The following is a 54,161-nucleotide window of genomic DNA, read 5'->3' as shown; positions in this document are numbered from 1 at the left end:
GACCTCCGGCCGCTGATCGCTCTCGTTGAGGAACTCATATCCTCCCCAGAGCGACTGGAAGTGCCGGGCGAAGTCGAGCACCGGTCCGCGGACCTGATTGTCGTCGGACGGGTCGATGATGAGGACCCGGCCGCTCTCCTGGTCGATGAGCAGGTTGTCGATCGTGAGGTCGCCGTGGATCGCGGACGACTCGCGATAGGTCTCCAGATCGGACCACGCCCGCTCGTCCGCCGTGATGTCGGCGAGCAGACGATGCAGATTGGGGTACTCGCGCCCCCGGATCACGACGGTGTCGCACTCGAGGACCGCCGCGAGCTCCTCGTGCTGGAGTGCGGCTTGGCCGAGCCGATCCGTCAGGCGATCGCGGACGTAGGTGGCCAGGGCCTCCGGATGCCGCTCCTCCGGCCGGAGGTCGTACACGTGATCGAACATCACGTCCCAGACGTGGAGCAGCGCGCGGCGCGAGGCGTCGGCCGGCGCCGTGTGCACGTATCGGAACATCGTGGCCATGCGCGGATCGAATTCGATGTCGAAGTAGTAGTAGCCGGGGCCGTCGGCCTCGCTCAGCGCACGCACCATCGACGGCGTCTCGCTGTGCTTCCTCAGCCAGCGGTACTGCTGGGCAAGCTTCTCCCGGTAGCGCTCGGGGACGACCTTGCGCACCCGGGTCTCGCCGTCGTCGCGGACGAGCGCGGTGACCGCGTCCGACCCGCCCTTGAAGAAGCGCAGCACCTCGAGCTCGCTGGTCATCTCCAGCTTGTGCATGACCATCGCGAGGTCGTCTCGACGCAGGAACGAGTCGACGAAGCTGGAGAGCTCGTGGTCTTTGCGCTGGCTCCTGTCGAGCCGGGCGATGGTCCCCGCCGAGGCGTCGCCGTCGACGCGGCCGAAGAACGATCTGCTGAAGAGCCGGACCACGCCGTAGATCGCGGTGGGCAGGTTCAGCACGGTCCAGATCACGAACGCGAGCGAGAGCACCCAGATCGGGTCGGTGAGCGCACCCACCGCGGTGAGGTGCAGGCCGAGCTCCACGGCGTAGTCGGAGAGGAACGGCAGCCCGAAGAGCGACTCGGGGAACACGAACGGGGCGAACACTCCGGCACCGACCGGACGGACAGCGCCGGTCGTGAAGACGCGCTCGAGGATGATGTAGACCGCGAGAAGGTAGCCGCTCCACGACAGGACGAACGCGACGACGTACCGGATCACCTGCGACGGCGACCGGAGTAGCGCCTGGTAGCCGTGGATGAGCGACCACGACGACATCCGGAGGCGGGCACGGGGCCCGTCGGCGAGAAGACCGGTGAGGGCGAAGACCAGTCGCATGAGCACGCGGTTCTCGCGGACGAAGAGGACGAACGCCGCGATGACCGCGATCACGAAGACGAGCATCGGCACGGCGGCGGCGAGCGCGTCGAAGGAGAGCCCGGAGAAGGCGCCGAACAGGAGCAGCGCAGCCGCGACGACCGCGACATCGAGCAACCGCTCGATGGCGATGGCCGTCGCGGTGTAGAGCAGGCTGATCCTCAGCCGGCGGCTGAGCACTCCCGCTCTGGCGATCTCGCCCGCACGGAACGGCAGCAGGATGTTGAACAGCACGCCGACCGCAAGGGCGTCCAGGTGGTACCGGAGCTTGCCGGGGCGCGCCTGGTCGAGGACCGTCTTCGTGCGGACCGCCCGCGCCACGTTGCCGAGGAGGACGAGGACCATCGCCACGCCGATCCAGAACACGTCGAGCTGGGGAGGCCACGCGGCGAGGACGTCGATGATGTGCCCGGTGTTCGCCAGGCCGAACACGACGATCCCGACCACCGCCGTGACGAGGAGGCCGAGGCGGAGGCGGGAGCCTTTAGTTCGTCTCATCAGTTCGTCTCATCGCCGGACCAGGTGACTCGGATGACGGGGACGCCCGCGCGCTCCGCCGACTCGATACCGACATCGGAGTCCTCGAACGTGATGCACTGCGCGGGGTGGAGGCCGACCGCTTCGACCGCGAGGCGGTATGCCTCGGGTTCCGGCTTCGAACGCTCGATGTCGTCGCCGCAGACGATGAACGAGAACAGCTGCTCGAGCCCGTGGTGGGCGATCACGGCGTCGACGCCGGCGCGCTTCGCTGTGGTGACGAGGGCGACGGGGACGCTCGTCGCCCAGGTGCGCAGGAGCCGGACCAGCGGCTCGTTCAGCTCGGTGGCCCGCAGATAGCCGGGATACCGACGCGCCTTCTCCGCGCGCACCCCGTCGATCTGCACCCGACTGAGCTCGGGCGCGACCAGAGGCAGGAAGTCGCGGGAGTCGGAGCCCCACGTCGACAGGAACGTCTGCCAGGAGAAGTCGACCCCCACCGACGCGAGGGCGTCGCGGTATGCGCCGTAGTTCGCGCGCTTGGTCGAGACGAGGGTTCCGTCGAGGTCGGTGAAGACCGCGCGGACCGCTTGTTCCCCGATGCCTGTGCTCGTCATGAATATGAGCGTAAAGTACTCAAATGATTGATGCCCACGCATTCCGAGCTAATGCATCACGCTTTTCACCCGTCATCCGTCACCCCGATGCGCAGCGCGATCGACGACGGCGAAGATTGTGCGGACCGCGACGAAGTTGAGGGTGAAGGACAGCGGCAACGAGATGAGCTTGGCCAGGAGCTCCGGGATCGCCAGCGCATCCACGCCCCACTGGATGAGCCACGAGAACAGCAGGATGGACACCGCGTACCAGCCGAAGAACGCGAGCAGGCCGCCGACCGTGTGCCGGCCGGGGAAGACCATCCCTCTGCTGAGCGCGTAGACGGCGAGCACGGACACGCCGGCGCTCACCAGGTTCGCGATGCCGGCGGGGAGGCCGGCCATCGCCAGCAGGACGAACCCGCCGACATCGATCACGACGCCGACGACCGTGGTCGACAGGAAGCGGAGCAGCTGGCGGAACAGGCCCGATTCCCAGCTCTTCCTGAAATGTGACATCGACATGATTCATGTACCATACCGCAATGCGAATCATGTCCCGACCGGTCTTCTCGTCAGCGCTCTTCGCGCTCGCGGTCGGCATTCCGCTCATCGCGGTGTCGTCACTGGTGGCCTTCGACTCCCCGCTCACGGATGCCCCGCCATCGGACACCGGCCCCGATTACGACGTCTCCCCCGCTGTCTTGGCCGTCGCCAGAATCGTCATCTGGCTCGGCATCCGTTTCGTGTTCCTGGTGCTGCTGGCCGTGGCGATCTACTTCGCCCGCAGATTCTTCTCCCGCGTCCGCAGTGGCGACCCGGTCTACCGCCGCTGGCTGATCGTCAGCTCCGGCTTCATCGGAGTGAACACCATCGTCCTGCTCCTGATCTGGCCCGGATTCTGGGTCTTCGACGAGTTCTACGTCCTCGCCGACGTCCAAGAGAACTGGCTCGGAACCTGGCAACACATCTTCACCAGCATCTACTTCGGAGTGGCCCTCACAGCCATCCCCATCCCCTCGGGCATCCTCATCGTCCAGTACGTGTTCGCGTCCTTCGTCGCCGGCTACGTCGTCGCCCGATCCTGGTCGCTCTTCAGCCGCCCCAAGCTCGCCTACCTCCTCATCCTCCCCTTCCTGTTCTTCCCCGTCCTACTCTTCAACCAATTCCCCTTGCGCGTCACGATGGTCACGTACATCGAACTCGCGGTGCTCTTCCGAGCCCTGGTGATCTGGCTGCGCAGAGACCTCGTGACCAATCGCTACCGCGAGTTCTTCTTCCTGACCACGGCGCTGACCATCGCTGCGTTCTGGCGCAGCGAGACCGCACCTCTTCTGCTCCTCATCCCGGTGCTCGCCATCCTGTTGCGGGTCTTCCGCCCGACGGAAGCCGGAGTACCCCTCCGCCGGGCCGTCGCCGTGCTCATCGCCACCGCACTGGCTTTCACCGGAATCGCCGGATTGAGCGTCGCCTCGTCCAGCCCCCGCTACCCGATCACTGCCGCACTCAACCCGCTGTCGATCATGCTCCAGGAACCGCTCGGCGGCCCCAATCTCACCCGCAACCTCGAAGCGATCGACCGCGTCGTCGACGTGCAGAAGGTACGGGAAGTGCCCGACATCTTCAACATCCACCTCGACCGAGCACTCCGGCCGGATTATCGCGCGCACCTCACGGAGTTCGAGCTGGCGTACGCATCGCTTGTCATCGAGAATCCGACAGCGTTCCTCAATGCCAGGATCAGGACATTCCTGGCGACGAACTCGATCGGCGACATCCCCGGCAACGAGATCCAGGGCGGTGGGTTCCTCGCCAAGAGCGCCGAGCGCTACCTCGGCGCGTTCCAAGCCCGCAACCCGTCGGCCGTCCCGCTGTCGGAGGAGGTCCGGTTCGCCACGGTCCGCACGCTGCTCCTGGTACCGAGCGGAACCTCGCCCACCCCCCTCACACCGATCGTCTGGACGGTGATCCCGGTACTGCTCGCCCTGTTCGTCTCGCTCATCGTCGCGCTGTTCCGTCGATGCTGGATGTTCGCCACGACCTTCGCGATACTCCTCGCCCAGGCCGGGATCACCTTCGTGACCGCACCGGCGAGCTACTTCATGTACTACTGGGCCGTCTACCTCGCGGGATGGGTGCTCGTCGGCTTCTTCGCACTTCGACCGATTCGCGCGCGCGACGGGCGGCCATCACTGACGAAGCCGACGAGCAGGATGCTCGATGTCTGAGTTCATGCGAAAGATCCGTGTGCGCCCGGTGCTCTCCTCCGCACTCATCGCCGCCGTGATCGGCCTACCGCTCATCACGTTCTCGTCACTGGTCGCGTTCGATCCGCCCTTCGCTGCCGAGCTCCCGACAGACCTCGGCAGCGCGGACTTCTCGCTCTCGCCGGCGATGATCTCGATGCTTCGCGTGATCATCTGGTTCGGCGTCCGCGTCCTCTTCTTGCTGCTCTTCGCTGTGGCCGTCTACTATGTGCGACGGTTCTTCGCGAAAGTACACACCGGTGATCCGGTCTACCTCCGTTGGCTGTTCGTCGGACTGGCCCTCACAGCCGTCAACATCGTCGTGCTGCTGCTGATCTGGCCGGGCCTCTGGATCTATGACGAGTACTACGTCCTCACCGACGTCCAACAGAACTGGCTGGGCACGTGGCAGCACGTCTTCACCAGTCTGTACTTCGGAGTGGCGATGACACTCATCCCGACCCCGGCGGGCATCCTCATCATCCAGTCCGTCTTCGGATCCTTCGTCGCCGGCTACATCGTGGCGCGTTCCTGGTCGATCCTGAAACGGCCCCAGCTCGCGTACCTCCTCATCGTTCCATTCCTCTTCTTCCCGGTACTCCTGTACGTCCAGAACCCGCTTCGGGTCACCATGATGTCCTTCATCGAGCTCGCCGTCCTCTTCCGCGTGGTGGCGATCCACCTACGCCGCGAGCTCGTGACCGACCGTTATCGCGAGTTCTTCTTCCTGAGTACCGCTGCCGCGCTCGCCGCGTTCTGGCGATCGGAGGCGACCCTCCTTCTCGTGTTGATCCCGGTGTTGGCGATCTCCCTCCGGGTCTTCCAGCCGAGGAAGGCCGGCGTACGGGTGCGCACGGCGATCGCCGCCCTGGTGGCCACGGGTCTCGCGTTCACAGGGATCGCCGGCACCAGCGTGGCCACCGCGAGCCCCCGCTATGCCATCACAGCGGTCATCAATCCCCTTTCGGCGATGCTCCAGGGCGGCGAGCTCGGCGGCGCGAACCTCGAGCGGAACCTGAAGGCGATCGATCGCGTCGTGGATGTGAAGAAGGTGAAACAGCAGCCGAAGAACATCTACAACATCCCCGCCTTCTTCACGGCCGGCATCGTCCGCGACGGCTATCGCTCACACCTCACGGAATTCGAACTCGCGTACGCATCATTGGTCGCCGAGAATCCGGGCGCGTTCCTCGACGCGAGAATGCAGACCTTCCTGGCGACGAACGCGATGGGTCCGATTCCCGTGAACAAGACCCAGGGGTGGGACTTTCTCATCAGCGACGTGGCCCAGCACTACAAGGACGACTTCGAGCAGCGCAACCCGCTGGCTGTCCCGATCTCGCCCGAAGTCCGTCACGCCGCAGCCGCGGCGCTCCTCACGGTCTCCCATGACGCGGAGTTCACCGCACTCACCCCCGTCGTCTGGAACGTGACCCCGGTGCTGCTCCTCGTCGCCCTCGCGTTCGTCGCCGCACTTGTGCTGCGGCGATGGATGTTCGCGCTGGTCTTCGGACTGCTGGCCGCACAGGCCGGGATCACGTTCCTGACCGCCCCCGCCAACCACTTCATGTACTACTTCGCGGTCTACCTCGTCGGCTGGGTGATGCTCGTGCTGTTCACGCTGAGCGCTGATACACGCGGAAGGCGCTCGTCGCCAGGGCGGCCATGACCACCGCGAGGGCGGCGAGAAGGCCGGCGTGCCCCCAGAGACTGGCCCAGTCGGGATGCGCGCTGAGCGCCTCCCGGCCGACGATGACGGCCCACTCGAACGGGTTGTAGGCTGCGACGTTCCGCACCCACTCCGGTGACAGCTTCGTGTTCATGATCGCCGAGCTGAGGAACATCAGCGGCAGCGTGATGAGCTGCGAGATGCCGATCAGCGCGGTCTGGTCACGGGCGAGCAGCGCCACGGCGTTCGAGAAGGAGCAGAACACCGCGGTGAGCAGCACGACGCCGAGCAGGAGGAGCAGCATCCCGCCGAGACCGCCGTCGAACCGCGCTCCCGCCCAGAACGCGATCCCCACCACGATGAGCGACTGCACGACGGCGAGGATCGACTGGTAGACCAGCGTCGAGACGATCATCGCTCCGCGATTGGTGGGCGAGGTGAGGAAGCGGTCCATCACCCCGCGATCCATGTCCTGGATGTAGACCGTTCCCGACCAGGCGCTGCCGAACAGTGCGAGCATCATCACGATGCCCGGCGTCAGGTACTCCAGGTAGCTCTGTCCCACCCCGAATCCGGGGATCTCGGTCACCGATTTGAAGAGCTGGCCGAAGAGCAGCAGCCAGATCACGGGCTGCACCAGGTTCATCACGAGGAACGCCGGCATCCGGATGGCCCAGCGGAGCTGGCGCCCTGTCAGCAGGGCGGTGTGGGTGAGGAACGTCGGACCCCCGCGGCGGGAGGATGCTGTGGGTGCGGTTGCGATGGCGGTCATGATGCGGTCTCCAGAACGTGCTCGGCGGACTCCTGCGCCCGCGTGAAGGTGCGGCCGGTGTGCCGCAGGTAGACGTCGTCCAGGCTGGGCCGGGCGACCGTCGCGGAGGCGACGCCGACGGCTGCCGCCTCCAACGAGGCGAGCGCGGCGGGGAGGGTCGCGGCGCCGTTGTCGGCGCGTGCCCGCAGCGTCCGCCCGTCGCCGCCGACCTCGCGGAGGGCGTCGACGCGTTCGAGCGCCGTGAGCGCGGCGAACGGATCGGCGTCGGGAGCCAGCTCGACGATCACGGCGTCTCCGCGGAGGCCGTTCTTCAGCTCCTCCGGGGTGCCTCCCACGACGATCCGGCCGTGGTCGACGATCGCCAGCCGGTCGGCCAGCCGGTCGGCCTCGTCCAGGTAGTGGGTGGTGAGCAGCACCGTGAGGTTCTCGGAGGCGGTCATCCGCTCGAGCTCCGCCCACAGCTCGGCGCGCGCCTCCGGGTCGAGGCCGGTGGTCGGCTCGTCGAGGAACAGCACCTGCGGATGGTGCATGAGACCGATGGCGACGTCGAGCTTGCGGGCCATGCCGCCCGAGTAGGTCTTGACCTGCCGCCTGGCGTGTTCGGTCAGACCGAAGCGGTCGAGGAGCTCGGCAGCGCGCGCCCGGGCGCTCCGCCCGCTCATCCCCTGGAGCCGCCCGGCGAGCACGAGGTTCTCGGCCCCGGTGTCGTTGGGGTCGGAGACCGGCTTCTGGGCGACGAAGCCGATGGCTCGCCGTACCCGGCCCGGATTCCTGGTGACGTCGATCCCGGCCACGAACGCCGACCCGGAGTCTGCCCTCGCGAGGGTGGACAGGATCTTCATCGTGGTGGACTTGCCCGCCCCGTTGGGGCCGAGCAGTCCGAAGACGGTGCCGGAGGCGACCTCGAAGCCGAGATCGTCGACGGCGCGGATGGTGGGCTTGCCCCGACCTCCGCTGTAGGACTTGACGAGGTGCTCGGCGACGAGCGCCGAGCCGTTCTGTGATGCCACGGGTGGCTTCCTTTCATCTCGGGCAGCCACCGCGCGGGCATATCATGGACATGCCCTCGGTGACTGTTGACGCAGGTTCCGTGAGGAACGATCGAAGGTGTGGATGGCCGGAGAGTTGCCGCTCTCCGGCCATCGTTCTGTGTGTGTGTCGTTCGGACGCCGGGCTACGTGCCCAGCAACTCGGTCACCTCCTGTCCGAATTCGCCTGCCGAGATCCGTTCCCGGATCTCAGCCACGTCGTACCCCTGGCCGACGAGCTCCCAGAGCCGGTCCCACCAGTCGATACCGCCGAGCGAACGGTCGCGGATTCGGGCGGCCAGGTCGGCGACGAAGGCCCGCTCGGCCTCCATCATCGCGACGCGATACGCGGACTCGATCATGAACAGCTCCGGGAGCGGGTAGGCGAGCGCCTGCTCGTGGACCTCGCGCCGCGCGGCGAGGTCGGCGTCGAGCAGGTCGCGCCTGCGCTCGAGGAGGTCGGCGGCGACCTGCGGAGCGAGCAGAGGCAGAAGGGACAGCCCGGTCTCGATGGCCGGGTACTCCTTGACCGGGAACGCGATCAACTCACGCATCCACTCGTCGGCCTCCGTGCGGCCGGCCTCGGTGATCTCGTACACGACGCGCTCCGGGCGGTTGCCCTCGCGCTCGGTCTGCGCGACCTGGATGAAGCCGTGCTTCTCGAGCGACTTGATGACCGCGTAGAGGGAGCCGAAGTTGAGCCGGATGCTGTCTTCCTTGCCGCGCTCGCGCATCGTGGTGGTCATCTCGTACGGATACATCGGCTTCTCCCACAGGCACGCCAGGACGGCCAATGCCAACGGGTTCGACACCGCGCGTTTCGCCATTGCTCACCTCCGAATACTTTGTTCAGAGTATTCGTTGTCGAGTGATGCGTCAAGCACTCCGGCTCCGAGTAGTACACTCGGCCGCACGGCCCCGCTTCACCATCGTGAAATCAGGGCGTCTCTGACGTCGGAGCGAGGGACAGATCATGAGCGATGAGTCGTCCATACCGCATTCCCAGCCGCTCGACGGCGCTGGTATCGAGGCCGGCCGGGTCGCCAGGCAGGACTCGACCGTCCTCCGACCTGGCGGCCCCTGGTCATCGTCCGTGCAGTCGGTCCTGGCCGCGTTGGTCGACGACGGCGTCACCACGGTGCCGGCACCGTTGGGCATCGACAGCGAAGGCCGCGAGCGGCTCGCATATCTCCAGGGTCGGGATCAGGGCTGGCCGCTGCTGCACGCAATCCAGTCGCTCGAGGGTGCGTATGCGTTAGGGGCTCTCGTTCGCGAGTTGCAGGCCGCGCTACGGAGGTACAGGATCCCCGCCGATGCGCGGTGGCAAGGACGAAGTGAGCCCGCCGCGCCAGGAGAGATCGTCCAACACGGCGATCTCGGTCCGTGGAATCTGCTCTGGAGCGACGGAGGTGAGAGCATCGTGGGCGTTCTCGATTGGGAACTCGCCGAGCCGGAGCATCCCACCTACGACCTGGGATTCTTGGCGTGGCACACCGTTCCGGCCATGGACGATGAACGTGCGTCCTTCCGAGGATTCACAGGGCATCCCGACCGCTCTGCCCGGCTCGCGTCATTCGCAGCCGGCGCAGGCGTTCCCGCCCGCGACCTCGCAGCCGCGATCACGCGTTCGCAGCTCGCTTTCGCCCGGAAGGTGAGCACCCGTGGCCGATCGAGCGACGGAGGTCGATGGCGACAGCTCCGCGACCTCGGCCTCGAGGAGAGCGCCTTCTCCGACTACAGGTGGACGAAGCAGTGGCTCGCTTCGGATGTCGACCGTCACGAGCCGCGATGATCGACACATAGCGAATTCGCAGCAAAAATAACGACTTGATAACTAGCACCCGTTACCACTTCGTTATATAGTTCAAGAGCAATGGTTGTTTGCTGTGGCAGCCATCGCGGAATGTGATTGCAGGACACTCTTGGTGCAAGGGAGAGGGCCGGCCGCTAGCCTCTGCGGCCGGCCCTCAATCTTTTGAACGCTGCTGCATCTCTCCGCATCCCTCCCCTCGCTCGAGCGCGAATGCCGTGCTGGCACGGATGGCACTGTCGGCGCATGATGGGAAGATGCGAATGCATTGACTGATCGAGCGTTCGGAGGGGTGTCGTCATGAGCACCGGCACAGCAGCGGCAGAGCCGACCAAGCGGGTGAGGACGACCGCCGTCACGGCATGGGAGTCCCTGTTCCGCGCACAGGTCGCCGTGATGAGAACGCTGGCCGCCGAGTTCCCCACCCGTGACATCTCGTTCAACGAGTACGACGTGCTGTTCACCCTGTCCCGGCGGCCCGATCGGTCGCTGCGACTGCGCGACCTCAACAAAGAGGTGCTGCTCACCCAGCCGAGCGTGAGCAGGTTGATCGACAGGCTCGTCGCGCGCGGCCTGGTCGCCAAGTGCCCGGAGCCCAGCGACGCGCGCGGAACGGTGATCCGGCTGACCGACACGGGATTCGAGATGTTCCGCCGGGTCGCCGTCGACCACATGCGCTCGATCACCGAGCGGGTGGGCACGCGCCTCGATGCGCAGGAGCTCGAGACGCTGGCCGCCCTCTGCGACAAGCTGCGCGGCGGCGAGTAGCCGGCCCCCACGGCCGAGCCGTCCTCCACGTGAGCGAACCTGAAGAGTTTCTCCACAAGCGGGGCGGCCCCACGGGGAGGCGCAAGAGGGGCCGCGTATCATTGCGGCCATGACGGCAGAGCGACGCAGAAAATGGAAGTGGGCGCCCGCGCTGATCGGATTCGTGGCCCTGAGCGCGGTCGCCGGAATCCTCGCCGCGGCAGCCGTCACACCCGCCGTCGCGCTCACCGGATCGGCTGCAGAGTCCACCATCAACGTCTTCGACGGACTCCCGGAATACATCAAGGTCGAGCCGTTGGCCCAGGCGTCGACGATGTTCGCCACCTCCAACGGCCAGCCCGTGCCGATCGCCACCTTCTATTCGCAGAACCGGATCGAGGTCGGCTGGGACGCCATCTCCCAGAACCTCAAAGACGCCGCGATCGCCACGGAGGACCCGCGCTTCTACGAGCACGGCGGCGTGGACGTCACGGGCACCCTGCGCGGTGCGGTGCTGACCGCGCTGCACAAGTCTGTGCAGGGCGGCTCCTCCATCACCCAGCAGTACGTCAAGAACATCCTCGTGCAGCGGTGCGAAAACAAGCAGCCCGACCCGACCGCGTCGGCGGCCGTGCAGAAGAAGCAGTACGCGACCTACCAGTCGTGCTACGACGACGCCACCAAGGTCGACCCGGTGCGCAAGCTCAAGGAGATGCGCTACGCCATCGGCCTCGAGAAGGAGTACTCCAAGAACGACATCCTGCAGAGCTACCTGAACATCGCTCTGTTCGGCGGCCGCGTCTACGGGGTGCAGTCGGCGGCGGAGTACTACTTCGGGGTCTCGGCGAAAGACATCAGCCTCCCGCAGGCCGCGACGCTCGTCGCCATCCTCAACAACCCGGACAACCTGAGGATCGACCAGCCGGACAACAAAGACAACGGTGCGGCCAACGGGTACGCCCAGACGCTGGCGCGCCGCAACTACGTGCTCAACCGGATGCTCGTCAACGGCAAGATCACCAAAGAGGAGCTCGACGCCGCCGTCGCCACCAAGGTCGAGCCCAAGATCACCGCGATGCAGAACGGCTGCATGACGGCTCAGCAGTACAACGCCGCGTTCTTCTGCGACTACGTCGAGCGCACGATCGAACAGGATCCGACGTTCGGCAAGACCGACGACGAACGGTCGAGCTTCCTGACCCGCGGCGGCCTGAAGATCTACACGACCCTCAACCTCGACCTCCAGCAGCAGGCCCAGCAGGCGATCTCGGCGTACATCCCGCCGACCAGCCCGAAGCTCGACCTCGGCTCCTCCAACGTATCCGTGGAGGTCGGCACCGGGCGCGTCGTCACGATGGTGCAGAACAGGCCGTACGACAACACGGCGACGCCCGCCCCGGGCAGTACGTCCGTGAATTACAACACCGACTACAAAGACGGCGGGTCCGAGGGATTCCAGACCGGATCGTCCTACAAGGCATTCGACCTGCTCGAATGGCTGCAGGAGGGCCATTCGCTCTACGAATCGGTGAACGGGACCCAGCACCTCTTCCCGCAGAACGCGTTCCACGAGAGCAACCCCTGCAACGACATCGGCGGCTCGCCCTGGCCGGTCGCCAACGACGAGGGCGAGTCGGTCACCTCGACCACGGTGATGAACGCGACCGCGGCCTCCATCAACTCGATCTTCGCCATGATGGCGACCAAGCTCGACCTCTGCGGCATCAAGGAGCGCGCGCAGGATCTGCTGGTCCACGGCGCTGACGAGGAGACGAACCCGTTCCGCGCGAACCCGTCGTCCGTCCTCGGCACCAACTACATCGCACCGATCACGATGGCGACCGCATACGCCGGCATCGCCAACAACGGCAAGGCCTGCAGCCCGGTGGCGATCGACAAGATCCTGGACGCGGACGGCACAGAGCACGCCGTGCCCAAGTCACAGTGCTCGACCACTCCGATCGATCCAGGGATCGCGGCCGCTGCGATCTACGCCCTGCAGGGCGTGCTTCGCGGAGGCGGCACGGCGGCCTCGGCCAACCCCGGAGACGGCGTCCCGATCTTCGGCAAGACCGGAACGACCGACAACTCCGTCGAGAACTGGCTGGTCACCTCCACCACCAAGATCGCTCAGGCCACCTGGGTCGGGAACGTCGCCGGCCAGGTGGCACTCCGCAGCCAGACCTTCCAGAGCATCGGCGGCGGAAACGTGAAGTTCTCGATCGTCAAACGCATCCAGACCGCGCTCGACGCCGCCTACGGAGGATCGGCGTTCCCCACGCCGCCGGCCAAATACCTGAACGCACCCCCTGCGCCGAAGCCGACCACGCCGGCAACGCCGGGGCAACCAGGTCAGCCGGGCGCCGGACAAGGCGGCAACCAGGGCGGCGGCAACCCAGGCGGAGGCAACCAGGGCCCGAACCCGCCGGGCAGGAAGCCCTGATCGTGGCGGCGGCGACCCGCTCAGGTGGTCGAGCGCTGTGACGCTGCGCGCTCCGCTACCGCTTTGACACCCTGCAGCATCGTCTCCCAGTTCCGCTGGGAGTGCTGCGCGGCCTCCACCGTGGGGTTGTTGTCCTGGTCCAGGGTGACGTGCGTTCCTCCCGGCGTCTCCTCCAGTTCGAAGTGGAGGGTGTGGTAGTTCTCCGGCAGGTCCGGCTGGCCGCTCAGCGGGCTGAAGTGCGTGAGCACGATCCGCCAGGGCTCCTCACGGTCGTCGAGTTCGATCACTCGGCCGTGATCCTCGAACGCCGCGCCCTTCCACTCCCCGCGCCAGACGATGCGCGAACCGAGCTTCCAGTCGGAGACGACCTCCGCGCCCATCAGGATCTCGGGGTGCGCGCCACTCGAGGTGAGCACGGTCCAGACGTCTCGGCGCGGCGCGCTCACGTCCACCTCGGCCCGCGCGACGTAGTTGCCCATGGCGCCTCCCGGTCCGTCATCGCCACCCGTCCGCCGCCATCACACACCCGGCGGCGCGGACGGCGCAACCCCGGAGCTCAGCCGAGTTCGAAGACCACGGCCTCCCACGGCTCGAGCGTCCCGCTCACACCACGGCTGGACGAATCCGCCAGGTTTCCCAGAACGAAGGCGGCGTCGCGCCATGTGTCGAGCTCCGCGGTGTCGTAGTGCGCGACCTCACCCGTCAGATTGGCGATCACCAGAAGCTGCCGACCGCCGGCCGCCCGGCGGTAGCCGAAGATCTGGGGGTGATCCTCCAGCACCGCGGCGAAGTCGCCGTCTGCCACGACCGACGAGCGGTGCCGAAGGTCGATCAGGCGGCGATAGTGGGAGAACACGGAGTCCGGATCGGCGATCTCCGCAGCGGCGTTGACCCGGACATAGTCGGGATTGGCGGCGATCCACGGAGTTCCCGTCGTGAAGCCGGCGGCCGGGGCGTCCGACCACTGCATCGGCGTCCGGGCATTGTCCCGACTCGTCCGCCGCAGCGCGGCCAGCACGTCAGCGGCGTCCTCGCCCTGGATGTCGACGGCCTCCGCGTAGTGGTTGAGCGTCTCGATGTCGCGGAAGTCGTCGATCGAGTCGAACGGCACGTTCGCCATGCCGAGCTCCTCGCCCTGGTACACGTACGGCGTGCCGCGCATGAGGTGCAGGACCGTTCCGAGCGCCTTGGCGGAGGCGACACGGTGCTCCGGGCGGTCGTCGCCGAACCGGCTGACCACACGGGGCTGGTCGTGGTTGTTCCAGTAGAGGCTGTTCCAGCCGACGTCGGCCAGGCCTTCCTGCCACATCGTCAGGTTGCGCTTGAGGTCGAGGACGCTCGCCGGCCGGTGGTCCCACTTGCCTCCCGGACCGTGGTCGAGGTCGACATGCTCGAACTGGAAGACCATGTCGAGCTCCGCGCGCGCGGGGTCGGTGAACAGGCGCGCCTGCTCCACGGAGACTCCGGGCATCTCGCCGACGGTGAGCGTGCGGTCGGCGCGGCCCGCGAACACGCGCTCGTGCATCTCGTGCAGGAACTCGTGGATGCGCGGACCCTGGCCGAAGTACGGGTAGCCCTCGCCGAAGAGCTTGCCGGCGGGCACCTCGCCGTCGGGCAGGTCGACCACCTTGGAGATGAAGTTGATGACGTCCATCCGGAAGCCGTCGACACCGCGGTCGAGCCACCAGTTCATCATGTCGTAGACAGCGTCGCGGACCTCCGGATTCTCCCAGTTGAGGTCCGGCTGCTTGCGCGAGAAGAGGTGCAGGTAGTACTGGCCGGTCGCCGGGTCGAGCTGCCAGGCCGGGCCGGAGAAGAACGACCCCCAGTTGTTCGGCTCCGCACCGTGCTCGCCGGGCCGGTGGACGTCGCGGGCCGGCCGCCACCAGTACCAGTCGCGCTTGGGGTTGTCGAGCGAGGAGGCGGACTCGACGAACCACGGGTGCTCGTCCGAGGTGTGGTTGACGACGAGGTCCATCACGAGCTTGATGCCGCGCGCATGCAGGCCGGCGAGCAGCTCGTCGAAGTCGTCGAACGTGCCGAACAGCGGGTCGATCGCACGGTAGTCGCTGATGTCGTAGCCGTTGTCATCGTGCGGCGAGGCGTAGATCGGCGAGAGCCAGACGACGTCGACGCCCAGCTCCTTCAGGTGGTCGAGGTGGTCGATGATGCCGCGGAGGTCGCCGATGCCGTCGCCGTCGCTGTCCGCGAAGCTCCGCGGATAGATCTGGTACACGACTGCGGACTTCCACCACGTCTCACTCACCCGCCCACCCTACTCGCGCGCCGCAACCGGCAGCGTCGGCGCGACGCTCGGTCGCCGAGCAGCCCGCGCGGGCGCCCGCGCGGGCGGACTCGCGCGCCGGCTCGACGCCGACGCCGCCAGCCCGGCCTCCCCTGAGTCCGGCCTCCCCACGTCGGCGCCGTTCGATAGCCTGAAGCCATGCTCACGCCGCCGACCACCGCAAAGAAACCGACAGAGCGCAGCCACCACGGCGACGTCGTCATCGACGACTACGAGTGGCTGCGCGACAAGGATGATCCGGCGGTCATCGCGCACCTCCACGAGGAGAACGCGTACACGAACGCGCGCACCGAGGCGCTCGGCGTGCTGCGCGAGCAGATCTTCGAAGAGATCAAGAACCGCACCCGCGAGACCGACCTGAGCGTCCCCACCCGCGAGGGCGACTGGTGGTACTACACGCGCACGGTCGAGGGCCGGCAGTACGGCATCCACTGCCGCGCAGCGATCGACGGACCGGACGACTGGGATCCGCCCGCGCTCGACGAGGCGGCGCAGCAGCACGGCCTCCCGGGCGAGCAGATCCTGCTCGACGACAACGCGGAGGCCGAAGGGCACGACTTCTACGCCCTCGGCAGCTTCGACGTCAGCGCCGACGGCAGCCGGCTCCTCTACGCTGTGGACACCGAGGGTGATGAGCGGTACACGATCCGGGTGCGATCGCTCGCCGACGACGGAGCCGCCTTCGCCGATGAGATCACCGGCACCGGGGCCGGCGCGTTCTTCGACCCCAGCGGCGAGTACATCTTCTACACGACGGTCGACGACGCCTGGCGGCCCGACACCGTCTGGCGGCACCGTGTGGGTCAGGGTCCGGACGGCGAGCCCGACGCCCAGGTCTTCCACGAGCCCGATGAGCGGTACTGGGTCGGCGCCGGCCTCACGCGTAGCCGCCGGTTCCTGATCGTCGAGGTGGGTTCCAACATCACCAGCGAGAGCTGGCTGCTCGACGCGAGCGATCCGACGGGCGAGTTCACCGTCGTCTGGCCGCGCAAAGAGGGCGTCGAGTACGACGTGGAGCACGCCATCGCGGGAGGCCGAGACCGCCTGCTCATCGTGCACAACGAGAACGCCGTCAACTTCGAGCTGGTGAGCGTCGCCGCCGACGACCCGCAGGGCCCACGGCGCATCCTGCTCGCCCACAACCCGGCGGTGCGCATCGAGGGCGTCGACGCGTTCCGCGACTTCGTCGCGCTCGAGTACCGTCGCGAGGGGATGACCCGGCTCGCGGTCGCGTGCCTGCCTCAGAAGGGCGAAGACGGCGCCGAGTCCGACGACACCCTCCACGAGCTGCACTTCGACGAGGAGCTCTTCACTGTCGGAGCCGGCGGCAACCCGGAGTGGACCCAGCCGTTCCTGCGGCTCGGCTACGGCAGCTTCGTCACGCCGTCGAGCGTCTACGACTACGACGTGCGCACCCGCGAGCTAACGCTGCGAAAGCAGCAGCCGGTGCTCGGCGAGTTCGAACCGGAGCTGTTCGAGCAGCGCAGGGAGTGGGCCACTGCCGCCGACGGCACCCGCATCCCGATCTCGCTCGTCTACCGCAACGACCTCGTGACCCCGGGGGAACCGGCGCCGCTCGTCCTCTACGGCTACGGCTCGTACGAGGCGAGCATGGACCCGTCGTTCGGCATCCCCCGGCTCAGCCTTCTCGACCGCGGTGTCGTGTTCGCGATCGCGCACGTGCGCGGCGGCGGCGAGCTCGGGAGGCTCTGGTACGAGCACGGCAAGAAGCTGCACAAGAAGAACACGTTCACCGACTTCGTCGCGGCGGCCACTCACCTCGTCGATCAGGGCTGGACGACGCCCTCGCAACTGGCCGCACAGGGCGGAAGCGCGGGCGGTCTCCTGATGGGCGCGGTCGCCAACCTGGCGCCGCGGCTCTTCGCGGGCGTGCTCGCCGAGGTGCCGTTCGTCGACCCGCTGACGACGATCCTCGACCCGTCGCTCCCGCTGACGGTGATCGAGTGGGACGAGTGGGGAGACCCGCTCCACGACGAGGACGTCTACTACTACATGAAGTCGTACGCGCCGGTCGAGAACGTCCACCACACCGCATATCCGCGCATCCTCGCCGTGACCAGCCTCAACGACACGCGCGTGCTGTACGTGGAGCCGGCAAAGTGGGTCGCGAAGCTGCGGGAGGTGGGCGCGGACGCGCTGCTCAAGACCGAGATGGCGGCCGGGCACGGCGGGGTCTCCGGACGCTACGCGGCGTGGCGCGAGCGCGCCTTCTCGCTGGCGTGGCTGCTCGACGTCGTGGGAGCGCACCCGACGGGCGAGTAGCCGTCGGCAACGGAGGAGTTCCGCGCTTCAGCGCCGCTGGGGCGCAGGCAACGGAGGAGGTTGGGCCGGCTCGCGAGCGGATGTCCTCCGTTACCTGCATCGGCGCGGGCGCGGGCGGCCGTGGCTAACGGAGGAGATCGGGCTCGGTCGCGAGCGGATGTCCTCCGTTACCTGCGATCAGGGCCGATTTCGGGGCGGATGTCCTCCGTTACCTGCGGCGGGTCAGTTGAAGTGGTCGGGGTCCTTGCCGGTGCGCTCGCCCGATTCGAGGGAGGCGACGGCGACCAGGTCGTCGGCGTCGAGCTCGAAGTCGAAGACCTCCAGGTTCTGCCGGATGCGCTCCGGCGTCGACGACTTCGGGATGACCACGTTCCCCGACTGCAACTGCCAGCGGATGACCACCTGCGCCGGTGTGACGCCGTGCTTGGCGGCGAGCCGCGCGAGCACCGGGTCGTCCAGCACGCGACCGCGGGCGAGCGGCGACCACGCCTCGGTGACGATCCCCTGAGCGGCGTCGTAGGCGCGGACCTCCTCCTGCGGCAACCACGGGTGCAACTCCACCTGGTTGACCGCGGGGACGGTGCCCGTCTCGGTCGAAAGGCGCTGCAGGTGGTGGATGTGGAAGTTGGCGACCCCGATGGAACGCGCTCGCCCCTCCGCCTGCAACCGCTCCAGCGCACGCCAGGAGTCGACGTAGCGGTTGTGCGCGGGCGCCGGCCAGTGGATGAGGAACAGGTCGACCGATTCGAAACCGAGCCGCTCGAGACTGGCGTCGAACGAACGCAGCGTGGCGTCGTAGCCGTTCTCGGTCCACCAGACCTTCGTCGTCACGTACACCTCGTCGCGGTCGAGCCCGCTGCGTCGCACCGCCTCTCCGACGCCGCGCTCGTTCTCGTAGAACGACGCGGTGTCGATGTGCCGGTAGCCCGCGTCGAGCGCGGCGAGCACGGCATCGACCGTCTCGTCCTCGGGGATCTTGTAGACGCCGAACCCGAGCTGGGGGATCGCCGAGCCGTCGTTGAGCGCGATCTGGGGGATGTTGGCCATGGGTTCATTCTGCCCCGGCATCGGCGTACGGATGGGGGAGACGAAAGGAGAAGACATGAGTTACGAAGACAAGCGGGTCGCCTTCCTGGTGGGGCCGGAGGGGATCGAGCAGGCCGAGCTGGTGGAACCGTGGAAAGCGGTCACGGAGGCCGGCGCCACCGCGAAACTGATCTCGAAGGAGGCCGGCAGCGTCCGCGCCTTCAACCATCTGACCCCGGCCGAGGAGTTTCCCGTCGACCTCACGCTCGGGGACGCCTCGCCGGACGATTTCGACCTGCTCGTCCTTCCCGGCGGCGTTGCGAACGGTGACCAGGTGCGGACGTTCCCGGACGCCGTCGCTCTGGTGAAGGGGTTCGCCGAAGCGGGCAAACCGATCGCGGTGATCTGTCACGGCGGCTGGGTGCTCATCGAGGCGGGAGTGGTCGGCGGCCGCACGCTGACCAGCTGGCCGAGCCTGCAGACCGACTATCGCAACGCGGGCGCGACCTGGGTCGACGAGGAGGTCGTGGTCGACTCCGGCGCGTTCACGGTGATCTCGTCACGCAAGCCGGACGATCTGCCCGCCTTCAACCGGGAGGTGCTCGCCGCCCTGGCCTGACGGCTTCGTGGGCGTTTCCTGGCAATGGCGACGAACCGGGTTGCGCGATCGCTCGGGCCGCGGGAACGTGGGCGGCTCCTGGAGGAACAACGAAAGGAGAGCTCGTGCTCACCCTGACCGAGAACGCCAGCACGATCGTCAAGACCCTCACGGATCAGGCGCCGGAGGACGACGCCGGCCTGCGCATCAGCAGCAGCAACCCGGAGAACACCGCCTTCGCGGCAGCCGTCGCGCCGACACCGGAGCCCGCCGATCAGGTGGTCGAGTCCGGCGGTGCGCGGCTGTTCCTCGAGCCGGGCGCGGCGGTCGCCCTCGACGACAAGGTGCTCGACGCACAGGTGGACGAACAGGGCGCGGTGAGCTTCGCCATCGGCGCACTCGCCTGACGCGCTGCGCGACACGCGAACACGGCGGCCCCGGTGCATCGCACCGGGGCCGTCCCTTGCGCACCGGGTGGAAGGAACGATGGGAGGCGGGCGTCGCGAGCCGCTCAGGTGACGGGAGGCCGCTGCGGTTCCCCGGCGTCCAGCAGGAACTCGACGGCGGTGGTCCACAGCGGCACCACCTTGGTCGGCGGGATGTCCTCCTCGCCGGCGAAGTGCACGGCGAAGTGAACCTCCGGTTCGCCCTTCACCGGCTCGGCCGCTGCCACGATTCCGAAGTAGCCGTCGTCTTCGAGCACGCGCCAGCGCGTCTCCGACCCGGGCTCGGGCACGATCCGGACGGCGTGGCCGCCGTACTCGTAGTCGGGTGCGGGAGGAAGCGAAGCGCGGGGATCGATCGTCACACAGCTGTTCTACGACCAGTCCCCGCGCCCCACAACTCGTTCACTTCTCGAAGCAAACGGTGTATCGCATCGCTCAGGCGTTGGCGACCTCGGACTCTCCGGCATCCTCGGCGGCCGGTGTCGCGCCCGCGGTGTCGGGCTGTGCCTCGTCCTCCTCTGCCGCCGCGCCGCGGAACTGCGTCATGTAGAGGTCGTAGTAGGCACCCTTCTTGGCGAGGAGTGTCGCGTGGTCGCCCTGCTCGACGATGCGGCCGTGCTCCATGACGAGGATCGTGTGCGCGTCACGGATGGTCGACAAGCGGTGCGCGATCACGAACGACGTGCGGTCGCTGCGCAACGCCGCCATCGCGTGCTGCACCAGCAGCTCGGTGCGGGTGTCGACCGACGACGTCGCCTCGTCGAGGATGAGCAGCGACGGGTTGGCGATGAATGCGCGCGCGATCGTCAGCAGCTGACGCTCGCCTGCCGAGACGTTGCCGCCGTCGGCGTCGATCATGGTGTCGTAGCCGTCGGGCAGCTGGCGCACGAACCGGTCGACCATGGTCGCCTTCGCGGCCTCGATTACCTCCTCGTCGGTGGCATCGAGCCGGCCGTAACGGATGTTCTCGCGGATGGTGCCCGAGAACAGCCAGGCGTCCTGCAGCACCATCCCGACCTGGCCGCGGAGCTCCGCCCGCGACAGCTCGGTGGTGTCGATGCCGTCGAGGCGGATCGTGCCGCCGTTCAGCTCGTAGAACCGCATGATGAGGTTCACCAGCGTGGTCTTGCCCGCTCCCGTCGGCCCGACGATCGCGACCGTGTGACCGGGCTCGACCGAGAGCGAGAGGTCCCGGATCAGTTCCGTCTCGGGGTCGTAGGAGAAGTCGACGCCGTCGAGCTCGACGCGGCCGTCGGCCCGCGAGGGCAGATGCTGCGTCTCGGTGTCGGCCGACTGCTCCTTGGCGTCGAGGAACTCGAACGTGCGCTCGGCCGACGCGACGCCCGACTGGAGCATGTTGGCCATGCCCGCGATCTGGCCGATCGGCTGCGAGAACTCGCGCGAGTACTGGATGAACGCCGTCGCGTCGCCGATCGTCATCTGACCGGAGGCGACGCGGAGGCCGCCGACGACGGCGATCAGCACGTACGACAGGTAGGAGACGAAGTTCATCGCGGGCATGATCATGCCCGAGACGAACTGGGCGCCGACCGTCGACTTCCACAGCTTGTCGTTGCGGGAGTCGAACTCCTCGAGCATGACCGCGTCGCGGCCGAAGGCGCGCACCAGGTCGAGACCCGAGTACGACTCCTCGATGTGCCCGTTGAGCGCACCGGTCGAGCTCCACTGCTGCTTGAACAGCTTCTGCGAGCGGGTGCCGATCACGCCGGCGATCACACCGGAGAGTGGGATCGAGATCAGCGCGATGAGCGCGAGCTGCCACGACACGATGAACATCATGATGCCGATGCCGATGACCGTCAGCACCGACTGGATCAGCTGCGAGAAGGCCTGCTGCAGCGCCGTCTGGATATTGTCGACGTCGTTGGTCACGCGCGACATCAGGTCACCGCGCTGGCGGGTGTCGAAGTAGCTGAGCGGCAGCCGGTTGAGCTTCGTCTCGACGTCGGCGCGCAGTCGGTAGACCACCCGCATCACGAGCGCGTTCAGAATGTAGCCCTGCCACCACTGGAGCAGCGAGGCCGCGACGTACATCGCGAGCACGATCGTGAGCAGGCGGCCGAGCTCGATGAAGTCGATGCCGTGGCCGGGGACCAGCCCGTTCGGCGTGATCGTGCCGACGGCACCCTTGAAGATGACGTCTGTCGCGCTGCCGAGCACCTTCGGCGCGATCACGATGAGCGCCACCGAGATGATCACGAGAAGGGTGACGAAGGTCATGCCCAGCCACTCGGGCTTCAGGAGGCCGAGGAGGCGCTTGAAGGACGGCCAGAAGTGCTCCGCCTTCTTGGCCGGTGTCCCTCCGAACATGTCGCCGTCGGACTCCGTCGGCTCGTACTCGTACTCGAGCTCGAGTTCTTCGATCGCGGTCTCCACGCCGGCCTCGGTGAGTACGCCATCCCGCGCTTCGGACGCACCGCCCGCCCGGTTCTTCGCCGTGCGGTTCTTCGCCGTCTTGTCGTTCTTCGCGCGGGCCATCTCAGGCCACCTCCAGGCTCAGCTGCGACTCGACGATCTCGCGATACGTCTCGCTCGTCTCCAGCAGTTCGTCGTGGGTGCCGCGCCCGACGACCCGTCCGTCGTCGAGCACGATGATCTGGTCGGCTTCGCGGATCGTCGAGACGCGCTGCGCCACCACGATCATCGTCGTGTCGCCCGTGGACTCTGCGAGGGCCTCTCGAAGCCGGGCATCGGTCGCGACGTCGAGCGCAGAGAACGAGTCGTCGAACAGCAGGACCTTGGGCTGCGCGACGAGCGCCCTGGCGATGCAGAGACGCTGACGCTGGCCTCCGGAGACGTTGGTGCCGCCCTGGGCGATGCGCTCGTCGAGGCCGTGCTCCTTGGCGCGGACGAAGTCTTCCGCCTGCGCGACGCGCAGAGCCTGCCACAGCTCCTCGTCGGTCGCCGACGGCCGGCCGAACCGGAGGTTGCTCGCCACCGTGCCGGAGAAGAGGTACGGTTTCTGCGGCACCAGGCCCAGCACTCCCGAGAGCTGCTCCCGGCTCAGGGAGTCGACCGGAACGCCGCCGATGCGCACGTGCCCGCTCTGCGGGGTGAAGAGGTCGGCGATCACCGAGACGAGCGTCGACTTGCCCGAACCGGTCGAGCCGACGATCGCGGTCACACGCCCGGGCTCCGCCGTGAAGCTCACGTCGCTCAGCACCGGCTTCTCGGCTCCGGGGTACCCGAAGGTCACACCCGCGACCTCGACGCGCCCGTCGGCCGGAAGCGCTCCAGGGCCGTCAGCGGCACCCGTCGACGGCGTCGCGCTGAGCACCTCGTCGATGCGCTCGGCGCAGACCATCGCGCGCGGGATCATCATGGCCATGAACACGCCCATCATGACCGCGACCAGGATCTGCAGCAGGTACTGCAGGAAGGCGGTCAGGGCGCCGATCTGGATGTCGCCGGCGCCGACGCGCTGGCCGCCGAACCAGAGGACGGCGACGGTGGCGGCGTTCAGGATGAGCATGATCAGCGGGAACATCAGCACGAAGACGTTGCCGACCTTCACCGAGATGCGGGTGAGCGCGGTGTTCGCGTCGTCGTAGCGCGCCGTCTCGAAGCGTTCGCGCACGAAGGCACGGATGACACGGATGCCGACGATCTGCTCGCGGATGACGCCGTTCACGCCGTCGATGCGGTCTTGCATCACGCGGAACATGGGCAGCAGCAGCCAGACCAGGATGCCGACGACGACGAACAGCACGGCGACGGAGACCCAGATCAGCCACGACAGCGCGGCGTCGACCTGCACGGCCAGGATGATGCCGGCGATGCACATGATCGGCGTGGACACCATGAAGTTGAGCGTCATCAGCACGAGCATCTGCACCTGCTGGACGTCGTTGGTGTTGCGCGTGATCAGCGTCGGCATGCCCCAGCGTGCGAGATCGAGTGCCGGAAGCGAGTCGACCTTGCGGTAGAACGAGCGCCGGATGTCGCGGCCCAGCGACATCGAGGCGCGCGCACCGAAGTAGGTCGCCGTGATGGCGGCGACGACCTGCACGAAGCAGACGATCAGCATCATGCCGCCGGTGCGCCAGATGAAGTCGGTGTCGCCCGTGACGACACCCTTGTCGATGATGCTGGCGTTCAACGTCGGCAGGTAGAGCGCCGCGATGGTGGCGATGAGCTGCAGGACGACGACCGCGGCGACCGCACCCCAGTAGGGGCGGATGTACCGCAGCGCCAATCGAAGAAGAGTCACGATGATCCCTGGTTCGTTTTCCGGTGGAATTGTGGGACGGGTGAGCGCGCCGCCATCGACCCGACCGACTCGGCGCTGTGCGAAACCCCCCGTACAGCACCTAACGGTAGCGCGGACGACGGACATTCGCCTCTGCCGAGGCGACTCCCACCCGATACGACAACGCTAGGCAGGACAACGGTCACAGCGTGACCGCAATTCGAGATCTGTGGAGATCAGGCCGGTGAGTAGAGCAGGTGGAGGACACCGTTCGCGTACGCGTCGTGCTGACGCAGCCGCAACCGGGACTCCGCGATGCCTTCCGGGAACAGGCGGGCGCCGGTTCCGCGGACGACGGGATAGACGAAGAGATGAAGCGCGTCCACCAGCCCATCGGCCAGCAAGGCCCGCACGAGCGTACCGCTGCCGCTGATGTACAGTCCGCTGCGGCTCTGCTTCACCTCGCGGAGCCGTTCCGCGTCGTAGCCGCCCAACGATCGCGAGTTCGCCCAGGCCGCCTCCACCGCCGCGTCGTCGAGCGTGGAGGAGACCACCAGCTTCTGGCTGTCGTTGAAGAACGGAGCGCCAGGGTCGTCCTGCACCGTGCGCTTCGACCAGACCGGCGCAAACATCTCGAAGGTTCGCCTACCGAGCAGGATCGCATCCGACGGGTTCGCGATGCGGCCGATGTCCTCGCCCATCTCCGGATCGAACCCGTAGTCCAGCGTCCAGCTCGGGTCTTCGAAGACGCCGTCGAGCGAGACGAACTCGTGCACTGCGATGCTGCCCATGCGGTCAGCCTAGGCGGTCGCCGCCGACCCGTCGAGGCAGGCCGCCTCAGGCGTCCTTGCGCAGTTGCAGCAGCAGCTCGGGTGAGCGGGCGTCGAGGATGCTGCCGCCGACGCGCACGCCGACGCCGACGAGCACGCCGCCCAGCGCGACGCCGACGAGGAGTGCCGCCCAGCCCCAGAGCGCGTCGCCGGTGATGAGCGCGATGACGAAGAGCGCGATCTCCGGCAGGCAGAGCACCGCGATCACCCCCCACGCGGCGAAGGTCGGTCCGATGAGCGAGATGTTCGCCCCCGGCCGCGAACGGAACGGGTTGTCGCCGGGCTCCGGCACGGGGAACACCAGCCGCGCCGAGGTCACGGCGCACACGGCCGCGCCGGTCAGCAGGATGCCGAGGGAGAGCCCGAGCAGCCCGGGGAGGATGTGCCAGCCGTCGCCGATCGCCGCGGCGAACAGTGCGATGAGCACGACGGCGGGCACCGCGAACGAGAGCATCGCGGCCGCGCGGCCCCAGCGGTCGGCGCGGCCGGGCACCGCCTTGGCGACGTGCAGCGTGAAGGCTGTCGAGTCGTACGAGACGTCGGCGATCATCCCGATGCCCAGCGAGAACGCGACGACGGGCGCACCGATCACGAGGAGGCCGCCGGCGTGGTTGAGGCTGGAGTAGAACCAGAACAGCACCGGCATGAGCGGAATCACCAGGAGCTGGCGCAGGTAGCGCGGATCGCGGAACCAGTAGGTCAGGCATCGGGCCGCGATCGCCCCCCACGCGTTGCCGGGGAAGATTCCGAACCACCCCAGCTTGCCCTGCGCGCGCACCCGCGAGGAGGCGCGCGCCGGCGTCACCAGCGAGCGTGCGAGACCCCAGCGCCACACCAGCCACAGCACGGCGAACGTGGCCACGGCGATCAGCAGCCGCGCCAGAGCGCCCAGCGGGTCTCCGAGCGCGAGTTGGGACGGCACCGCCCACACCGCTCCGAGCGGCGACCAGGACAGCCCGTCGGCGACGGCGGGGAGGGCGTCGGACGACGACCGCAGGCCGCGGGTGATGCCGATCACGATCGGGCCGGCCAGGATCAGCGGGATGAGCACCAGCAGTCCGCTGGCCTCCCGGAACCGCCGCCCGCCGGACAGGCCGCTCGACACCGAAGTGACGGCGCGGGAGACGACGATGCAGGTCGCGGCGCCCAGCGCTCCGGTGATCAGCGCAACGACGGCGACGCCGGGGAGGCGGAGCCAGGCCAGCGACGTTGCGAGTGAGGCGAGCGTCGTCGCCGCACCGGCGACGCCGACCACCGCGCTCAGCAGCATCCCGAGCATGAGCGGGCGCAGCGGGATCGGGTAGACCGCGAGGCGAGCGGGGTCGAGGGTCTGCTCGATCCCCGAGAGCAGCAGCGGGAAGATCGCCCAGCCCAGCACCGCGGCGGAACCGCCGATCACGGTGATCATGCGGGTGACCTCCACCGGCGCGAAGCCGAGCAGCACCAGACCGCCCAGCACGACAGCGAGCGCGATCAGCGCGTAGACCCCTCCGATGATCACCGCGACGAGCTGGGAGGTGCTGCGGCGGAAGGAGTTGCGGAGGACGAGCAGTCGGAGCCTTACGAGTGTCGCAACCACTCCGGCCCCTCCCCCACCCGGCGTCCTCCGACGAGCTCGACGAAGCGGTCTTCGAGCGTCGAGCCTGCGCGCACTTCGTCGACGGTGCCCGCGGCGATGACCCGGCCCGCGTTGATGACCGCGACGCGGTCGCACATGCGCTCGACGAGGTCCATGACGTGCGACGAGACGATGACCGTGCCGCCGCTCTGGACGAACCCGTGCAGGATGTCGCGGATGTTCGCGGCCGACACCGGGTCGACCGACTCGAACGGCTCGTCCAGCACCAGCACGCGCGGCGCGTGCACCATGGCTGCGGCCAGCGCGATCTTCTTGGTCATGCCGGCCGAGTAGTCGACGACGAGCGTGCCGCCCGCCGACTGCAGATCGAGCAGGCTCAGGAGGTCGTGGGTGCGCTCGATCGCCGTCGGGCGGTCCATCCCGCTCAGGAGGCCGGCGTACTCGACGAGCTGCTCGCCGGTCAGCCGGTCGAACAGGCGCGCGCCGTCGGACAGCACGCCGACGAGCGCCTTGGCGGCCAGCGGGTCGCGCCACATGTCGACCCCGTGGATGAGCACCTGGCCGGCATCCGGCCGGAGCAGGCCGGTGACCATGCTCAGCGTCGTGGTCTTGCCTGCGCCGTTGGGGCCGACCAGCCCGTAGAAACTCCCGGAGGGCACGTCGAGGTCGATGCCGTCGACCGCCGCCTTCTCACCGAACCGCTTGTGGAGGCCACGCACTGCGACCGCGACGTCATCCTGACCGACCACCGATTCCCCTGCCTTCCGCTCCCCTCACCCTACGCGCACCGGGCGCGCGCGCAGGGGTCAGACGCGCTCGAAGACCGCGGCCAGGGCCTGACCCCCGCCGATGCACATCGTCTCGACGGCCAGCGTGCCGTCGAGGGCGGGCAGCTCGTGCGCGAGCGTCGCCAGCATCCGCAGGCCGGTCGCGCCGATCGGGTGTCCGATCGAGATGCCGCTGCCGCGCGGGTTGAGCCGTGGGTCCTCCTCGTCGATGCCCCAGTCGGCGAGGCAGGCGAGCACCTGGACGGCGAACGCCTCGTTCAGCTCGATCACGTCGATGTCGCTCCATGCGACGCCAGCGCGTTCGAGGGCGCGGTTCGCGGCCGGCACCGGAGCGACCCCGAAGACCCGCGGATCGTTGCCGGCGACCGCCCACGACCGCAGTCGCAGCAGCGGGGACAGGCCGAGATCGGCCGCGCGCTCGGGGGTCGTCACGATCGCGGCTGCCGCAGCGTCGTTCTGTCCGCTGGAGTTGCCCGCCGTCACCGTGGCGTCCGCATCGCGCCCGCTGAGGATGGCGCGGAGGCCGGCCAACGCCTCCAGCGTCGTGTCGGCCCTGGGGTGCTCGTCGCGGTCGACGACCACGTCGCCACGGCGGCCGGGGACGGTGACAGGCACCAGCTCCGCGTCGAAGGCTCCGGACTCCTGCGCCGCGACTGCGCGTCGGTGCGACCGCAGCGCGAGGCGGTCCTGCGCCTCGCGCGGGATGCCGTAGTCGCGGCGCAGCGTCTCGGCCGAGCCGACGTTGCCGTCCGGAGTGGGGAAGTCGCGTCCGCCGACCGTCTCGCGCCCGCGCGCCAGCGCATCGTGCAGCATCAGACCCCCGGGCGGGACGCCGCGGCGACCGTGCTCCGTGTAGAGGGGTGCGTTGGACATCGACTCGGCGCCGAGCGCGATCAGCACGTCGCTCGCGCCGGTCTGCACCTCCATCGCCGCGTTGATCACCGCTTGGAGGCCGGAGCCGCACCGCCGGTCGAGCTGGTAGCCCGTCGTCGTGACCGGGAAGCCGGCGTTCAGCGCGGCGACCCGTCCGAACGCGGGCGCCTCCATCGTCGGATAGCCCTGGGAGCCGATCACGCCCTCCACTACGGCCGGGTCGAGGCCGGTGCGGTCGACGAGGGCGCGCAGCACTCTCTCCGCCAGGCTCAGCGCAGAGACGGGGGCGAGCGCGCCGCCCATCCGGCCGACCGGCGTACGCAACGGCGAGCAGATGACGACCTCGCGCAACTCAGGCATGTGCCGCTCCCGTCCCGACGCTCACATCGGCCGGGATCGTCAGCGGAGCACCCGTCGCGGCGACGACGTCATCGACCGACACGCCCGGCGCGAGTTCACGCAGCACCAGGCCGTCGTCCGTGACGTCGACGACGGCGAGGTCGGTGACGATACGGTCGACACAGCCGCGGCCGGTCAGCGGGAGGGTGCACTGCTCGACGAGCTTGGCCGAGCCGTCCTTGGCGACGTGCTCCATGACCACGATGACGCGCTCGGCGCCGTTGACGAGATCCATCGCGCCGCCCATGCCCTTGACCATCTTGCCGGGCACCGCCCAGTTGGCGATGTCGCCGGTTGCCGAGACCTGCATGGCGCCGAGGACCGCGGTCGCGATCCGGCCGCCGCGGATCATCCCGAAACTGGCGGCGGAGTCGAAGTAGCTCGCGCCGGGCAGAACGGTGACGGTCTCTTTGCCCGCGTTGATGAGCTTCGGATCCTCGTCGCCCTCCCACGGGTAGGGGCCGACGCCGAGGATCCCGTTCTCGGAGTGCAGCACGACGTGCACGTCGGTCGGCAGGTGGTTGGGGATGAGGGTGGGCAGGCCGATGCCGAGGTTGACGTACGAGCCGTCCTCCAGCTCGAGTGCGGCACGGGCGGCCAGTTCGTCACGGGTGCGCGCCATGCTCAGGCTCCTTCGGTGTGGGAGATCGGACGGGGCCGGACGGTGACCTTCTCGATCGGCAGGTCCGCCGACTGCTCGGGAGTCAACGCGACCACCCGGTCCACATAGATGCCGGGCAGGTGGATGTCGTCGGGGCCGAGCACGCCGGGTTCGACCAGCTCGTCGACCTCCGCGATGGTGACCCGGCCCGCCATCGCGGCGAGCGGGTTGAAGTTGCGGGTCGACTTCTCGAACCGCAGGTTGCCGTGGCGGTCGCCGACGGCGGCGCGCACCAGGCCGAAGTCGGTGCGGATCGCCGTCTCGAGCACGTACTCCCGGCTGCGGCCGAGCACGTCGAACGGCCGCAGCTCCTTGGGGGCGCTCGCCTCGGCCACGGAGCCGTCCGCCGCGTAGCGGATCGGCATGCCCCCGTCCGAGACCGCGGTGCCTGCGCCCGTCGCCGTGTAGAAGGCGGGAATGCCGACGCCGCCGGCGCGCAACCGCTCGGCCAGAGTTCCTTGCGGAGTGAGCTCGACCTCCACCTCGCCACCGAGATACTGGCGGGCGAACTCCTTGTTCTCGCCGATGTAGGAGGCGATCACCCGGCGGATGCGGCCCGCGGCCAACAGCTCGCCGAGACCCCAGCCGTCGACGCCGCAGTTGTTGGAGACGACTTCCAGGCCGCCGACCCCGCGCGCAAGCAGCGCCCGGATCGTCACGATCGGCACACCGGACAGCCCGAAGCCGCCGACCGCGAGCGAGGCGCCCTCCGGGATGTCGGCGACCGCCTCGGCCGCGGACGCGAACGTCTTATCCATTCGTCTCCTCCGTCTGCTCCGTCTCTGCGAAGACCTCGCGCATGATCGCGAGCGCGCCGTTCGCGGCGGGCAGCCCCGCGTAGAGCGCGGTGTGGTGGATGACCTCTGCGATCTCGCTTCGGGTCAGTCCGTTGCGCAGGGCCGCGCGGACGTGCATGCGCAGCTCGCTCTCGTGGCCGCCGGTGACCAGGCTCGCGAGCGTCGCGATCGACCGCTGCTGTCGCGTGAGCTGTGGACGCGACCAGACCTCGCCCCAGGCGTAGCGGGTGATGAAGTCCTGGAAGTCCGCGGTCTCCGGCGTGATCGCGGTGGTCGCGCGATCGACATGCGCATCGCCGAGGACCGACCGCCGCACCGCCATCCCGCGGTCGTACGGCGATGCGTCGTGGGCACGGCGGAGAAGGGCCGACAGCAGTGCGGCCGTCTCCACCGGGTCCTCCAGCGGCACCAGATGGGCGGCGTGGGCGAGCTCGACGAAGCGCGCATCCGGGAGGCCGCCGGCGAGTTCGGCCATCAGCGCGGGGGTCGTGACCTGGTCGTGGGCGCCCGCGACGACGAGGGCGGGTGCGCTCACCGCTGCGACGGAGCCCCGTCGGTCGAAGCCCGCCAGCGCTTCGCAGCACAGGGCGTACGACTCGTCGTCGATGTCGATCAGGGTCTTCAGGGCGTGACCGCCCGGACCGTCGGGATGCGCGTCCAGATAGCCGGGGGCGAACCAGCGTCGGGCGCTGCCGGCGACGACCGACGCGGTTCCGGAGGCGCGTACCTGCGCTGCGCGGTCGGCCCAGCCCTCCGGTGTGCCGATCGCCGCACCGGAACAGAACATGGCCAGGCTGCGCACGCGCTCGGGAACCGCGAGTGCGAGCTCCAGCGCGACCGCTCCGCCGAGCGAGTCGCCTGCGACGTCGAAGGCACCGCCGCCGACCTCGTCCACGAGCGCGAGCACGGATGCGGCGAGGTCGGCGATGCTGAACGGCTCGCGCGCGACGGGCGACGCGCCGTGACCCGGGAGGTCGACGCGGAGGATGCGGGGCGCGTCCGGCCCGCTCGCGAGGCGCGCGACCACGCCATCCCACAGCCGGGTCGTCGTGCCGAGCGAGGGCAGCAGGACGAGCAGGCGCGGGGCCGCAGCGCGCGGGGAGGCCGCGGTCATCGAGCCACGCAGTCGAGGTGGGGTCACGCCGTCACCTTTCGTCGGGATGAGTCCGGTCATCGAGATCCGCCCAGTCGTCCGTGCCGGGCGATCGCGGCGTCGACGACGGCACCGGCCGCGGCCAGGTGGAGGTCGTCGGCGCGCACATCGTCGACGCTCGGAGATGCCTCGACGATGAGTTCGGCGACGGCGTGTGCCAGCACCTCGGCACTCTCGAGGGCCAGTCGGACGAGGCCTCGCCAGGCCTGCCATTCGGCGTGCCACTCGCCGGCGGGGCGGGCATCGGAGCTCAGAGCCGCCGTGTGCAGCGTGGCGAGCAGACCGGGTGCGCGCAGGCCGTTCGCGCTGAGGATCACGGCATCGACCGGGTTCTGCTTGTGCGGCATCGCGGACGAGCCGCCCCCCGTGGCCGGACGGAGCACGCCGTCACGCGCGCCGAGGGCGAGGTCGCGGCCGACACGGCCGGTCACCGCGCACACCCGCGCGGCGGCGTCCGCGATCGCGAGCACCGGGGTGCGGTCGGTCTGCCACGCGCGTCCCGGATCGGAGAGACCGAGTCGGCGGGCGACGGCGGCGCGCAGGATGGCGGGTGCGTCATCCCGACCGGAGGCCCGCACGAAGGCGGCTCCGGTGCCGACCGCGCCCCCGAGCTGAACGGGGAAGCCGGATGCCGACAGCGCGTCCAGGGCCTCCCCGGCGGATGACACACCGTCGAGCCAGGTCGCGAACAGCGCGCCGACGGTGGTCGGCTCCGCCGGCTGCGACAGCGTGCGCGCCACGACCGGCGTCGCGCGGTGCCGCGCGGAGAGACCGGCGAGCGCGTCGGCCGCCGCCGCGAGCCTCCCGGCGGCGCGCGCGAGGCCGTCGCGCGACACCAACACGAGAGCGGTGTCGACGATGTCCTGGCTGGTCGCGCCGCGATGGACGACATCGGCCGATTCGCCCGCCTGCTCGCGCAGCTGCTCGACCAGCGCGATGATCGGCACGCCGGCGGAGCGCGCACCGGCCAGAAGCCGGCCGCGGTCGATCGCTGCGAGGTCGAAGACGGGAGCACCCGACGCGGATCCGGTGCTCTCGAGCTCCGCCCACGCCCCGGACAGGGCGGCCTCCACGTCGATCATGGCCGCCAGCACGCGATCGTCGCCGACCGACGCACCGAGCGCACCGGCCGGCTCGAGGAGACCCCAGTCGAAGGCGTCAGCCCAGTCGAAGGCGTCAGCGCTGTCGAAGCCGTCAGCCACGGCCGTCGCCGATGAAGTCGAGGAACACGGTCTCGCCCTCGCCCTGGAGGCGGATGTCGAACCGGTAGCTGCGCTCGCCGTCCCTCACGGCCCGGAGCGTGTCGCGCCGGTCCTCTGCAATGGTCTGCAGGAACGGGTCGTCGCCGAAGTAGGCACGCGTGAACAGGTGGTGCAGCAGGCCGCGCGCGAAGACGGTGACCAGGAGGTACGGGGCACGGCCGGGCGCCGGAGCGCCGGGCTGGACCGTGGTGAACGCGTAGTGGCCGTCGCGGTCGACCGCAGCGCGACCGAACCCCGTCACGGTGTGGCCGTCGCGGTGCAGGCTTCCGCGTGCATCGATCGGGCGGCCCTGCGCGTCGGCTCCCCAGATCTCGAGCAGGGCGTCGGGCACGGGCTCACCGGCACCGTCGGTCACAGTGCCGTGGAAGCGGATCGCCTCAGGGTTCCATGGTGCCGCGACCTCCGAGCCGCCCTCGTAGGGCAGCGCGTACCCGAAGAACGGGCCGACGGTCTGCGACGGCGTCTGCAGCCGGCGTGCGCCCTGCGCCGCGCCGGTGTCGTTCCGATCAGGCATGCTCGCCCTCCTCCGGCTCCATCCAGGTGGCTTTGCTCCCGGTGAGCACGATGTCCCACCGGTAACCCAGCGCCCACTCCGGCTCGCTGACGTCGTGATCGTAGGCGGCGATGAGCCTCTGCCGGGCGTCGGGGTCGACGATCGACTGGTAGATCGGATCGAGCGCGAACAGCGGATCGCTCGGGAAGTACATCTGGGTCACCAGGCGCTGGGTGAACTCCGAGCCGAAGAGCGAGAAGTGGATGTGCGCCGGGCGCCAGGCGTTGCGGTGGTTCTTCCACGGATACGGACCCGGCTTGATGGTGACGAACCGGTACGACCCGTCGTCCCCCGTGATCGTGCGCCCGACGCCGGTGAAGTTCGGGTCGAGCGGAGCGGGATGCTGGTCGCGCTTGTGCACGTAGCGGCCGGCGGAGTTCGCCTGCCAGACCTCCACGAGCTGGTTGCGGACCGGGCGCCCTTCGCCGTCGAGCACCCGTCCCGTCACGATGATGCGCTCGCCGAGCGGCTCGCCGTCGTGCTGGATGGTGAGGTCGCTCTCCTCGGCTGCGACGTCCGAGTGCCCGAACGCCGGCGAGACGAGCTCGATCTCCTCAGGATCGGCACGCACGAGCTCGTGTGTCGGATGCCGCAGCGCCGAGCTGCGGTAGGGGCCGAAGTCACGCAACGCGTGCACGGGGAGCGCTCCGGCCGCGGCGGCGGCCGTGTGCAGCGCGCCGATCTCGGCGACGATCTGGTCCTGTTCGGTGTTGTCGGTCATCGGTTCGCCTCAGAAGGGTAGGCCCGCGTACTGCTCGGCGAGAGCCGCCTGAGCGTTGCGTGATCCTGTGGTGTATGCGAGCTGTCCGAGCTGGCTGCGGTAGCGGAAGGCCCTGGCCGACGGATCGGCGACCTCCCTGTGCACGTGAAGCATCTCCGTCATCCACTGCGAGAACTGCTGCACCTTCCACTGGCGTGCGAGCGCAGAGGCGCTGTAACGCTTCAGGGGAGCATCGTCTCCGTCGAAGTGCGCCGCAACGGCCCGACCGAGCAGCGCAACGTCTGCGATGGCCGAGTTGAGACCCTTCGCTCCCGTCGGCGGCACGATGTGCCCGGCGTCGCCGGCGAGGAACAGCCGGCCGTACTCGAGGGTGGAGGCGACGAAGCTGCGCATCGGGGTGATCGACTTCTCGGTGATGGCGCCCTCCGTCAGGGTCCAGCCCGGAACGCCGAGCCGCGTCTGCAGCGCCTCCCAGATGCGGGCGTCCGACCAGTCGTCGACCGACTCGTCAGGATCGACCTGCAGGTAGAGCCGAGACACCTCCCGCGACCGCATGGAGTGCATGGCGAAGCCCTCGGGATGCAGGGCGTAGATGAGATCGTCGGTGGACGGTGCGACGTCGGCCAGGATGCCGAGCCAGGCGTAGGGGTAGTTGCGCTCGAGGGCCTGGATGCCCGGGATCGCCGGGCGGCAGACGCCGTGGTAACCGTCGGCGCCGACCACGATCTCGCAGTCGATGCGCTCGCCGGCGTCGGTCGTCACGAACGGGGCGTCGGTGTCGAGACCGTGCGGGACCACACCCGCCGTCTCGAAGCGGATGTCGGATCCCACCCGGTCGTGCTCGGCGAGCAGGTGGCGGACGAGCGCCTGCTGGCCGTAGACGGTCACCGTGCGGCCCACGAGGTCCACGAAGTCGAGGTGGTGGCGCCCGCCTTCGTACTGCAGGTAGATGCCGTGGTGGGTCAGCCCGCGCTCTGCGAGGTCGGCATCCAGGCCCAGCTCGCGCAGGATGTCGACGGAGCCCTGCTCGAGGACGCCGGCGCGCACGCGGCCCAGCACGTACTCGCGGCTCTTCTGCTCCAGGAGGACGAAGTCGACTCCGGCCCGCCGCAGGATGTGGCCGAGAAGGAGCCCTGCGGGCCCGGCCCCGATGATGCTGACCTGGGTTCGCATGTTCCGCCTTTCGCTCCGGTGGGAAGGTTGTCCCAGTTTTCGCCACGGCGGTGCGGCGCTGGAGTGACTTTCCACTGAATGGAAAGGTTTCCGGCACGGCGAACACTCGGTACGGCTTTCCACTCAGCGAGATGGACTCCCCCTCGGGATCACCTCGTCATCGTCGCGACAACGTGCCGATCTTGCTGCCGTCACCTCGGAAGACGACCAGCGAGTCGCCGTCGACCTTCGCCGTGACCGCGAGGTTCAGCCAGGGCGTCACGCCCTCGCACGCGACCAACGTCGAGGCGAACGGGCCGAAGGTGAACTCCTGTCCGGAGATCTTCCCGTCGCCCTTCATGGCGTTGCAGCCGTCGTTGCCGTGCCAGGAGCCGTTCGACTCGACGGTGAGCGACGGCTGGCCCGCCTTGACGACTCCCCAGTCGCCGGCCGGCGACGAGGATCCGGACGAGGCGCAGCCGGAAAGGACGGCGAGCACGACGGCCGCGGCGAGGGCTGATCTGAGCGTTCTGTGCGTGAGCATGGCTAGAAGGTATCGGTAGCCGAATCGCCGATCTAGCCTCACCGCCCAGAGACGAGCGCCGCGGAGATGCCCCGTGCGGCCATTCGCACGCCGAGCACGAACTGCGGCTCTGCGGCCCGTTCGGCGTGCGCGATAATCGACACGGCCGCGACGACGTCGCCCGCGGCGTCACGCACCGGTGCCGCGACGGAGAACACTCCGCGCGTCAGCTCCTCGACCGCCCGCGACACCCCCGTCGTGCGGATGCTCGCCAACCGGGCGCGCAGCTCCTTCTCGCTGGTCAACGTGTTCGGCAGAAACTTGCGCGGGTTCTGCGCCAGCACCTCCTCGAGCGTCCCGGACGGGGCGTACGCCAAGAGCACCAGACCGACGCCGGTGGCATGCAGGGGGAGGCGCGTCCCCACGTCGCTGATGACACGGACGGCGCCTGGGCCGGAGAGCCGTTCGAGATAGACCGCGCCGAGGCCGTCGCGCACGGCGAGATGCACGTGCTCCCCCGTCGCCTCCAGGAGGTCGTCGAGGTAGGGGCGCGCGGCCTCCCGCAGCTTGCGCGCCGTCGGCTGGCGCGCGCCGAGCCGCCACAGCTTCATGCCGACCCGGTACCGGCCGTCGTCCCCGCGGAGGAGCCCGCCCCAGGCAACCCATTCGGCGAGCAGCCGGTGAGCGGTCGAGACCGGGAGGTCGGCCCGTCTGGCGACCTCGCTGAGCGTCAGCTCGTCTCCGCGCTCGAAGGCGTCGGCGATCGCGAACACGCGCTCTGCGACACTGCGGTCGTCCTGAGCTCCACCGGCCATGCGGTCAGCCTACGACCGCGCCGACGGGCGATCGGGTGGGCCGACGTCTCCGCAGACTTGATTGGTAGGTTTTTTCCTGCATATACTCCTGCCATGACCTCCCCCACTCCCCGCGTCCGCATCCAGACCGTCACCATCCCCGTGGCCGATCAGGACCGCGCGCTCGCGTTCTACCGCGACGTGCTCGGCTTCGAGGTGCGCGCAGACACCGCGTACGGAGACGCACGCTGGCTGTCGGTCGCTCCGGAAGGCAGCGCCGTCGACTTCACGCTGCACCCGCCGTTCCCCGGCCAGGCCGCGCCCGGCTGGCAGCAGGGCATCGTGCTCCACACCGACGACATCGCGGGAGTGGTTGCCGCGCTCGGCGCCGCGGGGGTGGCGGTCACCGGCCCGGAGCAGGTCGGCTGGGGTGTTCAGGCACAGTTCGCTGACCCTGACGGCAACGGCTTCGTGCTGCTGCAGCAGGGCTGACGTGCCCGTCCGCGCGAAAGACACGGCGGCCGACCGGCTTTTCGGCGCCCTGGCGAACCCCACCCGCCGCGACATCCTCGACCTCCTGCTCGCGGGCGAGAGCACCACCGGCGAGATCGCCGCCCGGTTCTCGATGAGCCGGCCGTCGGTGTCCGAACACCTGCAGGCACTCCGTCACGCGGGACTGGTCGTCGAGCGCACGGCCGGGCGCAACGTCTACTACGCGCTCGCCCCGGAGCCCTGGAGCGAGCTGCGCGACTGGATGGCGCCGCACGAGCGTTTCTGGCGCGAACGGATGCGACGCCTCCACGCGACGCTGGACGCCCTGCCGGACGCGGACGGACCCGCATCCGCGCCCGAACCTGCACCCGCACCCGCGCCCGAAGACCCGGAGGTCGCATGACCACGCTCACCACGTTCGAGTTCGACGAATTCCTGCCGCACCCGCCCGCGAAGGTGTGGCGGGTGCTCAGCGAGCCCGACCTCCTCGCCGGCTGGCTGATGCCGCACGACGGCTTCGCGCCCGTTGTCGGCACACGCTTCGAGTTCCGCACGGAGCCGGTGCCGCAGACCTCGTTCTCCGGCATCGTTCAGTGCCAGGTCTTGGAGGTCGACCCCGGCCGGCTGCTGAGCATCTCGTGGTCGAGCGAGGGCACAGCGCTCGACACCGTCGTCACCTGGCGACTCGTGCCCGAGGGCACGGGCACCCGCCTCCTGCTCACCCAGGAGGGCTTCGACCTCGACGACCCCGACCAGGCGCGCGCGTTCCGGATCATGAACGGCGGCTGGCGGTCGCACGTGTTCACGCGGATGGTGGCGGCGCTGGGGCGGGTGTGAGGGGTGGGGTGTGAGGGGTCGGGGTCACCCAGCGTCGTCGACGGGGTGACGCCGACGTCTTCTCTGCACGTCGGGCACGACGAGCTCAGGCACCGCACGCGTCATGAACGCGTCGAAATCCGGCACCGTGAACGCTGCGTACCCGTGCTCCGGCGTGTACAGCAGACCCATGTCGATGAGCTCCGCGCGCGTCGGCCCGAGTTGCGTCGACTCGCGGCCCATGACCCGAGCGACATCGGCAGCCTTCTGCGGATCGGAACCGAGCTGTGCCATCGCCCTCATGTACGCCGTCTGCAAGGGTGTCGCCCGATCGAGACGGACGCGGAAGAAGGAACTGTCGAGCTTGGCCTCGTACGCCTCGCGGGCCATCTCCACATCGGCGCGCGTGATCGATTCGCCCTCCGCGACCTCCCAGACCTGATATCCGAGCTCTTGGATGAAGTAGGGGTAGCCGTGAGTGATCTCGACCGCGAGGTCCACAGCGTCGTCGTCGAACTTCGCGTGTTCGGACGCTGCCGGTTCCGTGAGCGCATTCCGAGCATCCTCGACAAACAGCGATCCGATCTCGGGAAACGTGAACAGACGCTCCGCATAGGACTTCGCGTCGCCCGCCAACTCCGCGATCTGCGGCAGCCCCGCTCCGACGAACGTCAGGGGAAGGCGTCGCTGCACGGTTTTGTGCACGGCCTGAATCAGTGCCCCAAGTTGGGAGGCACGGAGAAACTGCACTTCGTCGATGAGCAGGGCCAATCCCCTGCCCTGCTCCTTCGCAGCCTCGCCGATGGCGACGAATACGTCGGTGAGGTCCATCCCGAGATCACCGTGATCGGCGAGCCCTTCCGCAGGAGGAACATCCCAGGTGACCGCGAACCCGTCCTGGTTCGCCGTCACTGCGAATGCGCTCAGAACTTCTGCCGCCCAACGCCCTCGTTCACTCCAACGTGCACGCGGTGACAGCAGCAGGGCGGCACGGAGTTGGGAGAACATCGTTCGCCGGAACTGACCGTCGTCGTGTTTGCTTGCCTCGAAGTCGATGACCTCCCATCGCTCGCGGCGGGCGATGTCGATGAACTCATTCAGCAGGACGGTCTTGCCGACCCCTCGCAGACCGGTGATGATCATCGACTGGTCCGTCCGGCCACGGGCTAGCCGGCCGAGCAGACGCGTGAACGACATCGTCTGCTCCTCTCGGCCGACGATGATCCCAGGCGAAGCGCCCGCGTTCGGCGTGTACGGGTTGAGCAGGCTGTCCATCCGACGAGCTTTGCGGTTTTAGACCGCTTTACTAGAAATCAATAAAGCACACTAAAAAACGAAACCCGGGTCACCCATCCGCCCTCCTATACACGTTCACCACGACCCCCGACGGGATCGACCGCGACTCGACCAGGGCGAGGCGCGAGTGCGGGAAGCCGTCGCCGAAGAGCTTCTTGCCGGTTCCCAGCACGAGCGGGTGCACCAGGAGGCGGTACTCGTCGACCTGGTCGTGCTCGGCCAGGGTGCGGATGAGCTCGGTGCTGCCCCACACCCGGATCTCGCCTCCCGGCTCGGAGCGGAGCCGATCCACCGCGGCAGGGACGTCCGGCCCGAGCAGGTACGAGTTCTTCCAGCCGACCTCGCCCAGCGTTCGCGACGCGACGTACTTGGGGATGCGGTTGTACCTGCGAGTCAGCTCGCCCTGGAAGCCCTCCGCGTCCTCGCTCCAGACACCCCAGGAGCCGGCGAAGATCTCGTAGGTGCGCCGGCCCAGCAGCAGGGCCTCGGTGTTCTCCTCCCAGGCCTCGACCGTGCCGCCGTCGTCGTAGTCGAACTGCCAGCCACCGTACGGGAACCCTCCGCTGACGTCCTCCTCCTGGCCGCCCGGGCCCTGCACGACACCGTCGAGGGTGACGAATGACTGCACGACGATCGAAGACATGACACGACCTCCCTTATCGGTTGCGGTTTCCCCACCCGTCTACACCCCGTCGGGCGGGCCCGCAACAGGGTCAACCGATCGGTGACGGGGTCTGACCGTTCGGTCGATCCGTGCGCCGGCCCCTCCCGGGAGGCTGGGGACATGACCGAGACACCTCTCCCCACCACCGCCGCCGTGCACGCCACGGCCCGCCGCGCGGCCTTCCGCCCGGTTCTCGCCCTGCTCTGGTCGTTCGTCGGCCTCAGCGCAGCCATGGTCGCCTTCCTCGCCGTGCTGACAGCCGTCGGCGTCGGCGTGGACATCGCCATCTGGATCCGCTGCTCGATCGTCCTCGCCAGCTCCGTCCTGCTGCTGGTGTTCGGGATCGGCGCGGCACGCGGCTCGCGCAACGCCCTGCTGCGGCTGCGGATCGTCGCACCGATCATCGTCGCCGCCGTCATCGTCATCGTGGCCATCCCCGGCTTCCTGCCCGGCTGGGTGCGCATCGAGCAGGCGGTGTGCGGCCTCCTCGTGCTGCCCGTCGCGATCATCGCGAACCTCCCGCGCACCCGCGCGCTGGTGCCCGCGAAAGCGTAGGGTCTGAACGTGATCGATCCGCGCTGGAGGACAGTCCTCACGGTCACGCCGTACGTCGTGCTGGCGGTGCTGGTCGCCTTCACCCTCGGCGTGCAGTGGGGCGAGTGGGCGCAGCTCGTGCCCACGCTGATCCTCTGCGCGGTTACTGCGATGTGGATCATCGTCTGGCGCAGGCTCCCGCCGACCGTGCGCGAGCACCCGGCCGCGATCGCCGTGTTCATGACCGGGCTCATCGCGCTCAGCCTGGCACTGGTGTTCAGGGACAGCTGGTTCGGCTTCCTCACCATCGCGGTCTTCACCTTCGCCTACTCGATCGTGCCGTGGCCGTGGGAGCTCCTGGCCGTCGGTGCGACCGCGGTCGTCGCCGGGCTCGCCCAGGCGTCGCCGCTGGGGTGGGACACGGCCGGGATCGTCGGCGGCGTCGGCATCCTGCTGCTGAACGTGGTCGCCATGTGCGGACTCTCCTGGTCGCTGCGGCTGGCGGAACGCCAGGTGAACCTCCGCGCCACCGAGCAGGAGCGGTCGCGGCTCGCGCGCGAGATCCACGACACGCTCGCACAGGGCTTCGCCGGCATCGTCACCCAGTTGCAGGCGGCGGAACAGGCGCCGGACGACGCCTCCCGCGCCCGGCACACCCGGGCGGCCATCGCCCTCGCCAGGGACGGACTCGCCGAGGCGCGCCGCTCCGTGAAGGCACTGCGGCCGGTCGCGCTCGACGCGATGCGGCTTCCGGATGCGATCGGCCAGTTGGCGCGCACGTGGACGGAGCGCACCGGCATCCCGTGCGACGTCAGCGCGAGCGGAGACGCCACGGCTCTGCCGACCGACGTGGAGGTCGCGCTGCTGCGGACCGCGCAGGAGGCCCTCGCGAACGTCGAGCGCCACGCCGGAGCCCGCCGGGTGCGGTTGACCCTGCGCGCGGACGCGACCGGAACGCGTCTCGAAGTGCGGGACGACGGCCGCGGGTTCGACCCGCACGCCGGCCCGGTCGAGCGGGGACCGTCCGACCAGGGCGGTTACGGCCTGGTGGCGATGCGCGAGCGCATCGAGTCGGTCGCCGGCGGCCTGGTCGTGGAGTCGCGTCCCGGCCACGGCACCGCGATCCGAGTGGAGGTGCCGGCGTGACCACGGCGAGCGCTGAGGCGCCCGTCCGCCTCCTGGTCGTGGACGACCATCCCGTCGTGCGGGACGGCATCGTCGGCATGGTCGCCTCCGATCCCGGTGTGGAGGTCGTCGGCGAGGCGTCGGACGGCGCGGAGGCCGTACAGCTCGCGCGCGTGCTGACCCCGGATGTCGTGCTCATGGATCTGCGCATGCGCGGCATGGACGGCGTCGCCGCCATCCGCGAGCTCACCCGGCTCGGCCTCCCGTGCCGGGTCGTCGTGCTCACGACGTTCGACGGCGACTCCGACGTGCTGCCCGCCATCGAGGCGGGCGCCACCGGCTACCTGCTCAAGGACGCGCCGCGCGACGACCTGTTGCGCGCGATCCGGGCGGCGGCGGTCGGCGACGCGGTGCTGGCACCCTCCGTCGCGTCGCGGCTGGTCGGTCGCGTGCGCACGCCGGAGTCGAGCCTGCTGTCGCCGCGCGAACTTGAGGTGCTGGCCCTCGTCGCCGACGGTGCCACCAACCGGGTGGCCGGGGAGCGACTCCACCTCAGCGAGGCCACCGTGAAGACCCACCTGCTCAGCATCTACGCCAAGCTCGGCGTCGGCGACCGGGCGGCCGCCGTCGCCGAGGGTTTCCGCCGCGGCCTGCTCACCCTGTAGTCGCCTCCGCCGAGGGGCACGTTGTTGTCACTTTCGACCGCCGAAAGCGACAACGACGTGCCCCTCGATGGCGCGGGAAGGGGTGGTCGGGGCGGAGCAGAACGGGTAGGACAGAAGACATGGAGATCGTGCTGGCCGTCCTCGAGCGCGGCGACATCGCGTACGAGATCGAGTTCGAGCGGACGAGCGAACCGCCGTTCGAGCTGCGCGTGCCCTCCCACATCGGCGGAGCGGCCGTCGTCGACGTCTTCGACCTGGTCGACTCCAGCGAGTGGCCGGTGCTCCTGCGCTACGCGTTCGCCGAGTGCGTTCCTGCCGTGATCGGGTCGCCGGATGACCTGAACGCCGACGAACTCGGCGACGCGGACTTCTGAGGCGTCCGCACGCGCACGCTCAGAACAGGAAGATCTGCCCCATCACGATCACCAGGATCAGGAAGACCACGACGACCCCGCCGATGATGGCGAGGGTGCGACCGGACATCTTCGCGATGCCGTACCCCACGATGAACGGCAGCGCGAGGCAGCCCAGCGCGATGATCCACCAGAACGCCTGGTAGCCGGCCTGGGACGCGGAGGCCAGCCGCTCCCCGAACAGCTTCTGCGTCGCCGGATGCGTCGCGAACGCGATGCTCGCCGACAGCGGGTAGGCGATGAGCACGGCCGTGATCAGTCCGGCGAACGCTCCCCACATCCCTCGATGAGCGCCCAGGTGCAGCGTCTCCTCCTGATGCGGTCCCTGCCTGCTCTTCGTGCTCATGGCGCACAGCATAACCAGCGGGCTCCGGTTTCGGGCAGGCCCGACGTCCCACCCGGTGCACCGCGCCGAAACAGGGTCGACTGTACGGTCTATTCTGCGGTTACCCTTGAAGGGTCACCGGTGCGCGCGCACGCGATTAGGGGGCGTCTCGAACGCGCCGGCGTCTTACCCGATGTCGTATGGGAGCGGGGTTCCGCTCCCATACGACCGGGAACGATCAGCCGTCACCGACCGCGCGACCTTCTCATCCGTGTGCCGGCAACCGCGGCGACTCCCGCCGCCGCGAGCAGCGCGGCGACCGGCAGGATCCACGGCTGGGGACCTGTCGATCCTGTGTCGGCGAGACCGGACGGCTCGGTCGACGGCGACGGCGACGGGACAGGCGTCGGGGTGGGAGTGGGCGTCGGGGGTGCCAACGCCATCGCATTGGCGACGACGACCTCCGTCGCGTGACCGAGCTCGACGGTGAACGTCTGCCCCAGGGTGTACGGCTGGTGGGCGCCTCCGTCCACCTCCAGGTAGGCCGTCGTCGTCACATCGACGCCCGAGGCCGCACCAGTGCTGGGCTCCGTCACCGTGCACGTGAAGGTGGTGTCGGTGGCGACGATACCGCTGTCGTTGGCTCCCCCGCCGGCCGCCACCCTGAAGCTGCCGTCGAACGAGCTGTCGGAGCAGGTGACCGCGATCACCGCGTCGCCCGGGCGCAGGGCGCGGTCGGGTGTCGTCGTCTTGACGACCGAGAAGGTGCCGTACGGCTGGAACCGGTTGACGAAGTGGCACGCGGCGGCGGCGGCGTCGGGGCGCAACTCGACGACGGCGCTCGCCGTTGCCGGGTCGACCGACACGGTGTTGGCTCCGCAATCGACGGAGTCGAGGACCCAGAATCCCTGAGAGTCGGGGGCCGGCATCGACTCGATGATGGTGTAGTCCGTCCCCGGGGCCGCGGCGGAGAGGCCCGTCGCCGACGGCTGCGCCTGCACCTCCACGCCGGGCGTCGTGGTCGTCGCCTCCGGGTCGGCCACCTTGGTGAGGTTGTCCGCGTTCGCGATCACCGCGTACTCGAAGCGGCCGACGCCTCCCTCGGTGGTCTTGAAGATGTCGATCGAACCCGACGGCGTGAACGTGTTGGTGAACAAGCACGAGACATCGGTGCCCGGAGCAGCCGTGTACGTGGCCGAGGCACCCGTCGCGCTGTTGGTCACCGGGATGCCCGCGTCGTTGCAGGTCGCGCCCGTCATCCGCCACGTTCCCGGACCGGTCTGGCTGAAGTCGGTGGGGAAGGTCTCCGCAGCGGTGTAGTTTCCGGCAGGTGCGCCGGTGCGTGTCGCGAAGACCGACGGCGCACCGGGCGTCGTCGTCGTCGCGGTGAAGTTCTCGGTCGCCGCCGGCCCGGTGATGGCGAAGGGGAAGCTCCCGACGGCCCCGTACGACCGTTTCGCCAGTTCGCCGAGACCGAGCGGCGTCGGCGTGTTCGTGTACGTGCAGGTCACACTGTCGCCCGCAGCCAGGTTCACACTCGTCGTCGCGCCCGACGTGGTGATCTGGCTGAGCCCGTTGGTGGAGGTGCACACGGCAGGCGTCGGCGCCTGCCATCCCGGTCTGCTCTGCTCGGTGAACGACCAGGGCGGCTCTGTGAGACTGCCGAGGGTGGCGCCGCGGACGAACTCCATCGAACCGGGCGAGCCGGGAGCCGCAGCGATCGCGAACGCCCCGCCCGGGTTGTAGGAGATGTTGCCCTGGAAGCCGAACGTGTCGCCCTGCGCGCCGTTCACCTGCTTGACGACCGTGATCGTGCCGGGAGGAGGCGGCGGGCTCACCGCGTAGTAGTAGCAGAACACGTGCGTGCGCGACTGCGGGAACGTCACGGCGTCGACGTTGTCGCCGTTGAGCGCATCCTGCGTGCAGCGCAGTGCCCCGAAGCCGAGGTCGGTGTGACCGTTGAGCGCCGCGGTCGGGGTTCCGCCCTCCACCCACACCGTGCGGCCGCTCTGCGCCCACGATGCCTCTGCCGGGTTGAGCCGCACGGTCACGGCGCCGGCGATGGTCTGCGGCTGCCCTCCAGGGCCGAGGACCGGATTTCCCTGCGGGTCGAGCAGCGGGGTGCTCGCCTGCGTCGTGATGTCGGAGCGGAACACGCCGGTCACGGTCGAGAGGTTCTCCGTGGAGGGCGACTTGGAGGTGATCCCCTGCCCGGTCGAGAACGTCCAGCCCGTCAGGGGGCGGCAGTTCGGCGAGCCTGTCGCTTCGGCGGTGGGGTCGACGATCCCGTTCGGCGAATACGTCGAGTCCGGCCCCAGGTTGAACAGCGACTCCTGGATGTTGTTCCTGGCCTTGTTCGCCATGATGTCGGTGTAGTGGTCGCACACCCGCGCGACGTACGTGACCTCCAGCGGATTCGGCGACTGCGCCTGCGCCGGAGTGGTCACACCGCCGCCGATCGCGCTGACGAACGCCGCCACCAGCGCCGCTGCGCCGGCGGCGGCCGCGAGACGTCCCCAGCCGCGCCCTGACCGCACCCGGCCAGGGTACGACACGGAATGTGCCCTGTTCTAGGGGTGATTTCCGGGAACCCTCGCGCCCGCCAGCCCGCGCACCCGCAGTCGCTCGCTCTTGGCCGTCTGCCGATCGAGCGCCGGGCTGCCGGCGGGGCGGATGACGTAGCCGGTGCGGGGATCGAGCTGGTCGACGGAGAAATCGCCGTCGTTCGAGAGGGTGTAGCCCGCGCGGAGCTCCGCCCGCTCACGCGTCGGGACGAAGGTCCATAGGGTCCGCCCCGCGCCGATTCCGGTTCGCGGCGCGCACCGGCCGGCGCGATCGGCACTGAACGTCCTCGTGGCTGGAGCACCTACCGGACCGACTCTCGCCACCCACCCCGCCGATGGTGTGGGATGTCCCCATGAGAGATGAGGACGCCGGGTGGGACGAGGCGGTGGCGACCGCGCGGGCGGCGTTCGCCGCGCAGGACTTCACCGTGTTGATCGGTGCCGAGCTGACGCGGTTCGAGCCGGGAGTGGTGGAGGTGCGCGTCCCTTTCCGCAGTGCGCTGCGCCAGCAGTTCGGGTTCGTGCACGGCGGAGTGATCGCGTACGCGGTGGACAACGCGGTGACCTTCGCGGCCGGCACGCGCCTCGGGCCTGAGCTCCTGACCTCCGGGATCACGGTCTCCTACCTGCGGCCCGCGCGCGGCGACCTCACGGCGATCGCGACGGTCGTCGGCACCACACGGCGTCAGGCGGCGGTGCGCTGCGAGGTGTTCGCGGAGACGGACGACGGGCCGGTGCTGGTCGCGAGCGGGCAGGGGACGGCGGTGGCGACGGAACAGACGGCCGACCGTTAGCCGCCGGTGACCGCCGCCACCGGCTGCCGCCGCGCCGCACGACCGCGCTGCACCAGCAGAAGAGCCGCGCTGAGGGCCGTGCCGAGGAGGACGAAGAGTCCGGTGTCGCCTGCCAGGTATTCCTCGACCAGGACAGGGCGGTTCGTCGTGATCAGGTCGGATCCGATCCACGCGAACGCGGCGTTGTGGCCGAAGTGCGCGAGCACGGCCACCCACAGGCTCCCGGAGCGTTCGCGCAGCACGCCGAACAGGATCGAGAACGCGAAGACGCTTCCGGTGAAGAGCATCAGCACGAGGACCCGGTTGCCGTCGGTGTGGTAGTACGGCGTGAAGAGGATGTAGGGAAGGTGCCAGCACACCCAGACGGCGCCGACGACGATCCACGACCACGGCTGCCCGATGCGCCGCGCGAGGTGCGACTGCAGGTAGCCCCGCCAGCCGATCTCCTCGGCGAACGCCAGAATCGGCCCGGAGATGCACAGACTCAGCAGGTCGGCGCCGGCGCCGGGGGCGACGGTGAACGAAGCCGCGCCGAGCGCGACGACCGCCGTATAGGTCAGGGCGCTGACTCCCGCGGTCGCCAGCAGCGTGACGGGCCACCACTTCAGGCCGAGGCGGGTGACCCCGATCGTGCGCCAGCCTTCTCTGGAGTACCCGTCGCGCGTGACGACGAACATCATCAACAGGGTCATCAGCAGGGGCGAGACGGCCAGGATCAGGCCGCCGAGCATCCCGGCGGTCGTGAGCGAGATGAGCAGGACGCCGGCGATGAAGATCCCGGCTTTGGTGGTGCCGGAGAGGGAGGGGAACATGGGCTCGCTTTCGTGACGTGGACGTGATCTCCACGCTAGGAATGCGGGTCGGGGCGGCGCGTCCTCCTGCAGCGTCGACCCGGTCAACGAAGGTTGCGACCTCGAATCAACTTTCGTGGACTCAGTGGATTTCCCGACTCGGGCGGTCAGTCGGTGAGGCCGTGCCTGACCGCGAACAGCACCAGTTGCACGCGGTCGCGCGCGCCGACCTTGGCGAGGATCCGCGAGACGTACGACTTCACCGTCGCCTCGCTGAGGAAGGCGACGTCGGCGATCTCCCGGTTGCTCAGCCCCGCCACGACGTGGCGGAACACCGTGCGCTCGCTCGCGGTGAGCGTCTCGTACTCCGGCGGTGTCGGGGCGCTCGCCGCGACTCCGCGCGCCAGCTGCCCGAGTGGCGCGGAGCGGGCGAGCACGGCGGTGCCGTCGGCCACCGAGCGGACGGCCGAGAGCAGCAGCTCAGCCCTGGCGTCCTTGAGGACGAAACCGCTCGCGCCGGCCGCGATCGCCTGCGCGACGGTGGCGTCGTCCTCGAACGTGGTCAGCATCAGCACGCGGGGCGCGCCGGGGAGAGCGGTGATCGCGGACGTCGCGGCGATGCCGCCGAGACCCGGCATGAGCACGTCCATCAGGATCACGTCGATGCCGCTGGTCTCCCGCACCAGGCGGACGGCATCCTCCCCCGATGCGCACTCGGCGACGAGCTCCAGGTCGGGCTGGGTGCCGATGATGAGGGCGACACCGGCGCGGAACAGCGCCTGATCGTCCACCACGGCGACGCGGATGCTCATGTGCGCTCCCCCGACTCGTACGGCAGGATCGCCGTGACCACGAAGGCGCCGTCCTCCGCGCCGGCGACGACCGTGCCGCCGACGACGTGAGCCCGCTCGCGCATCCCGATCAGTCCGTGGCCGCGCGCGGGAGCGATCTCCGCTGGCCCACCCGTCGAAGCGAGCGCATTGCGCACGGTCAGCAGCAGCGCCCCGTCCGCCCACTCGAAATGGAGGGTGGGGCCGGCCGAACCGCTGCCGTGCCGTACCGCGTTGGTCAGGGCCTCCTGGACGATCCGGAATCCCGCCACATCCACCGCGGCGGGCAGCGGCCGCTCCTCCCCCGACGACGAGGCCGCGACGGGAACGCCGCTCGCCCGCAGCTGCGCGACGAGCGCGTCGACGCGCGCCAGCGACGGCTGGGCACTGTCGCGGTCTCCGCTCCTGAGATCGGCGAGCACCCCGCGCACCTCGGCCAGCGCGGTCCGCCCGGTGTTCGCGATCGCGTTCAACGCGTCCGGCGACGCCCCGCCCCGGGTCTCGGCGACCAGGCGGGCACCCTCGGCCTGCGCGATCATCACGGTCAGCGAATGCGCCACGACATCGTGCATGTCGCGCGCGATCCGTGCGCGCTCCTCCTCGACGGCGATAGCCTGCCGCGCCCGCTCCGCCGCCGCAGCCGCCGCCAGCCGGTCGGCCATCGCCCGCCGGCTCACAGCCCGCAGCAGGCCGGTTCCCCACGCCAACAGCAGGATGGCCGCGCACAGCCCGATCAGGAAAGGAACCGACCCCGGCTGCGTCCCCGCCGCCCGGGGCACGGCGACCGCGAGGAACCAGCCCGCCAGGACTCCCCCGGCGAGCGCCGAGACCAGCCCGAGCGCCCGCGTCACCCGCCCGCCGTGGGCGGCGGCTGAGTAGAGCACGACCAGGATGGCGACGTTCTGAGGCCCGACCTCCTGCACCAGCGCCACCTGCAGCAGCGCGCCGAGCCAGGCGACGGCCAGCGCGACCCCCGGGAGGAGACGGCGCACGGCCACGGCGGCGCACTGCAGCAGCGCAACCGGCAGCCACCAGGCCGACCGCAGCGACGCGGTCGACTCGCCGCCCCAGAGGACGAGCGCGGCGCTGGCGAGGAGCAGTGCGGCGGCGAGCCAGAGGTCGGCGCGGGGGCCGGAGAAGAGCGAAGGGCGGGGCGGCCGTCCCACCGCTGTGCGTTCGCTCACGTATCCATTGTGGGGGAGGTGGGAGTAGGCGTATCGCCCGAGCGCGGCGAAACGAAGAAGCCCCCGCTCACGCGAGGGCTTCCTGTACTGTCTCAACCAGTTCGGTGGTGATCCTGTGCGCCACGAGGGATTCGAACCCCCAACCTTCTGATCCGTAGTCCGACGTTTTGTCGCCCTCGGGACTTGATTTCTGCCCCCAGGGCGATATACGCTTTCCCTACGTGTCCCCTCGTGTATGTCGGGATACGGGCCAATGGCTCCAACTTTGGCTCCATAGAAGTGAAGGCCCCGAGCAGCCTTGGACAGTAGCTCGGAGCCTTCGCGTCGAACCACGGAAAGGGTGGACCGACAGATGAAGTCTACGCATCTGGATCGTAGAAGAACCCAGCACACCGGAGTCCTCAGCGACGGCCGGTGGAGCGCCCACGACAGAAGAATGTCGGGGGCAACGGAGCCCCGCGGCATCTTCAACTGAGCGCTCGGTCCCCCCTGGCCGGCCGCGCTCACTCGGCAGAACGGAACGGCGCATGACGCGTGGCAAGGGCGAGGGCTCGATCTACAGGGACGGCACGCTCTGGCGGGCCTCCATCGAGCTCCCGCCGCGGAACGGCAAGCGCCGCCGCAAGAAGGTCTCCGGGAAGACCAAGGCCGAGGTGCTCAAGAAGATGCGAGCGCTGCAGCGCGAGCTCGACCGCACAGGCGACCTTGAGACGTCGTCACCGACCGTGGAGGCGTGGATGCATGTCTGGTTCACGAAGGTCGCGCTCAAGAAGAACCGGCCCCGCACGACGAACAACTGGCACGGCCTGATCCAGAACCACATCCTCCCCGTGATCGGGTCGAAGCGGCTGGAGAAGCTTACGCCGGCCGACGTCATCGCCGTGCACGAGCGCCTCACCGAAGACCTGGGGCGGTCATCGACGACGGCCTTGCAGGTGCACCGGGTGCTCTCCAACGCTCTCAAGTACGCCGAGCGGCAGGGGAAAGCGACGCGGAACGTCGCAACCCTCGTCGACGCACCGCAGGTGGCTGCCTCGCACACGAGCGCGCTCACGATCGACGAGGGCCTCCAGGTGCTCGACACCGCCGAGCACGACCCCCTCGGCACCCTCTGGGCTGCGTTCCTCCTCACGGGCGCGCGCGAGGGCGAGCTGCTCGGCTTCCAGCCCGACCGCATCCGCGACACGGTGATCCTCGGTGAGCGCGGCCACGCCATGGAGCTGTCCTGGCAGCTGCAGCGGTTCATCTGGCAACACGGCTGTGAAGGCAAGAACGCGGCGAAGAAGAAGATCTATGCGTGTGGTCGCAAGCGCGGGACGGACTGCCCGCAACGGTGGGTGCCGATCCCGCCGAAGCACGAGGCGGTGAACCTCGTGGGCGGCCTGTGGCTGGCGCGCCCGAAGACGAAGTCGGGGTGGCGGACTCCGCCACTCGTCGAGCCACTGAAGTCGATGGTCGCCGCGCACATCGCGGCGACCAAGGACGAGCCGAACCCTCACGGGCTGGTCTGGCGGATGCCGGACGGCTCACCCATCGACCCTGCGGTCTGCAACCGCATGTGGCACGATCTCCTCGACCGCGCTGGCGTCCCACAGGTGCGGCTCCACGACGCAAGGCACACCGCTGTCGATCTGCTCCTCTTTGCCGGTGTGCCTTCCGACGTCATCAAGGACATCGTCGGCCACTCGTCACGCCTCCAGTCGGAGGACTACCGCACGCGCGCCGTCACTCCGCGGCACGTTGCCGCAATGCGCTCCGTCCCTGAGATGCTCGCCGCCCGCCGGCTTGAGCTTGGGCCACCCATGGAGAGCGCGGTCTGAATCGTCGGTGCCCAGACGTACACTGCGGGCATGAGCCCGAACAAGCGCGATGCAGCCGACGGCTTCGACGGTCGATACCCGGCGAACGATTCCGATTGGGCCGAGCGCGCCTACCGCGAAGCGGGCATGGAGCCGCCGTGGCTGCTCCAGTACAAGGACGGCAAGGTCGTCGGCCCGGCGAAACGTGAGCAGCCTCCAGCCCCGCGGCACGAGGCTTAGGCCGTCAGGTACGCGAGGAGGATGTCGCCAGTCACCTGCAGCTCGTACGCCCACACCCCAGGGTCGTCGGACGCCTGCTGAAGGTCGAATAGCGCGTTCGGGTCGATGAGGCGTCGCGCCGCGGCCCGGTCGGCTCGGCGCTCCTGCTTCATCGCCCACGGGAGCGACGGAACACGTCGGTCGCCGGCGAGGTAGTGCTGGATCTCGTGCGCGAGCACGCACCGGGCGACCGTGTGGGAGACGCCTCGCTTCAGGATGATCAGGTCGCGGCCGGGGACGTAGAGACCATGGGTGGTGCGGAGGGTCTGCTCCTCAACGCGGATGCCGAGTTCGTCGGCGTGCTCCCACGGGTCGTACGCTACGGGGTGACGTCGTCCGGGCTGATCTCGATGACGGTGTTGGACGGCTTCGCCGCCGCGTCCCACTCCTCGAGTGCGTGCTCCTCCCCCTGCCAATCGTCACCCTTCCTTGTTCCGTTGCGGGTGACGTTAGCGGAGTCCGCCGACATCGGCTTGGCGCTGGCGGCGAGCTCTTCGGCCTCGCGCATGTAGTCGGCTGCGTCCTTCCAGCCGATGGCATCGGCGACCGCGAACAGCTGCTCGATGTCCCACCCGGTGTTGCCGGCCATGAGCCTTTGCATGGTGGTCGCGGTGATTCCGGTCTCGCGTACGAGGTCGTCCTGCGTGAGGCCCTTCACCTTGTAGGCGCCCTTGAGGACGCTGGCGAGGGCGCGGTCGATCGCGGAGACAGGATTCTTCTTCGGCACGGTCTCCAGTCTAGCTAGACAGGTCGCCCCTCGGGCAAGAAATAGTGTCCCTGCATGCTTGTGCTTGTCCCTAGGGACATGCAATCTGTCCCTTGTGACGAGAAGATCAACCCAGGTCGCGGCGAACGTGAAGACCACACTCGCCGCGCACGACGTCTCTATCGAGAGCGTCGCCCAGGCCGCCGACATCAGCGTCCCCGATCTCAACCTCCGCCTCGCTGGCGAGGTGCCCTTCGAGATCCGGGTCCTCGCTGTTGTCGGCGGCCTTTCGCACGTGCCCATCGCCCAACTGACCCAAGGAGTCACATGACTCACCCCATCGAAGCGCCCGCGAAGGAGACGCTCTCCTACTCCCTCCCCGAGCTGGCGGTGGCAACGGGGATCTCCAGATCGGAGATCTACGTCGACATCGCCGCGGGGAAGCTCACGACCTTCCGACGCGGCACCAGACAGTACGTCGAGGCCGATGAGGCGAAGCGCTGGATCAGGTCGCACAACGAGGAACCCGACAAGAAGGACAACGACCAATGAGCAACACCGCACGCAAGGCCCGGAAGCGCGCCGGCATCCAGTTCTCGAAGCCGGCGAAGGTCGCGACGCCGTTCTACGACCGCGAGGCGTTCAAGCAGCGAACCGCGCGGAAGCAGGAGCGGATCGCCGAGGCGCACATGCGGGTGCTGACGCCGGCGATCAAGGAAGTGCTCGCCATCCTCCGCCCGCCGAAGCCTGCCCGTCCGGTCCGCAACTACTCCCGCTGAGCCGAAGGACAGACCCGATGAAGAAGAACAAGGCCCGCAAGCTCGCGGCCATCGTCGCACTCGCTGCAGGCGCACTCCTCCTCACGTCCTGCGCGGGCGGCCCGGTCGTCCAGAGCAAGGACACCACCCGCACGCAGACCGACGGCGGTGGCTGGGTCGTCGTGAACGACGTGCTCCTGCCGAACGGCCGCCACGTCTACTGCGCAAACAGCTCCCACGGGCTCAGTTGCGACTGGGCGAACCAGCACTGAACGAAGAAACGCCCAGGTGGCAGCCCGGGCGTCTCAGAGAGGAAATCGCTATGAATTCCACCGACACTCTACCGTCGAGATCGTCGCTCCCGCCGATGCTGTTCGACGAGGACAGCTTGCGCGTGCACCGGAACGACCCGGTGACGTCGCACCTCGCGGCCGACAAGTCGCAGAGCACAGTCCATTCGGTTCGCGACAGGGTGCTGCAGCTCCTCGCCGAGCGTGGTCCGATGGCCGCGTTCGAGGTGTGCGACGCGTACGCCCGCATGGTGAAGCGCGCGGGCTGGACCCGTGTTCACCACGAGTCCCCACGGAAGCGGATCTCCGACATGAAGCGCGAGGGGCTTCTCGTCGAGACGGGCGACACCCGTATCAACGCGGAGGGCTCCCCCGAGGTCGTCGTCACGATCACCGAGGCCTGCTCGTGAGCGCGCTGCGTCGGGAGACGTTCATCTACCCACACCCGAGCCCGGTCGCGCGCCTGTCGATGGCGGCGAACGCTCTCGAGGCGCTCGACGCCATCGCGCACGAGGACGTCGTCCGATGAGGCGCGACTACGACATCAACCGGCGCCCGCCGCTGGCGCCCATCGTCGGGGCGATCATCGGGCTCGTCCTCGCAGCCGTCGCGGTCGCGTGCGTCGTCCTCTACATCGCCGGGATGCCGCTCCGATGAACCGCTGGACGGCCTTCTACACCGGCATCCTCGTCGGCGCGATCACTCTCGGCGTCCTGGCCGGCGTCACCCATCACCCGAACATCCTCACATTCTCGATCCTCCTCGCCCTCGCCGCGTTCGCGCTGGCCTGCCGGGCGCACGAGGTTCACCTCCTCTCGAAAGGCAAGCAGAAATGACTCAGACCAAGGCTCTTCGGGTGACGAATCTCAAGGCCGAGAACTACAAGCGGCTCGTCGCGGTCGACATCTCCCCCACCGGGAACGTGGTCACGATCGCGGGCCGGAATGCTCAGGGCAAGTCGTCCGTGCTGGATGCACTGTGGGCGGCGCTCGCGGGCGGTGACGCGTCGCGAGCGACGCAGCAGCCGATCCGTGAGGGTCAGGACTCCGCGGTCGTCAGACTCGACCTCGGCGACATCGTCGTCACGAGACGTTGGACGAAGGACGACGCCGGCACCCTCACAGTGGAGTCGGCGGACGGCGCCCGATACTCGTCGCCGCAGAAGCTCCTCGACGAGATGCTCGGCCGTCGCGCGTTTGACCCGCTCGCGTTCGTGCGACAGACACCGAAGGAGCAGGTTGCGACGCTCGTGTCGACGGTCGACCTCCCGTTCGACCCGGTGGACCTGGAACGGCAGCGGAAGGGCGTCTACGATCAGCGCACCGAGGTCGGCCGCGACGTCGCCCGCCTGGAGGCGCAGCTCGCATCGTTCCCCGATCACGACCCGGACCTCCCGGAGGAGGAGCAGCCGGCATCCGCACTGCTCGCTGAGGCGGATGCCGCGCGCGAGCAGAACGCGAAGATCGACCAGCTCGCCCGTGACCTTGAGCAGAGGGCGAATGCGGTCCAGGCCGCCGAGAGGGCGGTCGCCGAAGCACAGGATCGACTCGCGGCTGCGAAAGACTCCTACGTTCTGGTCCAGACGGCATGGCGCGACCGCCCAGAGCAGATCGACGTGGCCGCGATCGTCGAGCGCCTCGACGGCCTGGAGGCCTCGAACCGCCGCATCCGCGCCCAGCGCGAGCGGGCCGCGCTCGCCGCGCAGCTCGCCGAGGTGAAGGGCAGACAGG

At 69.0% G+C, this 54,161-nt stretch carries 61 protein-coding genes (2 of these 61 cut by a window edge); 27 read left to right on the top strand and 34 right to left on the bottom strand.

Translation table 11 applies throughout. The features are described 5' to 3' along the window. The 3 genes from JNB50_RS13640 to JNB50_RS13630 form a co-directional block, all read right to left on the bottom strand. Positions 1-1,863, bottom strand: partial view of a lysylphosphatidylglycerol synthase transmembrane domain-containing protein gene (locus JNB50_RS13640; RefSeq protein WP_208040676.1) — the 5' portion only. It extends 303 nt beyond the left edge of the window; the window shows 1,863 of its 2,166 coding nt (coding positions 1-1,863); the start codon lies at positions 1,861-1,863; the stop codon falls past the left edge of the window. Further along, positions 1,863-2,459, bottom strand: coding sequence for an HAD family phosphatase (locus JNB50_RS13635; RefSeq protein WP_208040675.1), 597 nt, complete (start codon positions 2,457-2,459; stop codon positions 1,863-1,865). The genes JNB50_RS13640 and JNB50_RS13635 overlap by 1 nt, the downstream gene beginning before the upstream one ends. A gap of 72 nt (positions 2,460-2,531) precedes the next feature. Next, positions 2,532-2,957, bottom strand: a complete 426-nt coding sequence (locus tag JNB50_RS13630) for a GtrA family protein (RefSeq protein WP_208040674.1) — start codon at positions 2,955-2,957, stop codon at positions 2,532-2,534. A gap of 26 nt (positions 2,958-2,983) precedes the next feature. On the opposite strand from JNB50_RS13630, the gene JNB50_RS13625 reads away from it, so the two are divergent. Both JNB50_RS13625 and JNB50_RS13620 read left to right on the top strand, forming a co-directional pair. Further along, positions 2,984-4,666 (top strand): hypothetical protein, encoded by a 1,683-nt coding sequence (locus tag JNB50_RS13625; RefSeq protein ID WP_208040673.1) that lies wholly within the window; start codon positions 2,984-2,986, stop codon positions 4,664-4,666. Further along, entirely contained in the window at positions 4,659-6,353 is a 1,695-nt protein-coding gene (locus tag JNB50_RS13620) for a hypothetical protein (RefSeq protein ID WP_208040672.1), read from the top strand. The genes JNB50_RS13625 and JNB50_RS13620 overlap by 8 nt, the downstream gene beginning before the upstream one ends. Here the strand turns inward: JNB50_RS13620 and JNB50_RS13615 are convergent. The 3 genes from JNB50_RS13615 to JNB50_RS13605 all read right to left on the bottom strand — a co-directional run bounded on the left by JNB50_RS13615 (position 6,301) and on the right by JNB50_RS13605 (position 8,980). Further along, the gene (locus JNB50_RS13615; RefSeq protein ID WP_208040671.1) at positions 6,301-7,125 is read right to left on the bottom strand and encodes an ABC transporter permease; all 825 of its coding nucleotides are present in this window, start codon (positions 7,123-7,125) and stop codon (positions 6,301-6,303) included. The two genes, JNB50_RS13620 and JNB50_RS13615, sit on opposite strands and share 53 nt — an antisense overlap. Further along, positions 7,122-8,135: an ATP-binding cassette domain-containing protein gene (locus JNB50_RS13610; RefSeq protein ID WP_208040670.1), complete on the bottom strand. Its 1,014-nt coding sequence runs from the start codon at positions 8,133-8,135 to the stop codon at positions 7,122-7,124. The genes JNB50_RS13615 and JNB50_RS13610 overlap by 4 nt, the downstream gene beginning before the upstream one ends. Before the next feature lie 164 nt (positions 8,136-8,299). Continuing rightward, a complete protein-coding gene (locus JNB50_RS13605; RefSeq protein ID WP_208040669.1) occupies positions 8,300-8,980 on the bottom strand; it encodes a PadR family transcriptional regulator in 681 nt (226 codons plus the stop codon). 146 nt (positions 8,981-9,126) lie between these two features. Between JNB50_RS13605 and JNB50_RS13600 the strand changes: the two genes are divergently transcribed. The 3 genes from JNB50_RS13600 (at position 9,127) to JNB50_RS13590 (ending at position 13,153) form a co-directional block, all read left to right on the top strand. Beyond that, positions 9,127-9,945: an aminoglycoside phosphotransferase family protein gene (locus tag JNB50_RS13600; protein WP_208040668.1), complete on the top strand. Its 819-nt coding sequence runs from the start codon at positions 9,127-9,129 to the stop codon at positions 9,943-9,945. A gap of 318 nt (positions 9,946-10,263) precedes the next feature. After that, positions 10,264-10,731, top strand: a complete 468-nt coding sequence (locus JNB50_RS13595; RefSeq protein ID WP_208040667.1) for a MarR family winged helix-turn-helix transcriptional regulator — start codon at positions 10,264-10,266, stop codon at positions 10,729-10,731. 109 nt (positions 10,732-10,840) lie between these two features. Beyond that, the gene (locus JNB50_RS13590) at positions 10,841-13,153 is read left to right on the top strand and encodes a transglycosylase domain-containing protein (RefSeq protein ID WP_208040666.1); all 2,313 of its coding nucleotides are present in this window, start codon (positions 10,841-10,843) and stop codon (positions 13,151-13,153) included. 20 nt (positions 13,154-13,173) lie between these two features. On the opposite strand, the gene JNB50_RS13585 is transcribed toward JNB50_RS13590, so the two are convergent. Together JNB50_RS13585 and JNB50_RS13580 are read right to left on the bottom strand one after the other, a co-directional pair. Then, positions 13,174-13,632, bottom strand: coding sequence for an SRPBCC family protein (locus tag JNB50_RS13585; protein ID WP_208040665.1), 459 nt, complete (start codon positions 13,630-13,632; stop codon positions 13,174-13,176). 77 nt (positions 13,633-13,709) lie between these two features. Beyond that, complete coding sequence (locus JNB50_RS13580) at positions 13,710-15,419, bottom strand: alpha-glucosidase (RefSeq protein WP_208040664.1); 1,710 nt, start codon at positions 15,417-15,419, stop codon at positions 13,710-13,712. A 177-nt stretch (positions 15,420-15,596) separates the two neighbouring features. Here JNB50_RS13580 and JNB50_RS13575 point away from each other — a divergent pair, with 177 nt between their 5' ends. Continuing rightward, positions 15,597-17,741 (top strand): S9 family peptidase, encoded by a 2,145-nt coding sequence (locus JNB50_RS13575; RefSeq protein WP_208040663.1) that lies wholly within the window; start codon positions 15,597-15,599, stop codon positions 17,739-17,741. 222 nt (positions 17,742-17,963) lie between these two features. Here JNB50_RS13575 and JNB50_RS13570 read toward each other — a convergent pair whose 3' ends face one another. Next, entirely contained in the window at positions 17,964-18,788 is an 825-nt protein-coding gene (locus JNB50_RS13570) for an aldo/keto reductase (RefSeq protein WP_208040662.1), read from the bottom strand. A 55-nt stretch (positions 18,789-18,843) separates the two neighbouring features. On the opposite strand from JNB50_RS13570, the gene JNB50_RS13565 reads away from it, so the two are divergent. Together JNB50_RS13565 and JNB50_RS13560 are read left to right on the top strand one after the other, a co-directional pair. Then, positions 18,844-19,386 (top strand): type 1 glutamine amidotransferase domain-containing protein, encoded by a 543-nt coding sequence (locus tag JNB50_RS13565; protein ID WP_208040661.1) that lies wholly within the window; start codon positions 18,844-18,846, stop codon positions 19,384-19,386. 104 nt (positions 19,387-19,490) lie between these two features. Beyond that, entirely contained in the window at positions 19,491-19,772 is a 282-nt protein-coding gene (locus JNB50_RS13560; protein ID WP_208040660.1) for a Fe-S cluster assembly protein HesB, read from the top strand. 104 nt (positions 19,773-19,876) lie between these two features. On the opposite strand, the gene JNB50_RS13555 is transcribed toward JNB50_RS13560, so the two are convergent. The 16 genes from JNB50_RS13555 to JNB50_RS13480 all read right to left on the bottom strand — a co-directional run bounded on the left by JNB50_RS13555 (position 19,877) and on the right by JNB50_RS13480 (position 36,127). Continuing rightward, positions 19,877-20,173, bottom strand: a complete 297-nt coding sequence (locus JNB50_RS13555) for a hypothetical protein (RefSeq protein WP_208040659.1) — start codon at positions 20,171-20,173, stop codon at positions 19,877-19,879. 73 nt (positions 20,174-20,246) lie between these two features. After that, a complete protein-coding gene (locus tag JNB50_RS13550; RefSeq protein WP_374222265.1) occupies positions 20,247-22,310 on the bottom strand; it encodes an ABC transporter ATP-binding protein in 2,064 nt (687 codons plus the stop codon). 1 nt (position 22,311) lies between these two features. Further along, the gene (locus JNB50_RS13545; RefSeq protein WP_208040658.1) at positions 22,312-24,042 is read right to left on the bottom strand and encodes an ABC transporter ATP-binding protein; all 1,731 of its coding nucleotides are present in this window, start codon (positions 24,040-24,042) and stop codon (positions 22,312-22,314) included. A 215-nt stretch (positions 24,043-24,257) separates the two neighbouring features. Continuing rightward, entirely contained in the window at positions 24,258-24,812 is a 555-nt protein-coding gene (locus tag JNB50_RS13540; protein WP_208040657.1) for a dihydrofolate reductase family protein, read from the bottom strand. Positions 24,813-24,858: 46 nt separating this feature from the next. Beyond that, the gene (locus tag JNB50_RS13535; RefSeq protein ID WP_208040656.1) at positions 24,859-26,430 is read right to left on the bottom strand and encodes a transporter; all 1,572 of its coding nucleotides are present in this window, start codon (positions 26,428-26,430) and stop codon (positions 24,859-24,861) included. Further along, positions 26,412-27,179 carry an ABC transporter ATP-binding protein gene (locus JNB50_RS13530; RefSeq protein WP_208040655.1) on the bottom strand — a complete coding sequence of 256 codons (768 nt, stop codon included), beginning with the start codon at positions 27,177-27,179 and terminating at the stop codon, positions 26,412-26,414. Before JNB50_RS13530 ends, JNB50_RS13535 begins: the two co-directional genes overlap by 19 nt. Before the next feature lie 57 nt (positions 27,180-27,236). Then, the gene (locus JNB50_RS13525) at positions 27,237-28,451 is read right to left on the bottom strand and encodes an acetyl-CoA C-acetyltransferase (RefSeq protein ID WP_208040654.1); all 1,215 of its coding nucleotides are present in this window, start codon (positions 28,449-28,451) and stop codon (positions 27,237-27,239) included. Then, entirely contained in the window at positions 28,444-29,112 is a 669-nt protein-coding gene (locus JNB50_RS13520; RefSeq protein WP_208040653.1) for a CoA transferase subunit B, read from the bottom strand. Before JNB50_RS13520 ends, JNB50_RS13525 begins: the two co-directional genes overlap by 8 nt. A gap of 2 nt (positions 29,113-29,114) precedes the next feature. Next, on the bottom strand, positions 29,115-29,909 hold the full coding sequence (locus tag JNB50_RS13515) for a CoA transferase subunit A (protein WP_208040652.1): 795 nt from the start codon (positions 29,907-29,909) through the stop codon (positions 29,115-29,117). Beyond that, a complete protein-coding gene (gene pcaC, locus JNB50_RS25090; RefSeq protein ID WP_307794717.1) occupies positions 29,902-31,089 on the bottom strand; it encodes a 4-carboxymuconolactone decarboxylase in 1,188 nt (395 codons plus the stop codon). Before pcaC ends, JNB50_RS13515 begins: the two co-directional genes overlap by 8 nt. Before the next feature lie 29 nt (positions 31,090-31,118). Next, positions 31,119-32,303, bottom strand: a complete 1,185-nt coding sequence (locus JNB50_RS13505) for a lyase family protein (protein WP_208040651.1) — start codon at positions 32,301-32,303, stop codon at positions 31,119-31,121. Continuing rightward, positions 32,296-32,877 (bottom strand): protocatechuate 3,4-dioxygenase subunit alpha, encoded by a 582-nt coding sequence (gene pcaG / locus JNB50_RS13500; protein WP_208040650.1) that lies wholly within the window; start codon positions 32,875-32,877, stop codon positions 32,296-32,298. Before pcaG ends, JNB50_RS13505 begins: the two co-directional genes overlap by 8 nt. After that, positions 32,870-33,637, bottom strand: a complete 768-nt coding sequence (pcaH, locus tag JNB50_RS13495) for a protocatechuate 3,4-dioxygenase subunit beta (protein ID WP_208040649.1) — start codon at positions 33,635-33,637, stop codon at positions 32,870-32,872. Before pcaH ends, pcaG begins: the two co-directional genes overlap by 8 nt. Positions 33,638-33,646: 9 nt before the next feature. Beyond that, positions 33,647-34,810: a 4-hydroxybenzoate 3-monooxygenase gene (locus JNB50_RS13490; RefSeq protein ID WP_208040648.1), complete on the bottom strand. Its 1,164-nt coding sequence runs from the start codon at positions 34,808-34,810 to the stop codon at positions 33,647-33,649. Between the two features lie 157 nt (positions 34,811-34,967). Beyond that, the gene (locus JNB50_RS13485; RefSeq protein WP_208040647.1) at positions 34,968-35,333 is read right to left on the bottom strand and encodes an META domain-containing protein; all 366 of its coding nucleotides are present in this window, start codon (positions 35,331-35,333) and stop codon (positions 34,968-34,970) included. A 38-nt stretch (positions 35,334-35,371) separates the two neighbouring features. After that, positions 35,372-36,127, bottom strand: coding sequence for an IclR family transcriptional regulator (locus tag JNB50_RS13480; protein ID WP_208040646.1), 756 nt, complete (start codon positions 36,125-36,127; stop codon positions 35,372-35,374). 93 nt (positions 36,128-36,220) lie between these two features. Here JNB50_RS13480 and JNB50_RS13475 point away from each other — a divergent pair, with 93 nt between their 5' ends. Genes JNB50_RS13475 through JNB50_RS13465 form a run of 3 tightly spaced genes read left to right on the top strand, consistent with a single transcriptional unit; the run spans position 36,221 to position 37,435 of the window. Beyond that, entirely contained in the window at positions 36,221-36,598 is a 378-nt protein-coding gene (locus tag JNB50_RS13475; RefSeq protein ID WP_208040645.1) for a VOC family protein, read from the top strand. 1 nt (position 36,599) lies between these two features. Then, positions 36,600-37,001 (top strand): helix-turn-helix transcriptional regulator, encoded by a 402-nt coding sequence (locus JNB50_RS13470; protein WP_208040644.1) that lies wholly within the window; start codon positions 36,600-36,602, stop codon positions 36,999-37,001. Beyond that, on the top strand, positions 36,998-37,435 hold the full coding sequence (locus tag JNB50_RS13465) for an SRPBCC domain-containing protein (protein WP_208040643.1): 438 nt from the start codon (positions 36,998-37,000) through the stop codon (positions 37,433-37,435). Before JNB50_RS13470 ends, JNB50_RS13465 begins: the two co-directional genes overlap by 4 nt. 24 nt (positions 37,436-37,459) lie before the next feature. On the opposite strand, the gene JNB50_RS13460 is transcribed toward JNB50_RS13465, so the two are convergent. Both JNB50_RS13460 and JNB50_RS13455 read right to left on the bottom strand, forming a co-directional pair. Further along, entirely contained in the window at positions 37,460-38,689 is a 1,230-nt protein-coding gene (locus JNB50_RS13460; protein WP_208040642.1) for an ATP-binding protein, read from the bottom strand. A gap of 70 nt (positions 38,690-38,759) precedes the next feature. Beyond that, positions 38,760-39,353, bottom strand: coding sequence for a dihydrofolate reductase family protein (locus JNB50_RS13455; RefSeq protein ID WP_208040641.1), 594 nt, complete (start codon positions 39,351-39,353; stop codon positions 38,760-38,762). Between the two features lie 141 nt (positions 39,354-39,494). Here JNB50_RS13455 and JNB50_RS13450 point away from each other — a divergent pair, with 141 nt between their 5' ends. The 4 genes from JNB50_RS13450 (at position 39,495) to JNB50_RS13435 (ending at position 42,072) form a co-directional block, all read left to right on the top strand. After that, positions 39,495-39,929 carry a hypothetical protein gene (locus JNB50_RS13450; protein ID WP_208040640.1) on the top strand — a complete coding sequence of 145 codons (435 nt, stop codon included), beginning with the start codon at positions 39,495-39,497 and terminating at the stop codon, positions 39,927-39,929. Between the two features lie 9 nt (positions 39,930-39,938). Further along, the gene (locus JNB50_RS25795; protein ID WP_208040639.1) at positions 39,939-41,054 is read left to right on the top strand and encodes a sensor histidine kinase; all 1,116 of its coding nucleotides are present in this window, start codon (positions 39,939-39,941) and stop codon (positions 41,052-41,054) included. Then, positions 41,051-41,698, top strand: a complete 648-nt coding sequence (locus JNB50_RS13440) for a response regulator transcription factor (RefSeq protein WP_307794716.1) — start codon at positions 41,051-41,053, stop codon at positions 41,696-41,698. Before JNB50_RS25795 ends, JNB50_RS13440 begins: the two co-directional genes overlap by 4 nt. Before the next feature lie 119 nt (positions 41,699-41,817). Beyond that, the gene (locus tag JNB50_RS13435) at positions 41,818-42,072 is read left to right on the top strand and encodes a hypothetical protein (RefSeq protein ID WP_208040638.1); all 255 of its coding nucleotides are present in this window, start codon (positions 41,818-41,820) and stop codon (positions 42,070-42,072) included. Between the two features lie 19 nt (positions 42,073-42,091). Here JNB50_RS13435 and JNB50_RS13430 read toward each other — a convergent pair whose 3' ends face one another. Then, the gene (locus tag JNB50_RS13430; protein WP_208040637.1) at positions 42,092-42,457 is read right to left on the bottom strand and encodes a hypothetical protein; all 366 of its coding nucleotides are present in this window, start codon (positions 42,455-42,457) and stop codon (positions 42,092-42,094) included. Positions 42,458-42,681: 224 nt separating this feature from the next. After that, entirely contained in the window at positions 42,682-44,973 is a 2,292-nt protein-coding gene (locus JNB50_RS13425; RefSeq protein WP_208040636.1) for a hypothetical protein, read from the bottom strand. 380 nt (positions 44,974-45,353) lie between these two features. Between JNB50_RS13425 and JNB50_RS13420 the strand changes: the two genes are divergently transcribed. Beyond that, positions 45,354-45,794 carry a PaaI family thioesterase gene (locus tag JNB50_RS13420; protein WP_208040635.1) on the top strand — a complete coding sequence of 147 codons (441 nt, stop codon included), beginning with the start codon at positions 45,354-45,356 and terminating at the stop codon, positions 45,792-45,794. Here the strand turns inward: JNB50_RS13420 and JNB50_RS13415 are convergent. The 3 genes from JNB50_RS13415 to JNB50_RS25790 form a co-directional block, all read right to left on the bottom strand. Further along, positions 45,791-46,606 (bottom strand): CPBP family intramembrane glutamic endopeptidase, encoded by an 816-nt coding sequence (locus JNB50_RS13415; protein ID WP_208040634.1) that lies wholly within the window; start codon positions 46,604-46,606, stop codon positions 45,791-45,793. The genes JNB50_RS13420 and JNB50_RS13415 overlap by 4 nt on opposite strands. Positions 46,607-46,752: 146 nt before the next feature. Further along, positions 46,753-47,397, bottom strand: coding sequence for a response regulator transcription factor (locus tag JNB50_RS13410; RefSeq protein ID WP_208040633.1), 645 nt, complete (start codon positions 47,395-47,397; stop codon positions 46,753-46,755). Continuing rightward, positions 47,394-48,599 carry a sensor histidine kinase gene (locus JNB50_RS25790; protein ID WP_208040632.1) on the bottom strand — a complete coding sequence of 402 codons (1,206 nt, stop codon included), beginning with the start codon at positions 48,597-48,599 and terminating at the stop codon, positions 47,394-47,396. Before JNB50_RS25790 ends, JNB50_RS13410 begins: the two co-directional genes overlap by 4 nt. Before the next feature lie 527 nt (positions 48,600-49,126). Between JNB50_RS25790 and xerC the strand changes: the two genes are divergently transcribed. Next, complete coding sequence (gene xerC / locus JNB50_RS13400) at positions 49,127-50,419, top strand: tyrosine recombinase XerC (RefSeq protein ID WP_208040631.1); 1,293 nt, start codon at positions 49,127-49,129, stop codon at positions 50,417-50,419. A gap of 30 nt (positions 50,420-50,449) precedes the next feature. Then, complete coding sequence (locus JNB50_RS13395) at positions 50,450-50,638, top strand: hypothetical protein (protein ID WP_208040630.1); 189 nt, start codon at positions 50,450-50,452, stop codon at positions 50,636-50,638. Here JNB50_RS13395 and JNB50_RS13390 read toward each other — a convergent pair. Next, positions 50,635-51,063: an ImmA/IrrE family metallo-endopeptidase gene (locus JNB50_RS13390; RefSeq protein ID WP_208040629.1), complete on the bottom strand. Its 429-nt coding sequence runs from the start codon at positions 51,061-51,063 to the stop codon at positions 50,635-50,637. The two genes, JNB50_RS13395 and JNB50_RS13390, sit on opposite strands and share 4 nt — an antisense overlap. After that, positions 50,997-51,404 (bottom strand): helix-turn-helix domain-containing protein, encoded by a 408-nt coding sequence (locus JNB50_RS13385; protein WP_208040628.1) that lies wholly within the window; start codon positions 51,402-51,404, stop codon positions 50,997-50,999. The genes JNB50_RS13390 and JNB50_RS13385 overlap by 67 nt, the downstream gene beginning before the upstream one ends. A gap of 127 nt (positions 51,405-51,531) precedes the next feature. On the opposite strand from JNB50_RS13385, the gene JNB50_RS13380 reads away from it, so the two are divergent. The 9 genes in view from JNB50_RS13380 to JNB50_RS13350 are tightly spaced (at most 50 nt apart) and all read left to right on the top strand, a layout consistent with a single transcriptional unit that may run on beyond the window. Further along, positions 51,532-51,714 carry a hypothetical protein gene (locus tag JNB50_RS13380; protein WP_208040627.1) on the top strand — a complete coding sequence of 61 codons (183 nt, stop codon included), beginning with the start codon at positions 51,532-51,534 and terminating at the stop codon, positions 51,712-51,714. Next, the gene (locus JNB50_RS13375) at positions 51,711-51,935 is read left to right on the top strand and encodes a hypothetical protein (RefSeq protein ID WP_208040626.1); all 225 of its coding nucleotides are present in this window, start codon (positions 51,711-51,713) and stop codon (positions 51,933-51,935) included. The genes JNB50_RS13380 and JNB50_RS13375 overlap by 4 nt, the downstream gene beginning before the upstream one ends. Further along, positions 51,932-52,162 (top strand): hypothetical protein, encoded by a 231-nt coding sequence (locus tag JNB50_RS13370; RefSeq protein WP_208040625.1) that lies wholly within the window; start codon positions 51,932-51,934, stop codon positions 52,160-52,162. The genes JNB50_RS13375 and JNB50_RS13370 overlap by 4 nt, the downstream gene beginning before the upstream one ends. 17 nt (positions 52,163-52,179) lie before the next feature. Then, positions 52,180-52,413, top strand: a complete 234-nt coding sequence (locus JNB50_RS13365; RefSeq protein ID WP_208040624.1) for a hypothetical protein — start codon at positions 52,180-52,182, stop codon at positions 52,411-52,413. A 50-nt stretch (positions 52,414-52,463) separates the two neighbouring features. Next, entirely contained in the window at positions 52,464-52,841 is a 378-nt protein-coding gene (locus JNB50_RS13360; RefSeq protein WP_208040623.1) for a hypothetical protein, read from the top strand. Further along, positions 52,838-52,960, top strand: coding sequence for a hypothetical protein (locus JNB50_RS25545; protein WP_279554555.1), 123 nt, complete (start codon positions 52,838-52,840; stop codon positions 52,958-52,960). The genes JNB50_RS13360 and JNB50_RS25545 overlap by 4 nt, the downstream gene beginning before the upstream one ends. Further along, a complete protein-coding gene (locus tag JNB50_RS25540; RefSeq protein WP_279554553.1) occupies positions 52,957-53,088 on the top strand; it encodes a hypothetical protein in 132 nt (43 codons plus the stop codon). Before JNB50_RS25545 ends, JNB50_RS25540 begins: the two co-directional genes overlap by 4 nt. Then, the gene (locus JNB50_RS13355) at positions 53,085-53,267 is read left to right on the top strand and encodes a hypothetical protein (RefSeq protein ID WP_208040622.1); all 183 of its coding nucleotides are present in this window, start codon (positions 53,085-53,087) and stop codon (positions 53,265-53,267) included. Before JNB50_RS25540 ends, JNB50_RS13355 begins: the two co-directional genes overlap by 4 nt. Next, a protein-coding gene (locus JNB50_RS13350; RefSeq protein ID WP_208040621.1) for an AAA family ATPase crosses the window boundary here: on the top strand, positions 53,264-54,161 show its 5' portion. It continues 353 nt past the right edge of the window; only the first 898 of its 1,251 coding nucleotides appear in the window; the start codon lies at positions 53,264-53,266; its stop codon lies off the right edge, out of view. The genes JNB50_RS13355 and JNB50_RS13350 overlap by 4 nt, the downstream gene beginning before the upstream one ends.

It is taken from the genome of Leifsonia sp. TF02-11 (assembly GCF_017565305.1).
GTDB lineage: Bacteria > Actinomycetota > Actinomycetes > Actinomycetales > Microbacteriaceae > Leifsonia.
This window is presented reverse-complemented; position numbering and strand designations above follow the sequence as displayed.

What these genes read in the sequence shown, in the direction of transcription:
- JNB50_RS13635 (WP_208040675.1), bottom strand. Translation starts at nt 2,459, where the DNA reads ATGACGAGCACAGGCATCGGGGAACAAGCGGTCCGCGCGGTCTTCACC.
- JNB50_RS13630 (WP_208040674.1), bottom strand. Translation starts at nt 2,957, where the DNA reads ATGTCACATTTCAGGAAGAGCTGGGAATCGGGCCTGTTCCGCCAGCTG.
- JNB50_RS13625 (WP_208040673.1), top strand. Translation starts at nt 2,984, where the DNA reads ATGCGAATCATGTCCCGACCGGTCTTCTCGTCAGCGCTCTTCGCGCTC.
- JNB50_RS13620 (WP_208040672.1), top strand. Translation starts at nt 4,659, where the DNA reads ATGTCTGAGTTCATGCGAAAGATCCGTGTGCGCCCGGTGCTCTCCTCC.
- JNB50_RS13615 (WP_208040671.1), bottom strand. Translation starts at nt 7,125, where the DNA reads ATGACCGCCATCGCAACCGCACCCACAGCATCCTCCCGCCGCGGGGGT.
- JNB50_RS13605 (WP_208040669.1), bottom strand. Translation starts at nt 8,980, where the DNA reads ATGGCGAAACGCGCGGTGTCGAACCCGTTGGCATTGGCCGTCCTGGCG.
- JNB50_RS13600 (WP_208040668.1), top strand. Translation starts at nt 9,127, where the DNA reads ATGAGCGATGAGTCGTCCATACCGCATTCCCAGCCGCTCGACGGCGCT.
- JNB50_RS13595 (WP_208040667.1), top strand. Translation starts at nt 10,264, where the DNA reads ATGAGCACCGGCACAGCAGCGGCAGAGCCGACCAAGCGGGTGAGGACG.
- JNB50_RS13590 (WP_208040666.1), top strand. Translation starts at nt 10,841, where the DNA reads ATGACGGCAGAGCGACGCAGAAAATGGAAGTGGGCGCCCGCGCTGATC.
- JNB50_RS13585 (WP_208040665.1), bottom strand. Translation starts at nt 13,632, where the DNA reads ATGGGCAACTACGTCGCGCGGGCCGAGGTGGACGTGAGCGCGCCGCGC.
- JNB50_RS13575 (WP_208040663.1), top strand. Translation starts at nt 15,597, where the DNA reads ATGCTCACGCCGCCGACCACCGCAAAGAAACCGACAGAGCGCAGCCAC.
- JNB50_RS13570 (WP_208040662.1), bottom strand. Translation starts at nt 18,788, where the DNA reads ATGGCCAACATCCCCCAGATCGCGCTCAACGACGGCTCGGCGATCCCC.
- JNB50_RS13565 (WP_208040661.1), top strand. Translation starts at nt 18,844, where the DNA reads ATGAGTTACGAAGACAAGCGGGTCGCCTTCCTGGTGGGGCCGGAGGGG.
- JNB50_RS13550 (WP_374222265.1), bottom strand. Translation starts at nt 22,310, where the DNA reads ATGGCCCGCGCGAAGAACGACAAGACGGCGAAGAACCGCACGGCGAAG.
- JNB50_RS13540 (WP_208040657.1), bottom strand. Translation starts at nt 24,812, where the DNA reads ATGGGCAGCATCGCAGTGCACGAGTTCGTCTCGCTCGACGGCGTCTTC.
- JNB50_RS13525 (WP_208040654.1), bottom strand. Translation starts at nt 28,451, where the DNA reads ATGCCTGAGTTGCGCGAGGTCGTCATCTGCTCGCCGTTGCGTACGCCG.
- JNB50_RS13520 (WP_208040653.1), bottom strand. Translation starts at nt 29,112, where the DNA reads ATGGCGCGCACCCGTGACGAACTGGCCGCCCGTGCCGCACTCGAGCTG.
- JNB50_RS13515 (WP_208040652.1), bottom strand. Translation starts at nt 29,909, where the DNA reads ATGGATAAGACGTTCGCGTCCGCGGCCGAGGCGGTCGCCGACATCCCG.
- pcaG (WP_208040650.1), bottom strand. Translation starts at nt 32,877, where the DNA reads ATGCCTGATCGGAACGACACCGGCGCGGCGCAGGGCGCACGCCGGCTG.
- pcaH (WP_208040649.1), bottom strand. Translation starts at nt 33,637, where the DNA reads ATGACCGACAACACCGAACAGGACCAGATCGTCGCCGAGATCGGCGCG.
- JNB50_RS13490 (WP_208040648.1), bottom strand. Translation starts at nt 34,810, where the DNA reads ATGCGAACCCAGGTCAGCATCATCGGGGCCGGGCCCGCAGGGCTCCTT.
- JNB50_RS13485 (WP_208040647.1), bottom strand. Translation starts at nt 35,333, where the DNA reads ATGCTCACGCACAGAACGCTCAGATCAGCCCTCGCCGCGGCCGTCGTG.
- JNB50_RS13480 (WP_208040646.1), bottom strand. Translation starts at nt 36,127, where the DNA reads ATGGCCGGTGGAGCTCAGGACGACCGCAGTGTCGCAGAGCGCGTGTTC.
- JNB50_RS13475 (WP_208040645.1), top strand. Translation starts at nt 36,221, where the DNA reads ATGACCTCCCCCACTCCCCGCGTCCGCATCCAGACCGTCACCATCCCC.
- JNB50_RS13465 (WP_208040643.1), top strand. Translation starts at nt 36,998, where the DNA reads ATGACCACGCTCACCACGTTCGAGTTCGACGAATTCCTGCCGCACCCG.
- JNB50_RS13460 (WP_208040642.1), bottom strand. Translation starts at nt 38,689, where the DNA reads ATGGACAGCCTGCTCAACCCGTACACGCCGAACGCGGGCGCTTCGCCT.
- JNB50_RS13455 (WP_208040641.1), bottom strand. Translation starts at nt 39,353, where the DNA reads ATGTCTTCGATCGTCGTGCAGTCATTCGTCACCCTCGACGGTGTCGTG.
- JNB50_RS13450 (WP_208040640.1), top strand. Translation starts at nt 39,495, where the DNA reads ATGACCGAGACACCTCTCCCCACCACCGCCGCCGTGCACGCCACGGCC.
- JNB50_RS13435 (WP_208040638.1), top strand. Translation starts at nt 41,818, where the DNA reads ATGGAGATCGTGCTGGCCGTCCTCGAGCGCGGCGACATCGCGTACGAG.
- JNB50_RS13430 (WP_208040637.1), bottom strand. Translation starts at nt 42,457, where the DNA reads ATGAGCACGAAGAGCAGGCAGGGACCGCATCAGGAGGAGACGCTGCAC.
- JNB50_RS13420 (WP_208040635.1), top strand. Translation starts at nt 45,354, where the DNA reads ATGAGAGATGAGGACGCCGGGTGGGACGAGGCGGTGGCGACCGCGCGG.
- JNB50_RS13415 (WP_208040634.1), bottom strand. Translation starts at nt 46,606, where the DNA reads ATGTTCCCCTCCCTCTCCGGCACCACCAAAGCCGGGATCTTCATCGCC.
- JNB50_RS13410 (WP_208040633.1), bottom strand. Translation starts at nt 47,397, where the DNA reads ATGAGCATCCGCGTCGCCGTGGTGGACGATCAGGCGCTGTTCCGCGCC.
- xerC (WP_208040631.1), top strand. Translation starts at nt 49,127, where the DNA reads ATGACGCGTGGCAAGGGCGAGGGCTCGATCTACAGGGACGGCACGCTC.
- JNB50_RS13395 (WP_208040630.1), top strand. Translation starts at nt 50,450, where the DNA reads ATGAGCCCGAACAAGCGCGATGCAGCCGACGGCTTCGACGGTCGATAC.
- JNB50_RS13375 (WP_208040626.1), top strand. Translation starts at nt 51,711, where the DNA reads ATGACTCACCCCATCGAAGCGCCCGCGAAGGAGACGCTCTCCTACTCC.
- JNB50_RS13370 (WP_208040625.1), top strand. Translation starts at nt 51,932, where the DNA reads ATGAGCAACACCGCACGCAAGGCCCGGAAGCGCGCCGGCATCCAGTTC.
- JNB50_RS13365 (WP_208040624.1), top strand. Translation starts at nt 52,180, where the DNA reads ATGAAGAAGAACAAGGCCCGCAAGCTCGCGGCCATCGTCGCACTCGCT.
- JNB50_RS13360 (WP_208040623.1), top strand. Translation starts at nt 52,464, where the DNA reads ATGAATTCCACCGACACTCTACCGTCGAGATCGTCGCTCCCGCCGATG.
- JNB50_RS25540 (WP_279554553.1), top strand. Translation starts at nt 52,957, where the DNA reads ATGAGGCGCGACTACGACATCAACCGGCGCCCGCCGCTGGCGCCCATC.
- JNB50_RS13355 (WP_208040622.1), top strand. Translation starts at nt 53,085, where the DNA reads ATGAACCGCTGGACGGCCTTCTACACCGGCATCCTCGTCGGCGCGATC.